The organism is Streptomyces sp. NPDC002958 (genome assembly GCF_055563255.1).
On sequence record NZ_JBVHDS010000033.1, the window covers coordinates 1 to 50,496 of the forward strand.

At 67.4% G+C, this 50,496-nt stretch carries 51 protein-coding genes and 8 pseudogenes; 25 read left to right on the forward strand and 34 right to left on the reverse strand.

Annotated features, from left to right (window positions below):
• Positions 1-432 precede the first annotated feature (432 nt).
• A complete protein-coding gene (locus ACZ3IC_RS31260) occupies positions 433-1,839 on the reverse strand; it encodes a hypothetical protein (RefSeq protein ID WP_467421730.1) in 1,407 nt (468 codons plus the stop codon).
• Positions 1,840-1,977: 138 nt separating this feature from the next.
• On the opposite strand from ACZ3IC_RS31260, the gene ACZ3IC_RS31265 reads away from it, so the two are divergent.
• Both ACZ3IC_RS31265 and ACZ3IC_RS31270 read left to right on the forward strand, forming a co-directional pair.
• A complete protein-coding gene (locus tag ACZ3IC_RS31265) occupies positions 1,978-2,241 on the forward strand; it encodes a hypothetical protein (RefSeq protein WP_467421732.1) in 264 nt (87 codons plus the stop codon).
• Positions 2,238-2,603, forward strand: a complete 366-nt coding sequence (locus ACZ3IC_RS31270; protein WP_319734220.1) for a hypothetical protein — start codon at positions 2,238-2,240, stop codon at positions 2,601-2,603. The genes ACZ3IC_RS31265 and ACZ3IC_RS31270 overlap by 4 nt, the downstream gene beginning before the upstream one ends.
• A 330-nt stretch (positions 2,604-2,933) precedes the next feature.
• Here the strand turns inward: ACZ3IC_RS31270 and ACZ3IC_RS31275 are convergent, their stop codons facing one another.
• The 4 genes from ACZ3IC_RS31275 to ACZ3IC_RS31290 form a co-directional block, all read right to left on the reverse strand.
• Entirely contained in the window at positions 2,934-3,644 is a 711-nt protein-coding gene (locus ACZ3IC_RS31275; RefSeq protein ID WP_467421836.1) for an IS6 family transposase, read from the reverse strand.
• Complete coding sequence (locus ACZ3IC_RS31280; protein WP_467421736.1) at positions 3,602-4,096, reverse strand: hypothetical protein; 495 nt, start codon at positions 4,094-4,096, stop codon at positions 3,602-3,604. The genes ACZ3IC_RS31275 and ACZ3IC_RS31280 overlap by 43 nt, the downstream gene beginning before the upstream one ends.
• Positions 4,045-4,410: a relaxase domain-containing protein gene (locus ACZ3IC_RS31285; RefSeq protein WP_467421738.1), complete on the reverse strand. Its 366-nt coding sequence runs from the start codon at positions 4,408-4,410 to the stop codon at positions 4,045-4,047. Before ACZ3IC_RS31285 ends, ACZ3IC_RS31280 begins: the two co-directional genes overlap by 52 nt.
• 375 nt (positions 4,411-4,785) lie before the next feature.
• Positions 4,786-6,693: an SMI1/KNR4 family protein gene (locus ACZ3IC_RS31290; RefSeq protein WP_467421740.1), complete on the reverse strand. Its 1,908-nt coding sequence runs from the start codon at positions 6,691-6,693 to the stop codon at positions 4,786-4,788.
• Between the two features lie 1,106 nt (positions 6,694-7,799).
• On the opposite strand from ACZ3IC_RS31290, the gene ACZ3IC_RS31295 reads away from it, so the two are divergent.
• From ACZ3IC_RS31295 to ACZ3IC_RS31320, 6 genes and pseudogenes are all read left to right on the forward strand, one after another.
• Positions 7,800-8,177 carry a hypothetical protein gene (locus ACZ3IC_RS31295; RefSeq protein ID WP_467421742.1) on the forward strand — a complete coding sequence of 126 codons (378 nt, stop codon included), beginning with the start codon at positions 7,800-7,802 and terminating at the stop codon, positions 8,175-8,177.
• A complete protein-coding gene (locus ACZ3IC_RS31300; RefSeq protein ID WP_467421745.1) occupies positions 8,174-8,563 on the forward strand; it encodes a hypothetical protein in 390 nt (129 codons plus the stop codon). Before ACZ3IC_RS31295 ends, ACZ3IC_RS31300 begins: the two co-directional genes overlap by 4 nt.
• Before the next feature lie 67 nt (positions 8,564-8,630).
• Positions 8,631-9,014 carry a hypothetical protein gene (locus ACZ3IC_RS31305; protein WP_467421749.1) on the forward strand — a complete coding sequence of 128 codons (384 nt, stop codon included), beginning with the start codon at positions 8,631-8,633 and terminating at the stop codon, positions 9,012-9,014.
• A gap of 88 nt (positions 9,015-9,102) precedes the next feature.
• A pseudogene (locus ACZ3IC_RS31310) lies at positions 9,103-9,228 on the forward strand (helix-turn-helix domain-containing protein); the annotation flags it as partial.
• 230 nt (positions 9,229-9,458) lie between these two features.
• Complete coding sequence (locus ACZ3IC_RS31315; protein ID WP_467421751.1) at positions 9,459-10,034, forward strand: SMI1/KNR4 family protein; 576 nt, start codon at positions 9,459-9,461, stop codon at positions 10,032-10,034.
• A gap of 34 nt (positions 10,035-10,068) precedes the next feature.
• Positions 10,069-10,824, forward strand: coding sequence for a hypothetical protein (locus ACZ3IC_RS31320; protein ID WP_467421752.1), 756 nt, complete (start codon positions 10,069-10,071; stop codon positions 10,822-10,824).
• Between the two features lie 129 nt (positions 10,825-10,953).
• On the opposite strand, the gene ACZ3IC_RS31325 is transcribed toward ACZ3IC_RS31320, so the two are convergent.
• From ACZ3IC_RS31325 to ACZ3IC_RS31335, 3 genes and pseudogenes are all read right to left on the reverse strand, one after another.
• Positions 10,954-11,166 (reverse strand): hypothetical protein, encoded by a 213-nt coding sequence (locus ACZ3IC_RS31325; protein ID WP_467421754.1) that lies wholly within the window; start codon positions 11,164-11,166, stop codon positions 10,954-10,956.
• Between the two features lie 397 nt (positions 11,167-11,563).
• A pseudogene (locus ACZ3IC_RS31330) lies at positions 11,564-12,179 on the reverse strand (response regulator transcription factor).
• The gene (locus tag ACZ3IC_RS31335) at positions 12,167-13,351 is read right to left on the reverse strand and encodes a sensor histidine kinase (protein ID WP_467421839.1); all 1,185 of its coding nucleotides are present in this window, start codon (positions 13,349-13,351) and stop codon (positions 12,167-12,169) included. Before ACZ3IC_RS31335 ends, ACZ3IC_RS31330 begins: the two are co-directional and overlap by 13 nt.
• Positions 13,352-13,716: 365 nt before the next feature.
• Here ACZ3IC_RS31335 and ACZ3IC_RS31340 point away from each other — a divergent pair, with 365 nt between their 5' ends.
• Positions 13,717-13,857, forward strand: a complete 141-nt coding sequence (locus tag ACZ3IC_RS31340; RefSeq protein ID WP_467421757.1) for a hypothetical protein — start codon at positions 13,717-13,719, stop codon at positions 13,855-13,857.
• Between the two features lie 276 nt (positions 13,858-14,133).
• Here ACZ3IC_RS31340 and ACZ3IC_RS31345 read toward each other — a convergent pair whose 3' ends face one another.
• From ACZ3IC_RS31345 to ACZ3IC_RS31355, 3 genes are all read right to left on the reverse strand, one after another.
• Positions 14,134-14,853, reverse strand: a complete 720-nt coding sequence (locus ACZ3IC_RS31345) for an IS6 family transposase (protein WP_467421759.1) — start codon at positions 14,851-14,853, stop codon at positions 14,134-14,136.
• Between the two features lie 33 nt (positions 14,854-14,886).
• A complete protein-coding gene (locus tag ACZ3IC_RS31350; protein WP_467421761.1) occupies positions 14,887-15,075 on the reverse strand; it encodes a hypothetical protein in 189 nt (62 codons plus the stop codon).
• 610 nt (positions 15,076-15,685) lie between these two features.
• A complete protein-coding gene (locus ACZ3IC_RS31355) occupies positions 15,686-16,339 on the reverse strand; it encodes a Dps family protein (RefSeq protein WP_467421763.1) in 654 nt (217 codons plus the stop codon).
• A 391-nt stretch (positions 16,340-16,730) separates the two neighbouring features.
• On the opposite strand from ACZ3IC_RS31355, the gene ACZ3IC_RS31360 reads away from it, so the two are divergent.
• The 4 genes from ACZ3IC_RS31360 to ACZ3IC_RS31375 all read left to right on the forward strand — a co-directional run bounded on the left by ACZ3IC_RS31360 (position 16,731) and on the right by ACZ3IC_RS31375 (position 19,040).
• Positions 16,731-17,930: a hypothetical protein gene (locus ACZ3IC_RS31360; RefSeq protein ID WP_467421766.1), complete on the forward strand. Its 1,200-nt coding sequence runs from the start codon at positions 16,731-16,733 to the stop codon at positions 17,928-17,930.
• A gap of 9 nt (positions 17,931-17,939) precedes the next feature.
• A complete protein-coding gene (locus ACZ3IC_RS31365; RefSeq protein WP_467421768.1) occupies positions 17,940-18,530 on the forward strand; it encodes a hemerythrin domain-containing protein in 591 nt (196 codons plus the stop codon).
• 60 nt (positions 18,531-18,590) lie between these two features.
• Positions 18,591-18,806, forward strand: a complete 216-nt coding sequence (locus ACZ3IC_RS31370) for a hypothetical protein (RefSeq protein WP_467421770.1) — start codon at positions 18,591-18,593, stop codon at positions 18,804-18,806.
• Between the two features lie 84 nt (positions 18,807-18,890).
• On the forward strand, positions 18,891-19,040 hold the full coding sequence (locus ACZ3IC_RS31375) for a hypothetical protein (protein ID WP_467421773.1): 150 nt from the start codon (positions 18,891-18,893) through the stop codon (positions 19,038-19,040).
• A 406-nt stretch (positions 19,041-19,446) separates the two neighbouring features.
• On the opposite strand, the gene ACZ3IC_RS31380 is transcribed toward ACZ3IC_RS31375, so the two are convergent.
• Positions 19,447-19,929 (reverse strand): SPW repeat protein, encoded by a 483-nt coding sequence (locus ACZ3IC_RS31380; RefSeq protein ID WP_467421775.1) that lies wholly within the window; start codon positions 19,927-19,929, stop codon positions 19,447-19,449.
• A gap of 404 nt (positions 19,930-20,333) precedes the next feature.
• Positions 20,334-20,573, reverse strand: coding sequence for a hypothetical protein (locus tag ACZ3IC_RS31385; RefSeq protein ID WP_467421778.1), 240 nt, complete (start codon positions 20,571-20,573; stop codon positions 20,334-20,336).
• A gap of 491 nt (positions 20,574-21,064) precedes the next feature.
• On the opposite strand from ACZ3IC_RS31385, the gene ACZ3IC_RS31390 reads away from it, so the two are divergent.
• A complete protein-coding gene (locus ACZ3IC_RS31390; protein WP_467421780.1) occupies positions 21,065-21,286 on the forward strand; it encodes a hypothetical protein in 222 nt (73 codons plus the stop codon).
• A 363-nt stretch (positions 21,287-21,649) separates the two neighbouring features.
• Positions 21,650-22,333 (forward strand): ATP-dependent DNA ligase, encoded by a 684-nt coding sequence (locus tag ACZ3IC_RS31395; protein WP_467421782.1) that lies wholly within the window; start codon positions 21,650-21,652, stop codon positions 22,331-22,333.
• A 328-nt stretch (positions 22,334-22,661) separates the two neighbouring features.
• Here the strand turns inward: ACZ3IC_RS31395 and ACZ3IC_RS31400 are convergent, their stop codons facing one another.
• The 3 genes from ACZ3IC_RS31400 to ACZ3IC_RS31410 form a co-directional block, all read right to left on the reverse strand.
• The gene (locus tag ACZ3IC_RS31400) at positions 22,662-22,811 is read right to left on the reverse strand and encodes a hydrophobic protein (protein WP_467421784.1); all 150 of its coding nucleotides are present in this window, start codon (positions 22,809-22,811) and stop codon (positions 22,662-22,664) included.
• Between the two features lie 279 nt (positions 22,812-23,090).
• A complete protein-coding gene (locus ACZ3IC_RS31405) occupies positions 23,091-24,104 on the reverse strand; it encodes an SRPBCC family protein (RefSeq protein ID WP_467421786.1) in 1,014 nt (337 codons plus the stop codon).
• Positions 24,105-24,110: 6 nt separating this feature from the next.
• Positions 24,111-24,812 (reverse strand): histone protein, encoded by a 702-nt coding sequence (locus ACZ3IC_RS31410; RefSeq protein ID WP_467421789.1) that lies wholly within the window; start codon positions 24,810-24,812, stop codon positions 24,111-24,113.
• A gap of 386 nt (positions 24,813-25,198) precedes the next feature.
• On the opposite strand from ACZ3IC_RS31410, the gene ACZ3IC_RS31415 reads away from it, so the two are divergent.
• From ACZ3IC_RS31415 to ACZ3IC_RS31425, 3 genes and pseudogenes are all read left to right on the forward strand, one after another.
• Entirely contained in the window at positions 25,199-25,681 is a 483-nt protein-coding gene (locus tag ACZ3IC_RS31415; RefSeq protein ID WP_467421791.1) for a phosphotransferase enzyme family protein, read from the forward strand.
• A 506-nt stretch (positions 25,682-26,187) separates the two neighbouring features.
• A pseudogene (locus ACZ3IC_RS31420) lies at positions 26,188-26,748 on the forward strand (transposase domain-containing protein); the annotation flags it as partial.
• 46 nt (positions 26,749-26,794) lie between these two features.
• Positions 26,795-27,313 carry a transposase gene (locus ACZ3IC_RS31425; RefSeq protein ID WP_467421793.1) on the forward strand — a complete coding sequence of 173 codons (519 nt, stop codon included), beginning with the start codon at positions 26,795-26,797 and terminating at the stop codon, positions 27,311-27,313.
• On the opposite strand, the gene ACZ3IC_RS31430 is transcribed toward ACZ3IC_RS31425, so the two are convergent.
• A complete protein-coding gene (locus ACZ3IC_RS31430) occupies positions 27,231-27,827 on the reverse strand; it encodes a hypothetical protein (RefSeq protein WP_467421795.1) in 597 nt (198 codons plus the stop codon). The two genes, ACZ3IC_RS31425 and ACZ3IC_RS31430, sit on opposite strands and share 83 nt — an antisense overlap.
• A 236-nt stretch (positions 27,828-28,063) precedes the next feature.
• Between ACZ3IC_RS31430 and ACZ3IC_RS31435 the strand changes: the two genes are divergently transcribed.
• Complete coding sequence (locus tag ACZ3IC_RS31435; protein ID WP_467421797.1) at positions 28,064-28,747, forward strand: transposase; 684 nt, start codon at positions 28,064-28,066, stop codon at positions 28,745-28,747.
• A gap of 404 nt (positions 28,748-29,151) precedes the next feature.
• On the opposite strand, the gene ACZ3IC_RS31440 is transcribed toward ACZ3IC_RS31435, so the two are convergent.
• The 6 genes and pseudogenes from ACZ3IC_RS31440 to ACZ3IC_RS31465 all read right to left on the reverse strand — a co-directional run bounded on the left by ACZ3IC_RS31440 (position 29,152) and on the right by ACZ3IC_RS31465 (position 32,622).
• Complete coding sequence (locus ACZ3IC_RS31440) at positions 29,152-29,355, reverse strand: cold-shock protein (RefSeq protein ID WP_019072426.1); 204 nt, start codon at positions 29,353-29,355, stop codon at positions 29,152-29,154.
• A 3-nt stretch (positions 29,356-29,358) separates the two neighbouring features.
• Complete coding sequence (locus ACZ3IC_RS31445; RefSeq protein ID WP_467421800.1) at positions 29,359-29,487, reverse strand: hypothetical protein; 129 nt, start codon at positions 29,485-29,487, stop codon at positions 29,359-29,361.
• A 118-nt stretch (positions 29,488-29,605) separates the two neighbouring features.
• Positions 29,606-29,944 carry a MerR family transcriptional regulator gene (locus tag ACZ3IC_RS31450; protein WP_467421801.1) on the reverse strand — a complete coding sequence of 113 codons (339 nt, stop codon included), beginning with the start codon at positions 29,942-29,944 and terminating at the stop codon, positions 29,606-29,608.
• A gap of 1,034 nt (positions 29,945-30,978) precedes the next feature.
• Positions 30,979-31,191, reverse strand: a pseudogene (locus tag ACZ3IC_RS31455) (IS6 family transposase); the annotation flags it as partial.
• A gap of 76 nt (positions 31,192-31,267) precedes the next feature.
• Positions 31,268-31,828: pseudogene (locus tag ACZ3IC_RS31460) on the reverse strand (IS6 family transposase); the annotation flags it as partial.
• A 74-nt stretch (positions 31,829-31,902) separates the two neighbouring features.
• Positions 31,903-32,622 carry an IS6 family transposase gene (locus tag ACZ3IC_RS31465; RefSeq protein ID WP_467421804.1) on the reverse strand — a complete coding sequence of 240 codons (720 nt, stop codon included), beginning with the start codon at positions 32,620-32,622 and terminating at the stop codon, positions 31,903-31,905.
• Positions 32,623-33,190: 568 nt separating this feature from the next.
• On the opposite strand from ACZ3IC_RS31465, the gene ACZ3IC_RS31470 reads away from it, so the two are divergent.
• Complete coding sequence (locus tag ACZ3IC_RS31470; RefSeq protein ID WP_467421806.1) at positions 33,191-33,610, forward strand: hypothetical protein; 420 nt, start codon at positions 33,191-33,193, stop codon at positions 33,608-33,610.
• 1,916 nt (positions 33,611-35,526) lie between these two features.
• Here ACZ3IC_RS31470 and ACZ3IC_RS31475 read toward each other — a convergent pair.
• Positions 35,527-37,422, reverse strand: a pseudogene (locus ACZ3IC_RS31475) (DNRLRE domain-containing protein); the annotation flags it as partial.
• Between the two features lie 432 nt (positions 37,423-37,854).
• Between ACZ3IC_RS31475 and ACZ3IC_RS31480 the strand changes: the two are divergent.
• Positions 37,855-38,079 (forward strand): hypothetical protein, encoded by a 225-nt coding sequence (locus ACZ3IC_RS31480; RefSeq protein ID WP_467421808.1) that lies wholly within the window; start codon positions 37,855-37,857, stop codon positions 38,077-38,079.
• Here ACZ3IC_RS31480 and ACZ3IC_RS31485 read toward each other — a convergent pair.
• The 6 genes and pseudogenes from ACZ3IC_RS31485 to ACZ3IC_RS31510 form a co-directional block, all read right to left on the reverse strand.
• A complete protein-coding gene (locus ACZ3IC_RS31485) occupies positions 38,076-38,351 on the reverse strand; it encodes a peptide deformylase (protein WP_467421811.1) in 276 nt (91 codons plus the stop codon). The two genes, ACZ3IC_RS31480 and ACZ3IC_RS31485, sit on opposite strands and share 4 nt — an antisense overlap.
• Before the next feature lie 11 nt (positions 38,352-38,362).
• Positions 38,363-38,728, reverse strand: coding sequence for a hypothetical protein (locus tag ACZ3IC_RS31490; protein WP_467421813.1), 366 nt, complete (start codon positions 38,726-38,728; stop codon positions 38,363-38,365).
• Positions 38,729-39,172: 444 nt separating this feature from the next.
• Positions 39,173-39,496 carry a hypothetical protein gene (locus ACZ3IC_RS31495; RefSeq protein WP_467421815.1) on the reverse strand — a complete coding sequence of 108 codons (324 nt, stop codon included), beginning with the start codon at positions 39,494-39,496 and terminating at the stop codon, positions 39,173-39,175.
• Positions 39,497-39,618: 122 nt separating this feature from the next.
• Positions 39,619-40,212: a hypothetical protein gene (locus tag ACZ3IC_RS31500; protein WP_467421818.1), complete on the reverse strand. Its 594-nt coding sequence runs from the start codon at positions 40,210-40,212 to the stop codon at positions 39,619-39,621.
• Positions 40,212-40,988, reverse strand: coding sequence for an AAA family ATPase (locus ACZ3IC_RS31505; protein ID WP_467421820.1), 777 nt, complete (start codon positions 40,986-40,988; stop codon positions 40,212-40,214). The genes ACZ3IC_RS31500 and ACZ3IC_RS31505 overlap by 1 nt, the downstream gene beginning before the upstream one ends.
• Positions 40,988-42,500: pseudogene (locus tag ACZ3IC_RS31510) on the reverse strand (transposase). The gene ACZ3IC_RS31505 and the pseudogene ACZ3IC_RS31510 overlap by 1 nt, the downstream one beginning before the upstream one ends.
• Before the next feature lie 1,146 nt (positions 42,501-43,646).
• Here ACZ3IC_RS31510 and ACZ3IC_RS31515 point away from each other — a divergent pair.
• The gene (locus ACZ3IC_RS31515; protein WP_467421823.1) at positions 43,647-43,946 is read left to right on the forward strand and encodes a hypothetical protein; all 300 of its coding nucleotides are present in this window, start codon (positions 43,647-43,649) and stop codon (positions 43,944-43,946) included.
• 13 nt (positions 43,947-43,959) lie between these two features.
• Positions 43,960-44,679 (forward strand): hypothetical protein, encoded by a 720-nt coding sequence (locus tag ACZ3IC_RS31520; protein ID WP_467421825.1) that lies wholly within the window; start codon positions 43,960-43,962, stop codon positions 44,677-44,679.
• A gap of 169 nt (positions 44,680-44,848) precedes the next feature.
• Here ACZ3IC_RS31520 and ACZ3IC_RS31525 read toward each other — a convergent pair.
• The 4 genes and pseudogenes from ACZ3IC_RS31525 to ACZ3IC_RS31540 form a co-directional block, all read right to left on the reverse strand.
• Positions 44,849-46,031: pseudogene (locus ACZ3IC_RS31525) on the reverse strand (helicase associated domain-containing protein); the annotation flags it as partial.
• 57 nt (positions 46,032-46,088) lie between these two features.
• Complete coding sequence (locus ACZ3IC_RS31530; RefSeq protein WP_467421827.1) at positions 46,089-46,310, reverse strand: hypothetical protein; 222 nt, start codon at positions 46,308-46,310, stop codon at positions 46,089-46,091.
• Positions 46,307-46,576: a YgaP family membrane protein gene (locus ACZ3IC_RS31535; RefSeq protein WP_467421829.1), complete on the reverse strand. Its 270-nt coding sequence runs from the start codon at positions 46,574-46,576 to the stop codon at positions 46,307-46,309. The genes ACZ3IC_RS31530 and ACZ3IC_RS31535 overlap by 4 nt, the downstream gene beginning before the upstream one ends.
• A gap of 71 nt (positions 46,577-46,647) precedes the next feature.
• Positions 46,648-46,917: an SHOCT domain-containing protein gene (locus ACZ3IC_RS31540; protein WP_467421841.1), complete on the reverse strand. Its 270-nt coding sequence runs from the start codon at positions 46,915-46,917 to the stop codon at positions 46,648-46,650.
• 204 nt (positions 46,918-47,121) lie between these two features.
• Between ACZ3IC_RS31540 and ACZ3IC_RS31545 the strand changes: the two genes are divergently transcribed.
• A complete protein-coding gene (locus ACZ3IC_RS31545) occupies positions 47,122-49,926 on the forward strand; it encodes a heavy metal translocating P-type ATPase (RefSeq protein WP_467421832.1) in 2,805 nt (934 codons plus the stop codon).
• On the forward strand, positions 49,923-50,264 hold the full coding sequence (locus ACZ3IC_RS31550; protein WP_467421834.1) for a metal-sensitive transcriptional regulator: 342 nt from the start codon (positions 49,923-49,925) through the stop codon (positions 50,262-50,264). The genes ACZ3IC_RS31545 and ACZ3IC_RS31550 overlap by 4 nt, the downstream gene beginning before the upstream one ends.
• The last annotated feature ends 232 nt before the right edge of the window (positions 50,265-50,496 follow it).

Here is a 50,496-nt window from a genome sequence, read left to right on the forward strand (position 1 = left end):
CTCAGAAGGCCCAGAACTACACCGTCCACACCACCGTCGCATTCTTCACCCACGGCCTCAATAGCCGCCCACGGCGCTAACGCAACGGTGTTGCCACCAACACCAACGAGTGATCAAGGCGGGAGTGTTGACGGTCACGAGGACGCAGAACGCCACCGATCTGCTTCAAGGCATCAACGCCTGGTCAGACGAAGGCATCCGCCCGGCGCCCACGTGACCGCCAACGCTCGGCGGCACTGCGGTGACCAGGATGTGCCGTGAAGCACCGCTCTCACGGAAGGCCTGAAGGACCGTGTTGGGAATAGGTGTCTTCACCCGACGCTGCCCGGCCACCGAGCACCGCTAATACCGGATTAGGTTGGGTACCACGATGACGTGGTCTGTGCCGAAACCGGGCAGTGGGGTCCCGGTTCGGATTACCTCGGCCTGCCGTCAGTCGGTGGAGGGCTCGGTTGAGCCGATGCCGGCGGCGATGAGGTTGAAGAGCCGCTCGTCTCCTCGGACCTCTTCCAGAATGGGCGCCCATAGACTCCTGCGCTCGTCGCCGAGGTGGCCTGTGAGGGTGTAGAGCTCGACGAGGTAGCCCGGCATGGCGCGGCCCCAGCATTGGGGATTTTCGTTCCACTCCGTGAGCACTTGCTCGAGTACCGGCCAGGACAGAAATCCGGCGCAGGGAAGGACGGCCTTCTCAGCGACTTCCTGGCCACTGTCGTAGGAATTCACATCCTTTAGGAGCGCCGAGAGGAAGGACGTGAAGTATGGATCGGGCCGTTGTCCGATGATCTGGGCGCGGGGGATGACCCAGAGCTTGGGAAACGCTTCGATGAGGGCGGGAAGCGTTGTGCGGAGCTCGGGGTGGGCGACCAGGGCCAGGGCCTTGGCCTCCGCGGTCGTGATCCCGTTGAACTGCAGTCGACTTCCGATTCTCTCGATCTTCGCATTCAGGAGGTTGCGTACGGGTGTGGCGAGGGCTGCCCAGAAGGCGGGGAGGTCGCCGAGCCGGCCGAGAGCCTGGAGCTGCACGGCGGGTTCGGCTTTCTCGAGGCGGACCATCTGTTTGGCCACGGCCTTCTTGACGAGGTCGGCGTCGCGTTCGGCAAAGCTGCGCAGACACTTGGCCATGCGGTCGGCGAACTTCTCCGGTTTGATCTTGATCGCGGGGTCTTGGATCGCGAGGACGGCGAACTTGGCGGCAGCCTCGACGACTTTGGACCTGGCGCTGGGGCGGACGCGGTCGAAGAAGGTATGGGTGAGGTATTCGGTGTCGTAGATGAAGCCGGGGTCCACGACGTGCTTGAGGAAGCTGCCTACGATCTTGCGGCCTTGGCTCGGGGGATGGATGAGAACGGCTTCCAGCGCGGCCGTGAGGTGCGCGCGGGCGTACTCCGTCGTCGGCTCGTAGAGCTCGCCGAGCGGCCGGATGGACGGGTGGGCACACAGGTGCCGGTCGTCGCGGATTCTCTCCAGCTGTTTGCGCTGGATAAAGTCGATCAGCTCGAGCTTCTCCGCGGTTTCGAGCAGGGTCCTCTCCAGGGCGAGCATGATCGGAATCGCTTCGGACTCCACGCTGCTTTGGGCTAGCTCCACATTGGCGACCAAGTCTTGGGCGTGGCTCTCGCCCTCTTCGTGGAGGATCTGGGCCTTGGCGATGAGGTCGGCGCAGACGGCCGTCCAGGTCAGGACGATCGCGCCGCGGGCGGATCCGGAGGCGTAGCAGCCGTACGCCTCACGAACCAGGGGACGCAGGTCCGGATTGAACACGCGGTTCACGTGCTCTTCAAGGTCGATCATGTTGCCCTCCCGGCGCGCCCGTCCCCCGATGGCGGGAACCGAAGCCATGATCCCACCTCGTCGGGAGTTCACCGTGATGGGCTGGGGTGCCGTCCCGCCGCAGGGCAGCCGGCGCGGCAGCGCAGCGTGTGGCCCGTCTGTCCGATTGCTAGCAGCCGATACCGATACCTAGCTACGGTGGTGGGTATGGGAAAACAGACGAACATCCGACTGGACGACGCTGTAAAGGCAGCCGCCGAGGACCGGGCCAAGCGCCGCGGCCTGAGCCTTCAGGGGTACGTGGCCGATTTGATCGAGGCCGATGTGAACCAGTCACGCGCCGCCTTCATGGCCGGTGCCGCGGCGTTCCTGGCCGCGTACGCGGACGGGTTCGAGGCGGAGGTCGGTGAGGACCGCTACCCCGGACTCCCGGAGGGACTGGCGGAGACCGCGCCGAGGGACGCCGCGTGAACCTCCGAATCGACCTCGCCTGGATCTTGGCAGTGGCACAGCAGATTCCGGGAGACCCCCAGGTCGTCGACTACGGCGTGCCGGTTGCAGCAGAAGCACGTCATCGGGCGGAGGTCCTCGACCGTGAGGTCTACCCCGAGCCCCATCACAAGGCCGCGGCGCTGCTGTGCGAGCTGGCGCGGAACCCCAGCCTGGAGGTGAGGAACTTGCTGTTCGCGGCCACGGTGACTGCGGCCTACCTGTCTGCGTGCGGCCTCCCGGTGAGCCCCGGTCTGGACACCGTTCTTCCCTTGGCTCGCGCGGCCCGGGACGGGCTCCCCGTGCGGGAGGTCGCCGCTCAGATCAAGACCTGGACGAGCTGATCCACTGGCCGCGGAGACCCGCCAGCCGCGGTGCGGCATAGGCCTGCCAGTCAAGAACGATCATGGGGCTTGCCGCAGAGGGGCGGACGCCGGTGTCCAGGTGCGTCTGTGGGCCTCATCTTCATCGCTCCCTCCTCATGCCGTGGAGGGGAGGATGTGCCTCAACTCGCCCGGCTATCCAGTCCAACATGCCCTTCCCGTGGTGCCGGGTCAGGATTCCGGATCATCGGCGGGCGTCGGCCGGCTCTCCGAAGGGCGTTGTCACGTTGTTGGGTGCGTGGGTGTCTGACGGTGTGTCGGGGCGTGGTGGTGCCGGGTGCCGGCCTGGGTTCAGGCAGCGGTGGGCAGGCCAGTGGCGCCGGTGATCTGATCCCAGATTGCGAAGCGGACGGTCATCTCGAGTCGGTGGTCGGGGGCGGTCATCAGGTGGCGGCGGGGCCGGAAGTGGGGTGATATGCCACTGAACGCGGACAGGAACCGCTGCGCTCCACCGACGGAACGAAAGCCTTTCATCGCCCGTTCGCGTTGCCTGGTGGGCTGGTGGCTGTTCTCGGCCCGGTTGTTCAGGCCCTTGTGCGAACGGTGCTCGACCGACGGCATCGCCTCGCGGTGGGCAGCGCCGTAGGAGCGGAGCTTGTCGGTGACGATCACCCGCGGCACCGCCCGGGTCTTCGTCATCAGACGGCGGAAGAAGCGCCTGGCCGCGGCCTTGTCCCGCCGGCTCTGGACGAGAATGTCCAGGACGTTGCCGTCCTGGTCCACAGCCCGCCACAGGTACTTCAGCTCGCCGTTGATCTTGATGAAGACCTCGTCCAGGTGCCACTTGTCGCCGGGCCGGGGGCGCCTGCGGCGCAGCGCGTTGGCGTAGGCCTGCCCGAACTTCCGGCACCATCGCCGGACGGTCTCGTGGGAGACGATCACGCCGCGCTGGAACATCAGCTCCTCGACCTCACGGAAGCTGAGCGGGAACCGGAAGTACAGCCACACGCAGTACGAGATCACCTCGACCGGGTACCGGTGACCCTTGTACGACGGCGACATGCCCTCCACGGACGATCCCCTCCACCAGCGATCAACCCGAAGATCATCTCACCCTGCCAGCCAACATGACAGCGCCCGGCCAGGTCCTCGATGACAGCCAGCGCGGAGTACTCGGCGGGCAACGCCCCCATCAGGGACGCCGCGTACGCCGCGAACGCACCCGCGACCCGCGGCGGCAGCCCTGCGAGCAGGTCGGCGAGGGGGACATCGGTTCCCTCGGGCGCCGTGAACGGCGGCGCGGCAGCCAGCGCGGCGAGTCCGGTCGTGAATGCGTCGAACGCCTCTCGCTCGGCCCCGTCGAAGGGAATCGTCCCGTGAAGCACGTCGCCCTCGAGCAGCCACAGGTCGCGCTCGGTCCCCTCGGCATCCGCCAGCTCGATGCCGTAGCGCGCGTATTCGTTCAGGATCGCGGTGTGGTGCTCGGGCGCGACCCATTCCGCGCCCAGGTCCACTGTGACGTCGGTTCCCGGGAACGCCCGCGACCAGGTTCGCCCGCCCACCCGGTCCCTGGCGCAACGAGCCGGTCGGCGTCCGGGTGCCGGCCCTCGCCGAACAGGGAGCGCAGCTGCGCCTCGGTCACCTCCTGACCGAGCGCGAGACCAAGGGCGGGAAGGCCCCGCCCCATCCAGCGCCCGGCCGGAACACCGGCGTCCTGCTGCGCCTTCCGAAGTGGCTTGCGGGCCGGTCGGCGGCCGTCGCCGACGAGGACCTGGCGCATGTAGTAGCGGTGCATCTGCCCGGCGGTGATCAGCGCGATATCCATCATGCAGGCCATGCCACACGGCCCTGAACTGCAGTAAAAGGCCGATCAGCCGTACGTCCGGTCAGGCGGGAGCAGCGGCCGAACTTTCTTCCTGAGTGCCCGTCAGGCGGGAAGGGGCACCGCGCCGCGAGCGAGTGTCATCGCTCTCCGGCGGCCCTTCACACCACCCACCACCGCCACCAGACGAACCGAGCTGTCCTGCGACGGTGAACTCTTCGTTCTGCAGCTCTACCTTTCGTCTGAGCTTGCGCAGTGCAGTTCGATCTTTCATCTGGCCTGGTGCCGTTGGGCAGAGAGATGTCAGTGGGGTTGGACATTGGTCACCGGGGATGTCAGTGGGGCAGTGGCGGCGCGGAAGGGGTAAGGGTGCTTTGTCCGTCAGCGTGCGGCATCCCAGTTCATGCTGATCACGGCGTAGGTCTCCCCGTTTCCCGGCGGCCGCATCCATGAGCGGGTGGTGAACGTGTGCAGCCGTCCGTTCGTGATCGCGTGGCGCGGCAGGTGGACACCGAACTCGCCGGTCACGGCCTCCAGCAGCGACCGTTCCGCCTCGGTGTCCTCCTCCCGGGAGCCGAAGAACCGGTCCGGGTCCAGTGCCGGTGGTATCTGTCCGGTTCGGTGTGTCTCTCCGTCCGCGTACGTGAAGGCGTACTGCTCGGTACCGTCCTGCGCTACGGAAAGGTGAAAGAACGGTTCCCCGCGCCGGGTCCTCAGACCGCTCCACACGACCACTGCGCGGGTGCCCGCGCTGGCGGCCGCGGCCGGGGAGACGAACCGCTGCGGGTCGAAATGCGCAGGGTCGCTGTCGAAGGCGAAGCTCCAACGGGTGCCGGCCCGGCCGACCGCCATGAGGGCCTTGTCGTCGTAGGACGAGAACTCCCTCTGTCCGCGGAGCAATCGGTGGCGCGCTTCGTGGGAAGTCATGGGATCGTCCAGCGCTGCTTCGTTCCCGTCCGCGAGGCGTCCGGGCAGGTCCTCCGGCTCTACACCTTCGACCAGGACGAACCGGTAGGACGTGAGGTTGTCGAGGGCGTCCGGGGCCGCGAGCCACGCCAGGTTGTCCGGGTCGAGGCCAGCCGGCTGGCTCGGTGCCTCACCCGCCTGTCCGCCCCTGGGGGTGGACAGCAGCTCGCGGCCCCGTTCCGGGGTCAGCAGGGGGCCGAGCACGGGGTCTGCCACCCACCCCAGCGGCGCCAGGTGGTCGGGGCCCAGCGGCTGCCATACCGGCAGAGCGTCCATCAGCGTCCGCCATGCCCCGTCGGTGTCGCCCCACCGCGCCAGCTCTCGTGCCCGTTCGACCGCTTCCCCGAACGGTCCGGCCGCCGTGTACCGATACGTACCGTTGCGCACCTGCTCCAGCGTCGCGTAGGCCAGCGACACCACGTCGTCACCGGCTCCCCGCAGGTGGAACACCAGCGTGGAGTCGTCCCTGTACGAGTGCGCCGCGTGCCCGGCGACCAGCGCCGGCAGCAGCTCGGGCGCATACCGCGGGTCGGTCACCACGTCCTCGAAGTACACCATGTAGGTCTGTCCGAGCAGACGGCGTATCTGGTCACCCAGCCCGACGACCCGCGGCCTGCCGTACTCCTTCGCCTCGTCCAGCGCGTGCTCGGCCCGTTCCCAGCCGCCGCGCAGCGCCTCCAGTCGGGCCTGCTCCACCAGGGCGTCCAGCTCTCGCGTCGTGTCGTTGGCGAACTCCGACTCCCCGTCGGCCCGGCGTGCCCGCAGGCTGTGGAACTCCCGGAACATGTCCCGCATGAACTCACGAAAGTTTGCGTACCGCGCGGGCGGTGCGGCCCGCCAGCTCGCCCACGTGTAGACGGCCCACTCGCCGTTCTCGTCCACGTCCTCGGGATCCATGAGCACGCGGGTGGCGTCGGACTCCACTTCGAGCTGCAGCCCGCGCCGCCAGATGTCCGCATCCCGCCGCTCGGCGGGTCCGGCGTCCTCGTCCAAGTACTCCTCGAACATGTCCGCGAGCCCCGACTCGTTGTTATGCCAGCGCGCGTCCGTGGCCCCCGCCAACAGCCAGACGAACCCGCCGGCGTGCTGCCACCCGTCGCTGACCTTGAGGAACTCCCGGTACGACGGGGGCATCCGTCGGCCGAGGCGCTCCTCCATGGCTGCGATCCGTTCCTCGGTCGCGGGTGGGAACCCCAACCATCGAACCTGCCGGGCGGCTTCATCCTCCTCACTCCGTGTCTCATCATCGGGTAGGGAATCCGACCACTCCCCGCTCCATCTGAGCAGGAACGGCCGCCAGTGGAACGCTGTCGTATTCGTCATGCGTCCGATGCTGCCATCCGCCGCTGACACTGCCCTGTAATGCCTGTCGGCATGGGGCGGCTACCGACACTCCTCATGGCCAACCCGATGACGTTCTCGCGTCCCACGACACCTGGACGGTCGAGCCGAAGGCCACAAGCAGTGCGGCCCCGGGTGAGGAAAACGAAAGGAAGGTCTGCACAACCTCGCCGTACGGCGTGAAGATTCACAGTTCGTCCCGCTGGTCACCCGCGCCCAGCGGCGCGGCCTTCAACTGCACAGGACACCGGCGACGGCTGGTGGGACTGAGCGCAGCACCCGAGACTCGGAGCGATGATGGCCCCCGCTTCACCGGCGCTGTCGAAACTCGTACTCGTGAACTGTTCGATTCAGGTTGGGCGCCCAGGTGCCTCCCATAGCGCTGCACAACTGCTGTCCGTTCTCGGGTTCTGGCACAACTTCCGTGATGCCAGGCCTTACCCGCCCATCTCCGCGCCGGACCATTTCTCTGACCTGCGGGTTTCCCGACTGCGCCGACCGGACCCACTGACCGCCGGCCCATCACCACAGAAGTTGAGCCAGAACCCGTTCTCGGGAGGCACCCCAATCCACGGATGGGTGATGTCGAGAGTTTGGGACACCGAGGTTCTTGCCAGGGCGGCATCGAGATGGTCTTGGTGAAAGGTGCTGGTCATGCCGCAGATGTCGAAGCTCGAGCTGTACCCTCGGCGTGACCATCGTGGCGGCATGTCGATGCGGGAGCTGGAACGCAAGCACGGCGTGACCTGGCGGACGCCGAGTACTGCGACCGCACCGGAACGCCCTGGCGCTACACGCAGCAGGGGGAACTCGCGTGGACTTCGTACAGTCCGAGCGCCGACGGCGTGGGGAAACCGACGAGGACCCCTTCGAGGCGTACAACCCGTTCGGCCAAGGCCGTCACTGACCAGGGCGCCCGAAGCGTTCAGGAAACTGAACGCCGTAGCGGTGATCCGTGCTCGGATACTCCTCGGACCCCATGCCGTTCAGCCCCGCACGGCCTGTTCCCGCGACACCCGCGCCGGCCACATGTCGAGGGGCACACATACTGGCAGACAGGTCTACACCTGCGGGTAGGGTCCTTCGGCATGAGCACAACACCGCCCGACATGCGCCGGGTCAGCCTCCGCGCCGCCCTCGGAATCGGGGCGGTCTTCACCGCCGCCGCGTTCGGCGCCGGGTTCACCCTCGCCGCCGACCAGAGCGGCAGCGCGGACCCGGACAACATCGTCGTCGAGCACTCGGTCGGCCCCCGCCACGGCACCGGGAACCAGTCCATGACCGGGGACCCGTTGCCCGGCGTGTGCACCGGCTCTTCCGCGACCATGGGGAATGAGGCCGCCATGCGGGAGGAGACACTCTCGACCGCCTGCCGGTTCATCCGTGACAGCCGGGCCAAGGACGCCGAAGCCGCTGTCCAGGCACTACGGGACGCCGCCCGTGTTCTGGAACGGGGCCGCCGGTGAACACCCCCCGCTGGGTCACCCCGCGCCGCCTCGGCGCCGCCGCCGCGATCTACGGCATGTTCGTTGCGGGCTGGTACCTGGGTCAGCCCGTCACCCCCGAATGCCACGTCGACCAGGCCGCCCTCGACCGGATTGCCGAGGAGTACGAAACCGAACCATCCCCCACACCCACTCCGGCGCCGACGGCGTACCCGTCACGGTACGACTCGAAGTCCCCCCTCCCGCTCGACCCGACGCCGGACCCGGCCTACAAAACCCCCTACAACCCGCGTGGGGGCGCCGACGACAGGCTGTCCCAGACGGTCGTCTCCTACGCCGTCGCCTGCACCAACGACACGAGCGAACGCCCTCGCATGCGAGCGTGGTTCGAGGGCCACTGGCGGTAGAGAGGCGGTGTGGCCCGGGGTGGCCGCCGACGCGGGCGTCGGCCTCGTGTCGTGCGACACTCCCCGGATGCCTGCCTGGATAACCCTGCGCCGCCTCGGCGCCGCCACCACTTTGTACGCCGTGTTCCTGGCCGGGTGGTGGCTGGGCCAGCCCGTGCGCTCCGACGGCTGCCTCGAAGACCTGCTCACCGCCGGGGCGGACGGTCGTCCCACACCGGTAGAACCGGCCGACCCCAACCGGTACCTCGAGAACCTCAACCTCGACTTCGGTCTCCTCGACTGGGCCGACGACATGGACGGCTACCGCGACGGCGAATACGGCCCCAGCGACTACGGGCACGACCTGCGGGGCGGGTCCGAAACGTACGCCACGTCCGGCGCTGTCTACGCTCCTTGCTCCTACAAGAAGCGCGCCCGCCTGCTCGCGTGGATCAACGCCGACTGGGGCTGACTACACCTGTGCCTGCCTCACGGGCACGGCCAGACCACGGGGACGGAAATAGGACAGCTTCCCGGAGCGCCGGTTTTAGGAGGTATGGGCCGTTGACCTCTTCGAGGAGGACGGGGAAGTACCGTGCATCGCACGGGAGTTACGGGTGAGTGAGAAGTCGGTCTACGGGTGGCGCCGTAGCTGGAGGACGGGCGGACGCGAGGCGCTGTGCTCCATCGAGCGCGATCAGTAGCCGAAGAAGTGACGCGGCACCTTTCTGACCTGCACGTACTCCAGCCGCCGCCCTTCTGGCCTGCGGGTTAGCGGTCGGCGGGTGTCGTCGCCTGTCATCGTGGAGTCCCCTCGCACGGCCTGGAGACGGCTCCAGTCGGATGTATCGGGGGCACGGCCACAGTCTGGGTGTTCCCCGGAGGTTGTCAGTACCAGGTGGCAGGATGCCGTGCCATGACCGCACCAATCAGTGAGTCGTGGACGCGAATCGAGAACTGGCTGGCCGAGCACGCCCCGGCGACCTATGCCGCCCCGGCGACCTATGCCGCGCTGGCGCCGCCCGCGGATCCGGCGGACATCGCCGCGACCGAACGCGTCATCGGCCGGCCCCTGCTGAAGCCCTTGGTGATGTCGCTGCTGCGGCACGACGGTCTCCTCGATCAGCGGGGCTCGCTGCTGCCAGGGTTCTACAGACCGATGAGTGCACGCGAGATAGCGGCCGCGTGGCAACTTTTCACCGGATTCTACGACAAGCGCACGGCGGATGAGGAAGGCGAGGAGGCGGAGTACGACTTCATGAAGATCGGGGTCAGCAGCCTCCTGTACGGACATCCGCAGTTGATCCCCATCGCGCGGAACGTCGGCGGGGGTTGCCTCGTACTGGACCACCGTCCCGAGATCGACCGGGGGCGCGTCCACGAAGCCGAGGCCGCGGAAGGCATTATGCGCTTATCACACGAGATGTGGACTTCCCTGCCGCTGCTCATGGAGGCGATCGCCACGTCTCTCGAGACCGGGTGCTCCCATTGACGACGACACCGACGCCGGCGCGTCCGGGGACAACGTGTGGGCGTCGAAGGTGCGCTGCGACTTCGCCGCCATCGGCCTGCCGCCCGGCTGTGTGTTCCCCGAATATGTGCCTGGCTATGTGATCAAGGGCAATGAGTTCCCTGCCGCCGCTGCGCACATCTGGTTGATCACCGCGAAGATCGGTCAGCGGACGGGAACGTACCCGGGCATGTGGTCGGACCAGCCGCTGCACTACCTGCCGATGTCGCGAAACGCGAAGTATGCGGACAACCAGCGCAATGCCTCCGACCGGGGAGCCCGCCAGAACCGCGCTGTGATCTGTGACTCCGGGTGGGAGCCGCACGGCAAAACCGTCGAGGCCGCCAAGCAGTACAAGACGGGCGACAAACCCTCGTGCGACGAGTTCTCCTTCAACTCCACGTACGAGTCCGGTGGCATGCCCGCCACCATGATTCCGTCGGGGATCAACTCGTACGCCGTGGGCAAGGGCGACGAGTGCGTCCAGACCTACGAGGGCAAGGGAAGCGACGGCAAGATCCACCTCCGCGACGACGGGCGATACCCCGAGCCGGACTGGGGCAACGTCAAGTGCGGCCGGTCGTCCATGGCGCTGAGCGTCAACTCCGGTTCGATGCGCCCGTTCGGCGCCTTCGCCAAGGCACACCGTCTACTGGACCGCGATGGATACTGGGTGTACACACCCATGGCCGACATCGGCTGCGGTGAAGCCGTCAAGCAGGACATCGTCACCTGCGAGATCACCGACATCGACCCTGACCACATCCCGTAGCAGCAGCACGGGCATCAAGTCGTGACATGGCGCGCTCTTCTCTCGTGGAAGAGCGCGCCATGTTCAGCTCCGGCCCTGTCGACGTTCACGAAATCGCGTGATCGTCGACAGGCCCTGCGGGGGCGAGCGTCACTGGTGCACCGGTGACCAGCCCGGCGCACGTACGTCGCGAGAATCGGCCCACACCAGCCGACCGTCCGAGATCCCCGGAACGGTGCCGTGGCCGGCCGACGGCGTCGCCGGCCCTGTCCCTGCCCCCAGCGCCTCGACGAACCGCCCCAGCCAGGCCGACAAGGTCAGCCCGCCTTCGTCCTCGTAGTGCATGCCGGGGTCCTCATCCATGCACCAGTAGCCGAGCAGGCCGGTATCGCAGTCGATGAAATCGCCCGACCACGGCTAGCAGGCAAGCTCGCCCAACAGCCCGGTCTGCGGGCGCTGGTGGAGGCGAAACCGGCTCTGTACTGGTCGCCGGAGCAGATCGCGGGATGGCCAAGACTCCGGTTCCTCGGCGACGTCTCCGCAAAGTCCATGGCTACCGCACTCCGGCAGAGGTCTACACCGACCTCCTGAACAGTGGTGATGCGCTGCCCGCTTGAGCTCGCCCCTTGCCGGCGCCGGTCCTTGCGCGCCAGGGACGTGAAGCCCTCTGCCACGAAATCACCGAGGTCCTTCTCCACCAAGATCCACGAGTCGCAGCATGCACCGCCACGACCACCAAGAACTGGGCAAGAGGCTGGTGTCAGACCCGGCGGCGAGCGTCCTCCAGGTAGTGCAGCACGGCGGCAACGCGCCGGTCGACCTGCCGGGTGGGCGCAAGGTCGAGCTTGGCGAAGATACTGCGGATGTGTTTGTGGATGGCACCGTCGGTGACGACGAGCCGTTCGGCGATGGCGCTGTTGCCCAACCCCTCAGCCATCAGGGCGAGTACGTCCTCCTCACGTGGGCTGAGGCGTTCCAGCCGGGTGTCCCGGCGTGAGCGTGTGAACAGCTGCGCGACGACTTCGGGGTCGACGGCGGTACCGTCCGACACGTTCCTTGAGAAGGTAGCCGATACCGCTGATGCCGCCGGTGAGCAGTTCGGTGGCAAAAGTCTGCTCGACGTATGCGGAGAGGACGAGGACGGCGAGACCGGGGTGCCGACGCCGGGCCTCGATGGCGGCGCGGATGCCTTCGTCGGTGTGGGTGGGCGGCATTCGTACGTCGAGGATGGCGACATCGGGCCGGTGCGTGTCGATGGCGTCCAGCGCCTCGTCGGCCGTTCCGGCCTTGGCCACCACGTCGAGAGACTCCGCGCGCAGCAAGAGAGCGAGGCCCTCGCACAGCAATGGGTCGTCCTCCGCTATCACGATCCGCATGGAAGATTCACCTCAAGGGTTGTCGGTCCGCCGAGCGGACTGGTCAGGTGAAGAGTCCCGTCATGGGCCGCGACGCGGCGACGGATGCCGGTGAGGCCGGAGCCGCCCTTCTCGTCGGCACCGCCCCGGCCGTCGTCCTCGATGCGTAACAGGAGTCGGCCGCCCCGGCTTCGGACGGTGACGGTGGCCTGGGCGGCGCCGCTGTGCTTGGCGATGTTGGTGAGGGCCTCGGCCGTCACGAAGTAGGCGGTCGCCTCGACGGAGGAGGCGCACCGCTCCGGCAGACGGGCGTCGGTCCGGCAGGGCACCGCGCAGTGTGCGGCCAGCCCGGAGAGCGCGTTGGCCAGGCCGCGGTCGGCGAGCACGGGCGGCAGGATGCCGCGAGCGACGGTCCGTAATTCGGCCAGTGCCTGTTCGGCGGCGGACTGGGCGCGTTCGATGAGTTCATCGGCGCCGGCCGGGTCGCGGGCCACCATACGGCGGGCAGCACCGAGCAGCACGGTGACGGTGACGATGCGGTTCTGGGTGCCGTCGTGGAGGGAACGTTCGATACGGCGCAGTTCGGCGGCGTGGGCGTCCAGCGCAGCGGTCCGGGTCGCAGTCAGCTCAATGATGCGCAGGGAGAGATCGGTGTCCGGCCCGGCCGTCAGGAGGCGCACGCCGGGCCAGGCCTGGAGCCGGGCCAGACTGGGGCCCAGGCCGAGGATGATGGCGATCCAGCCCACGCCGAGCAGGGACACTGCGGCGGCATCCAGCCAGGATTCCGCGGTTCCGAACCCCAGTGCGGTGCTCTTGGCATCCACAGGCGCGAACGGCCACAGCAGTGGGAAGGCGGTGTCGCGGACAGCAGCGATCGGCAGCAGCATGCCGAGCAGGCCGAGGAACAGGCCGAACGTGGCGTGTGTCACCAGCCAGCCGGCCTCGCGGCGGGTGGTGGCATCGACGAGGGCGAGACGCAGCTGGGTGGGCGGTGGGTCCGGGGCGACGACCCCGGCACCGTGGCGGCCGAGCCGGTCGCGCTCCTGGCCGGCCAGCGCGTGCAGGGCGCGCAGCCCGGCCGGCGCGACGAGCAGGCCGATGCCCACCAGGCAGGCCGCGGCCGTCAGGGCGAGCCAGCCGAGGACGGCCAGCGCGAGCAGGGCCGTACCGAAGCCGCTCGCGAGCTGTCCCAGCGCGGCGGAGGCGGCACCGACGACGTCCTTGACGAAGCCCGTCGCACCGGACCCGGCCCGGTCGTCGGCCCTGACGTTCTGCTGGATGGTCACCCCGCTCCTCCTCGCCTCGCCCTCCGGATGTGCCAACCACCCTATGCCCGGGCCGACATGGCCGGTGCCGGTGGTACAGCCTGCTGTACCACCGATTCGGCAGCACGAGGGATGGGCCGGGGAAAGACCGGTCCGTAGCGTCGATGACACCGCAGACCTCTGGAAGGAGCTCCCGTGGCGCACACGGACCCCTACCGCCTCCCCCGGCCGAAAGCCGGGACGGGGCGCAGGCCGACATCAGCCCTGCGGACGTTGTCGGCGTCCTGCTCCGGGTGGCCCTGGTAACCAGCGTGATCGGCAACATGGTGGTTTCGTACGGTGCGGCGGGCAGCTGGGTACACCTGGCCTTCGGCGGGGTCACCGCGGTGTGCGTCACCGCGCTGGTCGTGCGCCGTCTGCGGAGCCGTCGATGAGATCTGCCGCCTTCAGCCGCCGCGAAGTCGTCCGCGCGGCGCCCGACGCGTCGTCAGGCCCGGCGGTTGTGCCGACGCAGGTCAGCAAGGTGTACACGGGAGGGACACGCCCGAGCTGATCAGGAACGCATGCGTGGTGTTGCGGGAGGAAAGCCACGGGAACACCTCCGACCAGGCGACGGAGAAGTAGTTGTTGAGGTGTTGTCACGTTGGTGAGGTGTTGATCGATCGAGGGCGCGTCAGGGCGTGGAGGGGTCGGGGCGCGGGGGGCCTGGGTCACGCCGCAGTGGGCAGGACGGTGACGCCGGTGATCTGGTCCCAGATGGCGAAGCGGACGGTCATCTCGGCTCGGTGGTCGGGGGCTGTCATCAGGTGGCGGTGAGGGCGGAAGTGGGGTGAGATGCCGCTGAACGCGGACAGGAACCGCTGGGCCCCGCCGACGCTGCGGAAGCCTTTCATGGCGCGTTCGCGCTGCCGGGTGGGCTGATGACTGTTCTCCGCCCGGTTGTTCAGGCCCTTGTGCGAGCGGTGTTCCACCGAGGGCATGACTTGGCGATGCGCCGCGCCGTAGGAACGGAGCTTGTCGGTGACGACCACCCTCGGCACCGTACGGGTCTTCTGCATCAGGCGGCGGAAGAAGCGTCTTGCCGCGGCCTTGTCCCGCCGGTTCTGGACGAGGATGTCGAGGACGTTGCCGTCGGCGTCGACGGCCCGCCACAGGTACTTATGCTCGCCGTTGACCTTGATGAAGACCTCGTCCAGGTGCCATTCGTCCCCGGGCCGGGGCCGGCGGCGGCGTAGCCCATTCGCGTAGGCCTGCCCAAACTTGGCGCACCAGCGGCGGACCGTCTCGTAGGAGACGATCACGCCGCGCTGCAGCATCAGCTCCTCCACCTCACGGAACGACAGTGGGAAACGGAAGTACAGCCACACGCAGTGCGCGATGATCTCCACCGGGTACCGGTGCCCCTTGTACGACGACGACGCGGACGACACGAGTGAACCCCTCCCGCACGATCAACCACAAGATCATCCCACCCGGTCAGTCAACGTGACAGTGCCCGGTAGCAGGTTCGCTGCCCAGGCGGCGAGCGTGGGGCGGCGGGCGGCATGGATCAGATGGGCATCCTCCACACGCCCGTCTGCCTTGGCCTCGGCAGCCAGCTCTTCACGGCGGGAGACGAAGTCGGGCGGCGGTGTGGCGTAGAGCTCGTTCACAAGTCCCTCTACGTCGTGCCTTCCGCTTCCCCGCGCGTCCTTACGCTGCATGATTGTCAGATTCCATCGAGCCGGAACCACCGCGCACCTCGGGCTGCACCCCGAGCGCGGCAGGGAGGGGCTGCTCACCTCGTGCTGGAGGTGTCTTGGTCAACGCCGTTGCCGGGGAATTCGGACATGGCTTCGGCCTGCGCCGACGGGGGTTGCCCGCGGTAGGCCCCTTGCAGCCGTACGCACAATCCGTGCCGCTTCACGGCGTTCCTTTTGCCTCGCACCGCCGGTCCGTGTGCTGTTCCGGGTGGCGTGGGGGGCATATGCGTGGCGTGTATGCGGCGGCCCGGTAACCGATGCCGCAGTGCGAGTTTGGTTTCCCGGGCCCTGCGCGCAGGTTCAGATACGGGACATACGACTGCCAGGAGGCTAGGAGTGGCCTCGCGGGGCGTGCTGAAGGGTTTCCTCCAACCTTGCCGAGACGGGTGGTTCCGGGCTCTCAGCGTTTGCGGCGAGCAGCTGTGAAACGCAGTTGCCGCTGACCCGAGGAGACGGTTTCCCCTGAGCGGCCCCGTCTGCTGGCTGACCTACGGGCCCAGACGTCTGCGACTGGCGGAGGTCACCGCGTCCGCTTGGCCGAGGTTGCCTTCTTGGCTGCTCGCTTCGTGCCCGTGGCTTTTGTGCCCGTGGTCTTCTTGCCCGTTGTCTTGCGCACGGGAGCCATCGCTTCGGCGGCCTCTGCCTCGCTGCTCGCACCAGCCTGAATCAGAGTGCCGGAGCCGTTCTCCAGATGTGCGCGGACGAACCACTGGAACTGCTCCAGGGAACGCAGGTGCCCGATGAGCAGATCCTCGGTGACGGGGTCGATGGAGGCGACTTTCGCGGCGGCATTCCGGTGGTCCTTGATGACCCCGGAGTAGACGAGGTCGAGTGCACCAAGGTGGGCCAACGCGTCCGCGCGACCGATGCTGTAGTCGTCCCAGGTACGCTCGGAGACTAGAGCTCCGGGGGTGCCGTGCGGTTCGCCCCCCAGCGCGGAGATGCGTTCGGCGGTGCCATCGGCCATGCTCCGCACCGCAGCGGTCTGCGGGTCGAGCATTTCGTGCACGGCGATGAAGTTGGGCCCGACCACGTTCCAGTGAATGTGCTTGATAGTGAGGGCGAGATCGTTGAGCGCGTGCAGACGCGGCTGCAACAGTTCGATCACCCGCCCGCCCTGTCTTACGCCGAGGCCAGGGACGCTATAGCGGGGGGTGGTGTCGCTGGGGGACATGAGGCTCCTGTGACTGAGTGAAGATCTACCCGCTTTCATCTGCACCACGTGGGGGCCCTCCCACGCCCGACTGCGCGGAACACCACCTGACTGGTCCGTCGCGAGGGCTCGGTCGGCCTATGCGTGCGGCCCTGCGGCCAATGGCGCCGCCAGCGGTCGGGCTCGCCTTGCGGTACCGCTAGTTCGTCCGGCTTGGCGCCGGCAGACCTGTCCAGTTAGAGGGAGGCGCGCTGCGCCATATGAGCGTGGCATACGGCTGACTGGGCGTGGGGCGTGGCGGCCCGAACCGTGGGCGAGAAGCATGAGGAGGCGTGCCCCGCGAAAATTCGGCGGATATGGATCGTCAGCAATGGGGTAGTCCGCCGCTCACCACTCTTGAGGAGAATCGGTCGTGACGTTCAATCCGTTGGAACAGCGTGGTATTCCGCTGGACCGCCAGTTGCGGAACTGGCGGGAGCTGAACGTGACGCCGATCGATCCGGACCACTGCGACCCGTACACGCGCTGCCGGATCATCACGATGAACGGGATCGAGGTCGAGGCGATCCTGTTCAGCCACCAGCTCGCCCGCAACACGGTCGACCCCGAGGTGAAGCGGCAGCTCGCCCGAACCCGTTACATCGAGGCGCAGCAGCAGAAGGTGGTGAACTGGTTGCTGCCTGGGGTGTCGTCGGTGCTGGAGACGACGATCGCGTACGAGCAGGTCGCGGTCGATCTGACGGCGTGGGTGGCGCGGATGGAGCCGGACCCGTATCTGAAGCAGGCGTACCAGTTCGGGGTGCTGGAGGACTTCGACCATCTGTACCGGTACGCGAACCTGTACGAGATGATCGAGCACCGCAAGGCGGAGTCGATCGTCGACGGGCTGACCGAGGTTATGCCCGGCCGCCCCACGAAGTTCCACCACCGCGATCCGGTCGACAACGTGCGCGACCCGTATGCCAAGGACGAGACCAACCCGCTGTCGAAGCTGCACGCGCTGACGGTCATGTCGGCGGAGCAGCAGACGATGAACTTCTACATGAACACCGGCCCCACCTACATGGAGCCGATCGCCCGCCAGCTGTACCAGGAGATCGGGCTGATCGAGGAGGAGCACGTCACCCACTACGAGTCGCTGGTAGATCCGGGGGAGACGTGGTGGGAGCAGTTGGTCAACCACGAGTACAACGAGTGTTACCTGTACTACTCCTTCATGGAGCAGGAGAGCGACCCCAAGGTCAAGGCGATCTGGGAGCTGCACCTGAACATGGAACTCGAGCACCTGCACATCGCCTGCGATCTCATGCGACAGTACGACGGGCGCGAGTCGGAGTCGGTCCTGGCACCGGAGCTGCCCAACGTTCTCACCTTCGAGCCGAACAAGGGCTACCTGCGGGAACTGCTGGACACCCAAATGGACTTGACCACGCTGGGTGCCGGCTATGTGCGGGAGGCGCACGAGCGGTTCGAGCAGATGCAGGAGCAGATCCACGGCGGCGAGGAACCGCCGAGCGAGCGGGTCATGGCCGAGCATGATCAGATGTTCGGCCGCGAGTACCGCGTCCAGTCCGAGGGCGAGCATCCCGACCCCGCCATGCGCGAGAAGTAGGGAGCCGACATGTCCGAGCTCCACACGCCGCAGGCCGGAGACGACCACACCAAGGACATCGATGTGGTGGCGCTGCTGATGCGCCAGCATGGCGATATCCGCAACCTCTTCGATGAGGTCGAGGCCGGGACCGGCGAAGAGCGCCGCGACGCGTTCCGCCGCCTGGTGCGCCTGCTCGCCGTCCACGAGACAGCGGAGGAGGAAGTCGTCCATCCCTTCGCCCGCCACTACCTCCCGGGCGGTAGACAAGTCGTCGAGGACCGCCTTGCCGAGGAGAAGGCTGCCAAGGAAACCTTGGCAACGCTGGACAAACTCGACACCGACGACCCGAAATTCATGCCCCAGCTCTTGAAGCTGCGCACGGACGTCCAGGAGCACGCCCGCGCCGAGGAACGCTACGAGTTCACCCACATCCGCCGCAGTACCGACGTCACCAACCTCGCCGCTATGGCCAAGGCCATCAAGGCCGCCGAGGCCATGGCACCCACCCGCCCGCACCCCGGGGTGGAGTCGGGGGCCGCGAACGTGGTGCTGGGGCCGGTCGCCGCACTGATGGACCGAACGAAGGACGCGGTCCGCAAGGCCATGGGCAAGGGCTAAGCGAACGGCAGCCCGGTCGTCCGGCCGGTCTGCCGTTTCGAGCACATCGAGGCGGAACACATGGTGATCGACGAGGCTCTGGTCTGGGAGCCGCTCGACGTGGCCGAGGACGACGCTGCTCCGATCCGGAAGGGCCAGCGCAGGTGGTCGCCAGGACAGCGAAGGCTTCCGAGGACGGCGGGCTTCCTCTTCGTCTCCGGCTTGCGCACCGTGCGGCGGCAGGAGGCTCAGCCGCATGCGAGCAGCACGGTTGCCACCGCCGCGCCCAGAAGTTGAACAGCCTGACGCCGGTCAACCCGCTCGTGCAGTACGGCGAGTCCTAGTACCACGGGCAGGGCCGGGTACAAGGAGGATCTCCTGGTGCCCGAGGCCGCGGAGATCGAGCAAAGGTTCGCGCACTCTACCACCCGTAACACACTCCGCAATCTGCTCGACGGTGCCCAGGTCTACGTACAAACCACGGACCCGTCCGACTTGGAGTACGACGAACTCGTTTCTCGGACCTCGTGACGCGCCCCTCTCCTCGCCAGCGTTCCAGAACAGCAGCACGGTCACGCCAACCCGCCACATGTGACGACCGACACTGGCAGCACTCCGGGACTGGCCTGCCGCGTCTACTGTGCATCCAGCCAGTGAAGTGACGATGGGCGCGACGATGGGCGCAGGACCGGACGAGCATCACGTTGCCGTCGTGGCGGTCAACCGAAGGCCGTCTGGGCCGGTCATGCGGCTCGCATGACTTCCACCCATCTGGCCGACAGTGGGTTTGGGGCGGAACCGTGCGATCTGGTTAGCTTCCGCTGCACTCCGGTCTACGCTGCCATCCGCCCCCGTGACCGGGCGGCGATTTTCTCCCCCTCCGGGGAGGGGGCGGAAAAGCCAAAGCGGGATTGCGGGGTCCGCGGTAGTGGCGGTGTCAGCGGTCGCCGGGCATGGTGCGGTTCTCTCGTGCGCCGGGGCGGGTGCCGCGATTGTCGGTGCGGTCGCGGGCCGCGGAGGCGGCGGCGAGGGCGAGGAGGGTGGCGATGACGCCGGTGATGAGGTTGCTGGTGATGGAGCGGGTGTGGGCGACGTCGCCTGCGACGACCCAGGGAGCGACGCAGGTCCAGATGCCGATGACGACCGCGGCCCAGGCCATGGAGTGGGTGCGCTCATAGGAGGTGCCCAGGCCACCGAGGAGCAGCATGTAAGCGATGCCGGCGATCAAATTGTTGACGGCCAGGGTAGTGAAGCCGTTGAAGCCGGCTATCCAGGGTGAGGCCGCGAGGTAGAGACCGGTGATGAGGGCCAGGGCCTCAATCATCTGAGCTCGTGGGGTGGCAGCAGCGCGCTCGTGCCGGGCGTGCAGTTCCACCAGGTCGGGGTGCTCCTCGATAGGTGCGTGATGGGTTGACGCCATGATGGCCTCCGAAAGAGAGCTGTTTACCCAAGAACTAGCCTAAAACCGACATAAAAATAGGCAAACTGGGGCAGGCCGGTCCCGGCCGCCGGGGCCCGCCGACGCCAGATGCGGCCGTCGGCGAACCCGCCCCGGGGCCGGGTCAGCTCTTAGCGACGGCCATGCCCAGGAAGATGCCGACGGCCAGGACCTCGGCGCGACGGTCCACCACGGACCAGGTGCCGCTGTGGGCGATGCCCCTGCGTGGCCTGCACACCGGCAAGGTTGGCCCTCCTGGACGGCCAGGGCCGTGCCGTCTCCAGACCGTGAACCTTGCTCTCCAACTCTGCCGTCTTCACGATCACGTTCCTCACGCGCCGCAGCCACGTCCCCGAGCCGGTGCCATCCACCCGTTCGTCGCAGATCTACCAGGCACTCTCTTTCGGGCAGACCTCGGCCAGGAGCTCCAGCAGGTAAGCGGCAACCGGATTGAGTTCGCCGCGCCGCACCCAGGTGTAGACGGCAGCCCGCTTCGGCGCGTCGACGTGCTGCAGGACGTATCCGTCCACCAGGCCGTGACCATCGGGGCACTGCCGGACCAGGATCTGCCGGGGCCTCCCGTCCTGTTCGGCCAGGATCTCGAACCTCCCGCTCCGGGCCGTCACGGAACTGATACACCCAGCTTTTCCGCATACAACCATTCTCTCCACCGCCCCCAGCAATCCGGCGCCGGACACGGCCACAGGCCACTCCTTGGATCACCAACCGTTCAGATGGCGACGCCGATCCGTCGTCCAGAGAGGCGCTCGCTGCGCCGGGCACCCGCAGGGCCGCGGGGGCGCGCAGCCACACCCCTCAGGCCCTGTGCGCCGACCGGGCCGGCGGGTCATCGCCGCGGTCGGCCCCCATGCCCCGCACGCGTTCTCAACGCCACCCAGAGCAGCCTCACAGCTGTTCTGCCGCTGGAGCGACCCGTTCGGCATCAACTCCGGGCCCCTGGCCAACCCACCGCGCGAACGTCGGCCCCCGGCGGGGCGCCCGTCGTCGGCAAACGGGTGCACCGCAGACAGCCAACGCGGCTGTGTCCGCCCAGTGGGGAAGCGATGGACGGTGGATGCCGGAATCAGCCGGCACACCGTGAGAGAGGAACCGCAAGATGGAGCAGTCTGAGCTGGAGAGCAAGGTTCAGCAGCTGGAAACGGGTATGGCCGCCCAGGAGGCGACCATGGCCGGGGCGCAGGCCACGCAAGCGGCGGCGCAGGCAGGGATGACCTCGACGTTCGCCGCGACGCAGACGGGGACGTGGGCGGTGATGGCCACCGGCAGCCTGGCACTGCTGGCCGGAATCTTCCTCGGCATGGCCATCGCCAAGGACTGACAGCCGGCTCCTACCGGGAGCCGCCTTCTGGCTTGCGCCGCCCCTGTCTGACCCTGTGGTCCGGCGGGGGCGGCTCGCTGCGAGGTGGCCGCGGTCCAGCAGGGGATCCCAGCGTTCGCCTCACACGGTGAACGTTCCCCATGGGCGGGCGGGGCATGACCGCGGCGGTCCTGGAATCACTCGTTTGCGGGCCGCTGACCTCCACAGGGATACGGAGTGCACCGAAACCGGTTCATCGCGCTGGCCGAGCCGGACATCGAGGCGTACCAGGTCTGCCATCCGGGGGCAGAACTGATGGGCGCATAAGGCCGTACGGACCGCCCCGCGCGCCGCGGGGTGGCCGAGGCCTGCAGGATCGGCAGTGTGGATTTCCCGATCAAGGTGGCGCTGGCCCGGGCCGTCCCGACGCTGCCCGAGGGGCCGGGGTGGTGGTTCGAGCCGAAGTTCGACGGGCACCGTGTCGTCCTGCGCCGTACCGACGACACGGTGATCCTGTATGCCCGGTCCGGGAGGGTCGTCACGCCGTACTGGATGGACCTGGCCCTGGCCGGCATGGCTCTGCCACCGGGCACCGCGCTGGACGGCGAGGCAGCGATCTGGCGCGAGGAGCGGCTCGATTTCGCAGCCGCTCAGTCGAGGGCCGCGTCGTCTGTGACCCGGGCCCGTGCGCTTGCCGCCCGGCACTCGGCCTCGTACGCCTGCTGGGACCTCGTGCAGCACCCCAACCCGACCATCGGAGACACCCGCACCCTCCCCTACACCAAGCGGCGCGCCCTTCTCCTGGAACTGCTCGCCGATGTCGGACCGCCGCTCCAGCCCGTACCGGCAACCGACGACCGCGATGTGGCAGAACACTGGTACGAGACACTCCAGGAGCAGGGCCTCGTAGGAGTCATGGCCAAGCGCGGCACGGCCGCCTACCCGTCAGGACACCGCGGCTGGGTGAAAGTCCGCCACGCCGACACCGTCGACGCGGCGACGAGGGCCAGGTCAGGCTGTCCGCCCGCCTCGAGCCCGTCCTCTCCACACACATCGGCGCTGCCCTGACCGATGCGGAGGTGATAGGTGAGCGACGGGCGGAAGGCGAGATGTACACCCGGGTCCAGACCGACGTGACGGTGGAAATTCTGGCGGGATCAGGCCGGCACGGAACGCTCACGGTGGTGAGGATGCGGTGACCCCGGCCCTTCAGCCTGCTTCAACCAAGGCCTGTGCGCGCCATGCTGTTCACCGGCGGAGCCAGGTTTCAAGCAGGGCGTGCCGACGCGCTGCGGAGATGCCGGGCCCGGCGTGCTTGGGGCATCGTTCCAGGTGGGTGGGTTCGGGTCGTACCGGTGGTGTCTGTCGCGGGCACGACGCGGGGCCACCACTCGCCTTATCGCAACCGAAGTTCGGAGTGCCGCATGACAAATCCGAGCAGCCAGACAGCCAGCACAACAACGGCGACGATCCACAGGGCCTTCAGCGCGAAGCCGGCACCGAAGAGAAGCAGGGCGAGCAGAAGAACAAGAAACAGGGGAACCATAATTATCAACCTCCAGAACAGCGTGTGCCCTGGTATCAGCGCGCCATGCACCCGAGATTTATGTGTTTCTTATCCCTCAGTGCGGGCATGCAATACCGTCCCTGCGCCTCACCCATCTCGAACAAAGGACAGGCAACAGGCCGCACCTGCCGTTCCGCGCGCGCGGGTCTACGACTGCTCCCTCGCGGAATCGCGGATGCCCCGACCGGTAGAACTCTTCAGATCGAGGATGGGGACGTGGGTGCCCTATGTGAGGAGGTCGATCTTGTTCACCGGCGATCACGACCGCCTTGTGAGTTCGTCACCTTCGTCTTCGCCCTCCTCCTCATCCTCCCAGTCATCGTCCCCCTCCTCGTCCTCCTCCTGGTCCGCGTCTTCGTCTTCGTATTCGTCCTCCTCGTCGTCGCTGGTGCGGTCCGAATCCTCTTCCGGGGTCTCGTTGCCCTCGCCTTCTGAGTCCTCCTGAGCGGCCTCTTCCTCTTCCATGGCCTCTTCGTGGGACACGACGACTTCCCCGTCACGAATTTCACCGCGCCACCCCTCGGGCTCCTTCTCGGTGAGCGTGACGTATCGCTGAAAGTGCTTGAAGTCCAGTCGCATTCGACGCCCTTGGGCTCGCCATAGGTTCCCCGTCTTCTCGAAGAATCCGGACGGGTAGTACTCGACGACCAGAACGATTCGCGTCAGGCTGGGTGCCAGCTCATGGAAGCTGACCACACCACGGGTGCTCCCCTTGGCTCCCTCGGATGTCCAGACGATGCGGTCGTCGGGAATCTGCTCCTGGACGGTCGCCTTGAAGCTACGTGAGGAAGGGCCGACTTTGACCTTCCAGTCGCTGGACATCTCATCGCTCTTCGAGACGTCGCGAACGCCCTTGGCGAAGCTGCTGAATTTGTCGTACTGCGTCCAGTAGTCATAAGCATCGCGCAGGGGTACGCCCACATCGAGAGCCTCGATGATGTTCATGACCTTGGCTCCGCTGGACTTGCGTTTCCCTTTTCCTCCGCCGAAGGTTTCCTTGACCTTCCCTACGACGTTGTCCTTGACGCCCTTGGCTTTCTCCGTGACGAATGCCTTCATCGGGGAGTCGCCCTGGAGAATGCGGGAGCCGATCGCGGGAAGCGATCCGCTCTCGGCCACATCAGTGAGCTGTCCGGCGACGTCGGTCAGCTTGTCGCCCGCCTTCTCAGTCAGCTTCTCCACCTGTGCACTGAGGAAGCTGGACGCCTCCTCGCGAAGCCGGTCCATACCCGACTTTTCTGCCTTGGGCTCTTCTCTTTCTGTCCTGGTCATGACCGGTTACCTCCGACGATCGGCGCGGCTGGATGCTGCTTGCTTCGACGACGTCGGTTTTTTGGCCGCGGACTTCTTGGCAGGAGCTGTCTTCTTCGCCGGAGCCCTCGTCCGGGACGCAGACTTCTTGGCCGTCCGAGGCTTCTCTCCGCGGGCGGGAGCGGCCTTCTTGCGTGCCCCACCCTCGCGGGGCGCCCTTCTGGGCTTAGCTGATTGCCGAGAACCGCCGTGGCGCTTCGGCCGCGCCTCCGGCTCCTCCTCCTCCTCCTCCTCCTCCTCCGCTTCCTCCTCCTCCGCTTCCTCCTCCTCCTCCGCTTCCTCCTCCGGCTCCTCCTCTTCCGCTTCCTCCTCTTCCGCTTCCTCCTCTTCCGGCTCCTCCTCCCCCTCGTCCTGCTTCTCGCCGAGCCGGGCGGTGCGATCGCCGATGACGTCGGCCAGCGAACTCATGCCCCGGTCGGCGACGGCAGTCATTGCCTTGCGGCCCGCGTCGAGAACTTCCCCTTTCAGCTGATCCTGCAGCCCAGCGAACTGGGGCATCTCCCCGAGTCTGCGCACCCCTTCGGCTGCAAGCTGTCGAGGTTCAAGGCCGAATCGTCTGCCTGCCAGATAAGTCGCAATTGCCAGCGCCAGCCGGCCCTTTTTCGTCCGGCCCAGCACATATCCGCCCACTACCGCGGCCGCGAGCGTCACCTTGGCTGTGTTATCCATGAGCGAGTCACCTTCGATCGTTCCGCACGTCCCAACTCGTGCAGCATGCAGCCGACGAGCAGCCGTTCCTCTTCGAACCCCTCGGTCTCCGTCGCAGGCCTGGGTTCAGTACGCCAGCCGGGCACTGAACAGTCCTCGGCCGTGCACTCGCGCCCAGGCACCATTGAGCTTCTCCGCCACCCAGACGACCGGAGCAATAGGCGGGGTGAACAGCAACGTCAGTCCGCCGTCAGACGCTGGCGCCAGCTCCACAAGGCGCTGGTCCGCCGCCTACCGCCGAGGGGATTTCCCAGCGCGCAGCGTTCTCCCGCCATAAATCCAGTCTGATCGCTATCGGGAGCTGTGCATCTTGAAGGGAAACCGCCGCGCTCCCCAAGGTCACCGAGTTGATCACCCCAGCCCTCCAAGAGGGCGGCCAGACCGACTACGGACGTATCCACGGCGACCTGCACCGCGAAAACATGATCGCCATGTCCGACGGCCGCATCGGCATCATCGACTTCGATGACTGCGGCATCGGTGACCGACTCCTCGACATCGCCACCGTCCTCTCGTCCGTCCACCGGATCGCACGGGAACCGGGCTCTTACGAGGAGTTCACCCGCGCGTTCCTGGCCGGCTACGCCCAGGTGCGGTCCCTGCCAATCGACTTTGCCCGGCTCCTGGAGCCCTACCTGCTACTGCGCGACGTTTTCATCCTCAACTTCGTCACCACCTCGGCACCCGTCAACGCCGGTGTCGCCTCATGGGGCCGCGCCGCATCGCCGGCATCCTGGCGAACATGCAGGCGTACGTGGAGGGGTGCCCCTACCCGGGCACCGTCACCTGTGAGCAGTCCTGAGGGTGTTGTCACGTTGGTGAGGTGTTGATCGATCGAGGGCGCGTCACAAGCTGTTGTCTTTCCGATCGTGCGGTCGTTCTTGATCGAACAGGGAGCTGGATCGGGTGAGTTCGCCGCTATGCGCGCATGAAGAAAGGGCCTCCTGGTAGCTCGCGGTTATCGAAGCCAGAGCGACAGGGAGGCCCTTGTTGTTGCAGTCTTGCGTGGTCCCGTTCGTTCAGTCCAGCCCGTCCACCCCAGGGTGTGACTGTCTCGCCCACAGGTTCGGGAACGCGGCCGATCACCCCAGCCGGAAGCCCTGTTACGGCTCGGACATGAGTGATGCGGAGTGGGCGGTGGTCCGGCAGGCTTTTCCGACGCCGGCGTGGATGGAGAGCCGGGGCGGCAGGCCCGAGGGCTACTGCCACCGCCAGATACTCGACCAATGCCACGAAGTTAAGCGCTCGGCGGCGGTGTCAAGGGTGGGCGAGATGTGGGAGGGGCCTCTGCTATCCAGGGGAACGACCAAGATCTTCCTGAGAAAGCAGAGGCACAGTGGTCCAGTCTGTCACGGGCGGAACCGATGACGTGTTCGCGCCTGGCCACATCGGCGAGTTAACGCAGGTCATCCCACCCGAGTTGGTGGATGCGGTATTGGACGAGACCGGGGCACGCGAGCGACGACTGAGAAGCCTCCCCTCTCGCGTCGGCGTGTACTTCGTGCTCGCGCTCGGCCTGTTCGGGCATCTGGGCACCGGACTGGTGTGGGGCAAACTCGCGGCCGGACTGGCCGCCAGAGTGCCGCAGCCGTCGGAGAAGGCACTTCGCGATCTGCGCCGGCGGGTCGGGGTGGCCCCGCTCAAGCGGCTGTTCGACGTGCTGGCCGGCCCGTTGGCCCAGCCGTCCACGCCCGGAGTGCGTTACCGCCGCTGGCGTACGGTCGCCTTCGACGGCTGCGGGAGCCTGTCCGTCCCCGACCACGAGCGCAACCGGTCCTGGCTCGGCCGCACCGAACGCCGCTACGGCCCGACCGGCTACCCCCGGCTGATGCTCATGACCCTGTGCGAAACCGGCACCCGCGGCCTGATCGCAGCGGTCTTCGGCCCCGCCTCGCAAGGGCCGAAACACCGAGCCCAGTGCCGGGATCATCGACAGTCAGTCGGTGGACGCCTCCGAAACCGTCAGCGAGGACAGTCGCGGATACGACGGCGGGAAATCACGTGACGGGCGTAAGCGCCACATCCTGACCGACACCGAGGGCCTGCTCCTCGAGGTGACCGTGACCACGGCCGATCTTCACGACTCAAAGGCCGCCCCCGCGCTGCTGGAGACGTTCATGACCGATCCGGGTCGGCTGCTGAAATTGGTGTGGGTCGACAGCGCCTACCAGGGCCCGGCCCTGGCCAAGGCGTTCGCCCGCCACGGAGTCCGGATCGAGGTCGTGCGCCGATCCGACGGACAACGCGGATTTGTCGTACTGGCCCGCAGGTGGGTGGTGGAAAGAACGCTGAGCTGGCTCTCGCGATCACGCCGTCTCAACCGCGACCACGAACGCCGGGCCGATCACCACACCCAGATGGTGTGGTGGGCTGCCATGATCAGGCTGTCCCGGCGCCTGGCCGGAGACGCCCCGCGCTGGCCGGAGAAGCGTCCCGACCGACTGCCCCGGGCGCGGGCATGAACCGTCCGTTCTTCTCCCGCAGCAGCCAGCCCCGCTTCTCCAGCGCATAGGCACTGTGACGGACCTTCTCCACCTCATTCTTGATCTCCGTCTCCCGGCCCACCGCCCGCGCCAGTTCCACCCCGCTCACCGGCCCCGACGCGGCCGCCACCGCGGCAAACACCTCCCGATACAGGCCACTGAGCACCTCCTCACCCATACCCGACCGCCACACCGGCGGCCGCTCGTCATACCCCGCCCCCGCACCAGAGCCGCTCGACCCCACAGCGGCAGCCACCTCACCACCACACGGCACGGAAGCCGGCGTATTCACCGCGCTCTCCTCGGCCAGCACCGACACGAGCTCCTCCCGCCCCACCCGAGCCCGATCGACACGCTCCCGCGCGGCATTCACCTCCGCCTGAGCCTGCTCCAAGACCTCCGTCCAGGACTCCAGATCCTGCCTCGCCCGCGCCTCACGCCGTTCCATCAACCCCAGCACCGACGGCATCGCATCCTCCTCGATCAACAACAAGCCGTCCGCTGCCTGCCCCTACCCCTCCACGGTCATGCTCCGAGCACGAAGAAGCCCCCGCTCATCGAACAAGGACTCCCTTTGCCACAACGCACTCACTGCCCCACTGGCTCTGCTTCACCCTGTCGAAAACAGAGGGGGAGAAGGCCAGTTCAGTCCTGGGTGTCAACCGATGTGACACCAAACTGAACTCACTGCGCGGTTCCTACTCGACCGCCTTCACCACCGACGCCACCGTGCCCGATGTGAAGGCGACCGGGCCTGTTCAACTGCGCCTGGCCGAGCACGGGGTGAAACCCGGCGAACACTACCTGGACTCCGGCTACCCCTCCGCCGATCTGATCACCACCGCGCTGGAGCGGGGCATCCGTATGGTCACCCCGGTCCTGCTGGACCACTCCGCCCAGGCCAAGGCGCACACCGGCTTCGACAAGAACGCCTTCGCCATCGACTGGAAGGCCCGACAGGTCCGCTGCCCCGCCGGGAAGAGAAGCGCGCACTGGAACCCGGTGAAGCAGCACGGCGCGGACGCGATCGTCATCACCTTCAGCGTTCTCACCTGCCGCCCCTGCCCCTTCCAGAAACAGTGCACCAGCTCCGCGCTGGGCCGGCGCATGCTCACCCTGCGGCCCAGGGAACCGCACGAGGCCCTCGTCCGGGCCCGCGCCGAGCAGAAGACGGAGACCTGGAAGGCCAAGTACGCCCTGCGCGCAGGAGTGGAGGGCACCATCAACCAGGCCCTGGACCTTACCGGCATGCGCCGGGCCCGCTACCGCGGACTGCCGAAAGTCCGTCTCCAGCACGCCTTCTCCGCCACCGCCCTCAACGTGATCCGACTCGACGCCCACTGGACCGGACACAACCAGCACCACACCCGCAGCAGCCGCCTCGAACACCTCGCCTACCGGCTCACGGCCTGACCCCGGAATTGCGCAGCAGAGTCATTAGGGCAACAAAGTCAGTGGCCATGGACGCGCTCTCCTTGCTCAGTGCTGCAGAGCACATAAGCCTAGTTAAACCCTCACCTCGCGGCCATAGATATTGATCCACCCGTAGCGCAGCATTTCGGGAAGAGCGGTCGCTGTTCACGGCTCGAAGGGCACAACTATTCCGGTGGCACCGTCCTGCCCGACGTCGGCCCCATCGGCCCGTACGCCGGTCTCGACACAGATCAGGGCCGCACAGCTGTTGCTGCGCGGCCCTGATCACGTGCGCCCCAGATCCCGCCACGTCGCCTGAAGGCCGGCGCCACTGTTCGGGTGAACCAGTTGGACAGCAGGGCCTGCCCGGGGGCAGCCGTAGGCTCCGAGCGCGGGCGGGAAGGTCAGGCGGGGTTGATGTTCTCGGCCTGGGGGCCCTTCTGGCCCTGGGTGACGTCGAACGTCACGGCCTGGCCTTCCTGGAGCTCACGGAAGCCCGAGGAGTTGATCGCAGAGTAGTGGGCGAACACGTCCGGGCCGCCGCCGTCCTGGGCGATGAAGCCGAAGCCCTTCTCCGCGTTGAACCACTTCACAGTTCCCGTAGCCATGTCTCATGCCTTCCAGCCGATGAACGCCTCCCACAACGCGCGGAAGGCGGAGGTGATCGCCCTGGTTCCTGCGGCACAGCACAGCAGAACGCCCACGCCGAGGACGTGGGCGAAGGGGAACTTCCGAACCATGACAGCTGACGCAGACGCTACACGTCCGCACACCCTGTCACCAGAGGAAATGAGCCATGCTCCACACCCCCGACATGTGCGTGCGGTACCCGCCGGGTACCCGGCGGGCACCACCACCTCAGTCCGCGGTCGTTGGGTTCTCTGATTCGGCGGCGCGGCGGTATTCGGCGTTGATGCGCTGGGCTTCTTCGAGCTGGTCTTCGAGGATGACGATGCGGCAGGCGGCCTCGATGGGGGTGCCCTGGTCGACGAGTTCACGGGCGCGGGCGGCGATGCGCAGCTGGTAGCGGGAGTAGCGGCGGTGGCCGCCCCCGGAGCGGAGCGGGGTGATCAGGCGGGCTTCCCCGATGGCGCGAAGGAAGCCCTGGGTGGTGCCGAGCATCTCGGCGGCCCGGCCCATGGTGTAGGCGGGGTAGTCGTCGTCATCGAGACGGCCGAACGAGTCGTCTGCTGTCACTTGCACCTCTCTATGGAACGCGTGGAGGGGCCCGGGTGCCGTATGGCACCCGGGCCCCGAAGGAACTGCTACACCATCTGCCGGCCCTGATACTGCACCGGCCCTCTGTTTCCGCAGACCCGACCTGAACACTGTCGGGGGCGCGGGGATCGCGGTTGCTTGACCGGAGACCACCTCACTATCGATGTCCTGCGGTACCCGGGCCCAGTGATTCCACCCGGGCGATCCTGATGGCGCTCAACTCCTCCGTTCTTCCCTCTGGATGAACTACTTACCAAACGGGAACTGCGTACTGCTGGTACTGCGAACTGCTGATGGCCTCGAACAGCGCCACTCTTCGGCAGCCAGCCCCGTCGCCCGTCCTGCGTCTGCTCTGGCTTAGAACCCTGCTGTCGAACCTCCCGGTACGCGCGCCCGCAGCCGACGCCTTTACCGAGGAACCACTGACAACCTCACTGCTGGTACTGCGAATTGCACTTACCGAACTTCTACTGCGTGAACTGCGGTACTGCTCACGGCGGCCCCTGATCACTACGGGCCACCCGGTCCGGTCGTCAGTCCCGTCGCCGTCCCGCAACAACCCTGACTTCGGAACTCCACCACCGCACCGTCCTGCGAACTCCTTGTACTACTGCCCGGCAGTTCGTCTCTGCCGGGCCTTGCTGATCTCGGCTACGAGAGAAACCATAACCACACCACCACCCAATGTCTACTCCGGCCACCATAGATTTTTGGTGCGCTAGGCAGAGAGATAGTCGACCTCGACCGCAGAAGGGCACGCGGATGAATACCTTGCCGCCGTCGACGACGACGGTGTCCGGAACGATCACCGGCTTCGCAGCGGACTGCTCCATCCGCGCGTCGATGTCGAGCAGCTGCCGGTGCGGCATCTGGGAGGCCGCCATCCGCAACGACGCCGACCAGCCCGGCAGCCTCCGGCAGCGACTGAAGCAAACCGAACGGCACTGTCACGTTGTTGGGTGGGTGTCTGACGGCGTGACAGGGTGTGGTGCGGTCGGGTTCCGGCTGTGTGCTCAGGGTGTGGTGGGCAGGCCGGTGGCGCCGGTGATCTGCTCCCAGATGGTGAAGCGGACGGTCATTTCGGCGCGGTAGTCGGGTGCGGCCATGAGGTGGCGGCGGGGTCGGAAGTGGGGTGAGATGCCGCTGAACGCGGACAGGAAGCGTTGTGCTCCGCCGGCGGAGCGGAAGCCTTTCATCGCGCGTTCACGCTGTCTGGTGGGCTGGTGGTGCTGTCACGTTGTTGGGTTGCAGGTGCCTGACGGTGCGTCGTGGCCTGGTGGGGCCCGGGGTCCGGGCCTGTGGTCAGGCCGTGGTGGGCCGGCCGGCAGCTTGGGTGATCTGGTCCCAGATCGCGAAGCGGACGGTCATCTCGGCTCGGTGGTCGGGGGCTGTCATCAGGTGGCGGTGAGGGCGGAAGTGGGGTGAGATGCCGCTGAACGCGGACAGGAACCGCTGGGCCCCGCCGACGGAGCGGAATCCCTTCATGGCGCGTTCGCGCTGCCGCGTGGGCTGATGACTGTTCTCCGCCCGGTTGTTCAGGCCCTTGTGGGAACGGTGTTCCACCGAGGGCATGACCTCGCGGTGCGCCGCGCCGTAGGAACGGAGCTTGTCGGTGACGACCACCCTCGGCACCGTACGGGTCTTCTTCATCAGGCGGCGGAAGAAGCGTCCTGCCGCGGCCTTGTCCCGGCGGCTCTGCAGGAGGATGTCGAGCACGTTGCCGTCCTGGTCGACGGCCCGCCACAGGTACTTCTGCTCTCCGTTGATCTTCACGAAGACCTCGTCCAGGTGCCACTTGTCCCCGGGCCGTGGCCGACGGCGGCGCAGTCCGTCCGCGTAGACCTGGCCGAACTTGGCGGACCAGGGCACTGTCACGTTGTTGGGTGGGTGTCTGACGGCGTGACAGGGTGTGGTGCGGTCGGGTTCCGGCTGTGTGCTCAGGGTGTGGTGGGCAGGCCGGTGGCGCCGGTGATCTGCTCCCAGATGGTGAAGCGGACGGTCATTTCGGCGCGGTAGTCGGGTGCGGCCATGAGGTGGCGGCGGGGTCGGAAGTGGGGTGAGATGCCGCTGAACGCGGACAGGAAGCGTTGTGCTCCGCCGGCGGAGCGGAAGCCTTTCATCGCGCGTTCACGCTGTCTGGTGGGCTGGTGACTGTTCTCGGCCCGGTTGTTCAGGCCCTTGTGGGAGCGGTGCTCGACGGAGGGCATGATTTCGCGGTGAGCTGCACCGTAGGAGCGAAGCTTGTCCGTGACGACCACCCGCGGTACCGCACCGGTCTTCTTCATCAGCCTGCGGAAGAAGCGCCTGGCCGCGGCCTTGTCCCGCTTCCCCTGGACGAGGATGTCGAGCACGTTGCCGTCCTGGTCGACGGCCCTCCACAGGTACTTCCGCTCGCCGTTGATCTTGATGAAGACCTCGTCCAGATGCCATTTGTCCCCGGGCCGGGGCCGTCGGCGGCGCAGCCCGTCGGCGTAGGCCTGCCCGAACTTCACACACCACCGGCGGACCGTCTCGTACGAGACGGTGACACCGCGCCGGAGCATCAGCTCCTCCACCTCACGGAAGCTGAGCGGAAAGCGGAAGTACAGCCACACGCAGTGGGAGATGACCTCGACCGGGTACCGGTGCCCCTTATACGACGGCAACGCGCTCACCACGGACGATCCCCCTCCAGCATGATCAACTTCGAGGATCCTCCCACGCCGCCCGCCAACGTGACAGTGCCGCAGCTTGTACTCCGCGGAAAAAGTCCGCCGCTTCGGACGGGGCGCCGGATCCGATCCGGAGCTACGGGGGGTGGTGCTGGCCATGCCGGGGTGTACTCCTGTCTCGCCCTTCCAGCCTAACCCGGCAAAGCGGGCGTCTCAGCCAAGGCTGTCAGAGAGGGCGTTCCGGTTCAGGATCGCCGAACCGGGCTATGAGGACCTCAGCGACTGGTGGAGTGCAACTCCTCTCCCAGAGAGGTCAGTCGGGAGTGCTGAGCCTCAGGGTTTCAGCCGTTGCTACGGTGGGCGAATGCCGATACGAAGACATGAGGACGAAGCCCTTGCTGAGGCATGGGAGGCTCTCACCCAATGGTTGGCGGAACATGCTCCTACGTCATATGCCTCCCTGCTACCGCCGGCGCCGGAGGAGGACATCGCCGCGGCGGATGATCAGCTAAGGCAACGCCTCGGGTACGGGCTGCCTGCCGAGTTGAAGGCGCTGTGGCGGCTTTGCGGTGGGGTGGAGCACCAGGAGATCGAAGGCGACGAGGAGGGGGAGGTCGGCTCGGGGGCCCTCCTGCCCGGCGGAATCATGTTCACTCCGGAGCAGGCCATGTCCGCGGTGCTTCTCGGCGGCAGCAGCGGGTGGGGCGCACCGGTTGTTCCCTGGCTCACACGGGACGAAGCCGGGCCTGAGTCCGGCCACTACGCAGGCCCTGACGGTGTTGGCTCCTGGGAGCTCCCTGAGGGGATCGATGATCCGCGGTATCCGTCGATCGCCGCCTACCTGGAGGCCGTTCACCGCACCCTGACGGCGGGGCCCGCTGATTTGATGGGCTCGTCCGGCGTGCCAGGCATCGTCTATCGCTGCCTGATCTGGGATGACCCGCAGAGCTCGTGGCTGACGGATGCCGCCGAAGACTGGGCGCCGCTTCACTGAATGCAGCTGGTCGGCACCGGGCCAGGGCTCGGTGCCGACCAGCGTAGTGCTTAGGGCTTGGCCATCGTGCAGACGAGGTCAGCCATGGTGGTGTCGCAGCCCTTGAACCAGGCATCGCCCGGGTCGAGGGTGTACCTGTCCTTGTCGATGATCCGGAACTTCTTCAGGAACGCTTCGTAGAAGTTGTCCAGGCTCATCGAACCGGAGTTGACCTTCAGCGACATGGACGACCGGCCGCAGTTCTCGTTGAACGTCGGTGCGTCGTATCGAGTGTCGTCCAGAAGGTGTTCGCTGCCGTCGTCGGTCTTGGCCGCAACGGTCTGGATACACTCGCCGCCGCCGTTTGCACCGGCTGGGTTCTGTCCTTCGTTCGCCGCCGGAACTCCCGGGGACTGGTAGGTGGAGGAGAACGGGAACTCGTCACAGGACACCGACTCGGAGGCCCCTTCGGTGATCTCCGGGTGCAGAGCCGTCCACGGGTGCTTGAGGAACGGCTTGTTCGGGACCCAGCCGTCGGTCCGCTTGGAGCGCGACTTGGGGCACATCACCTTGTCTCGGTTGTCTTTTCGCTCATACAACGACTCGTTGCGCTCCTTCTTCGGAAGGTACTGCAGCGCATCAGAGCGGGTCTTACCGCTCCCCTTGACCTTCGACTTGTTCTGGATCAGCCAGGCATGCGCCGCAGCCGACGGGTACTTGGCGGTGTTGAACTTGTACTCGGGGAAGTACTGCGGCAGTACACAGCCGGCATCCGCACCGTTCGCCGCGACCTTGTCGCACCGCACATCGATGGCGGGGGACCGCCACGGTCCGCTGTCCTGGTCCTTGTCGCCCTTGCCGTCCGGCGGGCCCGACTCGGTGACGAAGTGGCCCACGAACCACACCGGGAGCTTCTTCGATAGATCGATGTCGCGTGCACCCCCGGCGCTATTGACGCTGCCATTCCACTTGTGGTCGGCGGTGCCGGTGGCCATGTGCCCGTCTGTCGGATCGTGCTCACCGCCGCCCTTCCAGCTCAGGTCATTGAAGAAGTCGAAGTTCTTCGCTCCCGATCCGCCTTCACAACCGTCGCTGTAGCACATGGAGTCGATGAAGGCGTCCTCGCCGCCGTCACCGAGCAGCACGGCCCGATCGTCCGGCGGGAAGTCGTTATAGACCGGGTTGATCTCGATCCAGGTTTTGATCTCAGCCGTCTTCGGGTCGGTTTTGACCTGGAAGGCGAACTCGAAGTCAGCGCGGTATGTGGCGACCGGGAGCCCCAGGTAGGTGTACGTCACCTGGTAGCTCATGTCGTAGAACAGGCACGCCTCGTTACGGGTGATCAGCGACTTCTGTGCGTCACCGTACAGCGATGGCTGGCACCATGAGTCCTTGATGATCGGGTCGGGGTAGGACGGCGCCCTGGTGCGCATGGCCTGAGCCGCCTTACGGGTGCCCTCCAGGGACCGTTCCATCTTGGGCGTGACGGTGACCTTCGTGCCGCCCTTGGCGAAGGTGCGGGGCTCCCAGCCCTTCCAGCCGGAAGCATCGGAGCCGGATTTCGGCGGCGCCTGCGGTGTGTCGGTCTGGACCGGCGGTGCGGCGTTCGGATCCAGTTTCGGGATCGCAATGTCGATTTTCTGCTTGCGGTTGTAGTCCCGGGTCCCGGAGGTGAATCCATAGTCCTTGATCGGCCCCACATTGCCTGCCCGGTCGACCGTGCGGGTCTGCACTGCGTGGTTGCCGTCTGCCGCCGGGGTCAAGGTGTACGTGGCATCCCTCGCCGTCCCGGTGGTGGCGGGCACCGATTGCCAGCCGTAGTCGGCCGCGTCGTCCTCGTACGGGTCGAGGCGGTACTGGACCTCATTGGCATCCGAGGCGCCGGTGGTGACGTCGAAGACACCCTCGATGCCAGCGCCGCCGCCACCCCAGTTCTCCGGATACGTCGCTGAGGAGATCGCCTCGGGCTCGCCGGGGGCGGTGGTGTCGACGACGAACTGGGTCCAGGGGGACCAGCTGAGGTTGTAGTGGGTGCCGTCGTAGGCGTTGGTGCGGAACTTGTAGGTCTTGCCGTCCTGGAGCTGGCCTGCCGGAACGATGACGGAGGCGGGCTTCCCGGAGTCGACGAAGTCCGAGACGATCAGGCCCTCGCCGGCCGGTGTGGTGATCGGGGCGTTCGTGGCGGCGTCGTAGACCTGGAAGGTGACGTTGACCTTGTCGCCGTCCGGGTCGGTGACGGTGTCCCGCAGAGTCGGAGTGGTGGTGTTGACCGCCCACACGCCCGCGTACGACTTGAACGGCGTGCCGGCCTGCCGGTTGGTGCCGTCGGAGGGGCGGTAGTTGTAGGTGACGGACAGCTTGGGCTGGTTGGCCGCGTTGTTCGCGGAGTTGACCCGCTTCCACGCCTTGGTGTCGTCGGTGGCGGCGCGCAGACCCATGTGGCCGCTGGTTGCCTTGGCAGACGCCCAGGACTGGACGAGCGTGTCGACGTCGGCGTTGATCCAGCCGTCCGGCTGCGTAGCGGCGCAGTCCGGGTTGCCCTTGGTCTGCGTGGAGGAGTGGTACTCCTGCTTCCAGGTGGGCTGCGACGTCCACCGCGAGGACGTGGACGGGGCGCTGGTGTCCCAGACGGTCCAGGACTGGGCGCTGCAGTCGGTGTTGCCAGAGTGGAAGTTCCACAGCGCCAGGTTGGTGTCGACGATCAGCGCGTCCTGGATCGGCGTGGTGTTCCACGTGATGAAGGAGCGCGCCGTGCGCGGGGTGCCGTCGGCGTTCTTCGTTCCCGGGTTGCCGAGGTCGAGTTCGACATCGGTGGACCAGTCGACGGTCTCGCCCTGCTGCACGTAGGTGTCGAAGGTGTTCGCCAAGGCGGAGGTGGACGGGTCGACGGTGACCGGGAACTTCGTCTGCGGGTCGGCGAGGAACTTCGCCGAGGGGGTGATGACCAGGTCGACCTCCCCTGGGCCCTTGTCGACGACCTTCATGTCGACGCGGGAGCGGTTGGTGTGCTCGCCGGAGCGTTGGTCGACGGCGGAGTCCCACATGACCGGGGCGGGCATGGTGGCGCGCTTGGCACCGGTCTTGGCGTCGGTGAAGGTGAGCGAGCCGTCCTTGTTGGCCTTGGCCTTCAGGCCCTTGGCCTTGACCGGGAGGGTGTAGGAGTAGCCGCCGGCACTCGGCCGCTCCGCGATCTCGACGAACTGCTCGAAGCCGGTGCGGGTCGCCTCCACGATGACGTCCGCACCGGGCACCGCGTTCTTGTAGCGGGCGCGCGTACCCTCCAGCTCGGGCTCCGGAAGACCGCCCTTCCACTGCAGCGTCACGCTTTCATCGCCCTGGCCGAGGGTGACCAGGTCGCGGGGCGCGGCGTCCTTCGCGGCACGCACGGAGGCGGCTTTGGTGCCGCCCTTGCCGGCCAGGCGCAGGCCCTTGGGGTGGTTCTTCGCGCCCACGGAGCCGTCGGCCGCGCGGGCAAAGGTGACGTCGACCTGCTGCCACTTCCCGCCGCGCCAGACGCGTTCGGGACCGGAGGTGAGCTCCGTGGTCAGGGTGCCGTCGGGGTTGGCGACGGTGTACGTCGTCTCGGTCGTCTCGTCGGTGACGACGACCTTCTTACCGGTCTTCTTCGCCTCCAGGATCGCCCACGCCTTGGAGCCATTGGCGTGTGCGGCGGCCCAGGCCATGTCGGAGGCGAGGATCTCGCCCTCGGACGGCTGCTGGGCCTTCGTCGGAGCCGACTTCGGCTCGGGGGTTGCCGCGACGGCCGTACCGCCGGCGACGAGAGCGGCCTCGGCGACCAGCAGCAGCGCTGCTGCCGCCGCCCTACGGGACATCCGTCTGCCCCGTTTTGGCCCGGAGAACTGTGTGTCAGGAGACACGAAGTGATGCCTTCCTCTTGGGAATTCGATCGTCTGTGCGAAGCGCACAGACGAATGACGGTATGCACACCAAGCGGAGGGCAGTAGTCCGGTTTCGGCCGTACGGAGGGCTTCGGATTGTGCAGGCCGTGATGAAGTTGATCTTGCAGGGGTGGGGCGCCTCAAACATCGGATTAGTCACACACTGGCGCAGGAAGAGGGGCGTACGCGGCTACTCGCCAGTCACCGATTCGCGGACATTCCGCGGACGATCCGCAGATATTCCGCGAGCAATCCGTGGATCTCGGACGAACCGACGACAAAGCCTCAGGCGGTTCTCAAGTCGTCGTGCCGAGTGGTGAATTCTGGCTGGAAACAAGCGTCCGGGGCCCTCGACGCCGAGGAGAGATGTGGGCGACCACCCGGTGCAGGCGAAGTCACGCAGCGCTACACGCCACCGACGAGGACCGGCGCGGCCTGACCGCGCTGTTCTGGTCCAACGTCAACCCGTACGGCACCTTCCGCCTCGACATGGACAAGCGCCTCGAGCTCGGGCTGTCCGCCGGCGTGCACCGCACCCGAGCTCCGGCGGGCGCGGGGCTTGAGCAGCAACCGAACCGTCAGTGGCGTTAGCGAGTCGTCGGGGCGCGTGTTATCGCCACTGACGGTTCCGATGCGGAAGGCCGCAGGTTAGGAGGGGTAGGTCCAGGTGGTGCCGGTGCCCTTGTACTTGGTGACGCTGATCGCTGGATGCCCTCGCTCATACGGGCGGTGTAGAGAGCCCCATACAGGTGGTCGACCTCGTGGCAGACCAGGCGGGCCATGGCGTCGGTGAACACGGTGACGGTGCGGACGCCGTCCAAGCCCGTGTGCTCGACCTCCAGCCGGCGCGGGCGGGGCACCACGCCGCGGAAGGCTACGCAGTGGCCGCTCGGGATGATCTCGCCCGGAGCGAGTAGAGGATCGGGAGGTAGGTGTCACCGAACGGGAACCGACAAGTGCCGTCGGGTCCTTGAGGCAGGATGCGACGTCCGGGGAATTCGGCCTCGGTGTGCTCGACGAGCCGGTCGACGATCAATCCCGATCCAGCGGCCGCTGTCACGATCTCGCCCACCGAGTGCGGGTACTGGACCACCTCCTGTGCGGTCATCGGCAGGTCCGGGTCCGCATATGTGTCCGTTACGACCTCACGCTGGGGCTCTCCTCCGCCGTAGGGCCAGTCGGCCACGAGCGGCTCGTAGGTGGCCAGGGTCTGGTAGGCGGGATGCAGGTCGACCAGCACCAGCCTTCCACCCGGCCGCAGTGGCGTCGCCGCGATGAGTCCGGGCGCCCCGGGTGGGAGGCAGCACCTGGAACCAGGAGGTGTCCCTGGTCAACCAGTTCTATGAGTGGGCTCTCCAGAAGCGGCATATCGCAGCTGTCCCGATCCCGCACCGTGCGAGACGGCCGGCACCGATCGGCACGGTGATGATCTGCGATTTTTTGGCGGTGGTGGTTCGGCATGGTGATGTCAGTGCGGTAGCTGCGGTGTCTGTGCTGTTCAGATGGTCGCGGTGAGTGGATTCGGGTGGTGACACGGTTGCCGATTTGGTGCTGACGTTTTTGGTGATGGTGCGGGTCGGTTTGTTGCCGGTCGGTACAGCACGGTGTGTGTTGTTGTTGGTCAGGGCTGTGGTGGCAGGGGGTTGGGTGCTGAGAGTTGAGGCGGGGGCGGCCGTGTCGCTTTCTACGGTGCGGGCTTCAGGTTGGAGCGGATTCCTGTTGCGGTGAGGCGGAGTTGTTCGCCGTCCTGGACTGTGATGAGGGGGAATAGCGGGGTGTCCGGGGCGCGGTCCTTGAGCTGTCCGTGAATGCCGGCGGCGCGTACGAGGCGGCGTGTCCAGGTGGGGAGTGGGTAGAGCCGGCATCGGCGGTGGGCTGTGCTGTCGTGGATTTTGACGGTGGTCGCTGTTTCGTCGATGTCGATACCGCGGATAAGCGCGAGCTGGCTGATGTCTGCCCCGGTGACCGCGTGGATGGTCAGAGCTGTCGCGTGCAGCGGGTGTGCCACCGTGGTCAGCCGTGCGGCGAGAATGTCTGCTGGTGTGTGGTCACGCCCTCGCGCGGACGGTGCGCCGCTCGTTGTGGAGGCGAGCTCGGGTGCGCCTTGGCACCGGGCGCGTGCGGGACGGTCTATGACCATGCCGGCGGGCGGCGTCTGAGGGCTGATCCACTGCCCGTCGTCCTGGGAGGGGTTGGCTCGATGTGCCGCTGCTGTCCGACGTTTCGCGTGCCGGTCCGTGAGGGGTCTGTCCGGTCAAGAGCGATACGGGCCTGGGGGAGGGTCTCGATGATGTGGTGCGGGGTTTCTTCGAGGAGCGTTCGCAAGGCCGGGCCGGCCGGTCGGTGCCAGAGGAGGGTGAGGCGGATACCGCACCGTTCCCGCAGGGCGAGCAGTTGTCTGAATCGGGTGTGGGTGAGGCGGTCGGTGCGGCAGACGATGAGGTGCCCGGTGTGGTGGGTGAGTATCCAGGTGGCGACGGCGTCCCAGGCGGGGCGCTGGGAGTCGGCCCATGTCCCGTACGTTTCTCCGTCTTGGGGGAGTCGTTTGCCCAGGGCATAGAGGAGGCCGTGGGCGAGGGCGGCGGGTGCTCCGTTGGCGGGGCTGGGGTCGACGGTCAGACGACCCAGGGCGGGTTCGTGTGCGGTATGCGCGGCGGCCGTCCATGCGGGGTGGTCGTCCTTGTCGTGGATGACGGTGACCGGTGGTGGGCCGCCGATGGTCACTACATGCCGCCGATTTTGCTGTAGACCCAACGCACGAGGTCTTCGTCGACGTGTCCGAGGTTCAGTTTCTTCATGCCGGAGAGGATGTGGGTGGTGATGTTGGCCCAGTTGCGGAAGCTGCCGTGGGCGGCTTGCTTGTCGATCGCGTCGATCAGCGCGGTGTCCACGTCCGCCCAGACGGGGTGGAAGGCGGGAATCGTCTCCCTCACTTCGTCCTTGGACATCCGGGTGAACTCCTGCCAGATGAAGATCCGGGAAGCCAGCATCGGCTCACGGCGCAGGACCTTGTAGCAGCCGTCACCCCCGGCGAAGATCACAGCGATGTTGGTGCGCTTGTCGTCCCACAGGTGGCGCCAGAACTCGAACCCGGTCTTCTTCATCCACTGCGCCTCGTCACAGACCAGGACCCGGAATGCCTCGGCGAGCGCCTCCTTGAGGAGGGTGTCGAACTCGATCGGGCGGGCCGGCGGCTCACCCGGCAGCCCCAGTGCCTGGAAGAGACCGTGGCGGATGTCCCGGGGAGTCGGTCCGGCCCGCAGCTCCAGACGGTGGGTGATGTCCGGGGCGAGATGCCGCAGTGCTGAATTCACCGACATCGTCTTACCGGATCCGGCCGGCCCGTAGACACACATCATGGCCTTGGCCTCGATGACGGCCTCGATGTTGTCCCGGGTGGTCAGCAGCGTGTCGGTGCCGACCAACTGCGCCTGCTCCAGGCCCAGGAAGTGGTCTTCGCTCTCGTCGGGCAGCAGCCCGTAGTCCAGATCAGCGATCATCAGCCGTGGTCCTCAGGGGTAGTGGTACGTGGTGGCCTGGGGCGGGCCCAGGTATCGGGCGCGGGGCCGTGCGGAACGAGACCGGGGCGGGCCAGGGCGCGGCGGTTCGTCTGAGCCGCCGCGCCCAGTTCCTCTTCGGCCTGCGCGGAGGTCGGGGAGATGAGAGGACGGGGCGGGGTCGCGGTGGTGGAGGCTTCGAAGCGCCGGCGGCGCAGCTTCTCCGCGGCCTTCAGATCAGCCTTGAGCCGACGGGCGGCCGCGGTGCGTGCGGCCTGGACGGAGCGGATCTGCTCCCGGCTCGCCGCGGCGGCCAGGAATGCCGAACCAAGGTGGCGGCCGGTTGTGGCGTCGAAGACTTCGATGGTGTCGTCGTGGTGGGGCAGGTGCCGTACCGAGACTTTGGTGCCGGTCCGGCCGTTCATCCACGGTGCGAGGTAGTCACGCCGTCGCCACCGCACCCCGGACGTACTGATCGTGTACGTACGCCCGTCGTCCTCCAGAGCGAACGTCGCCAGCTGCCCCGCGGACACGTCCGTGAGCGGCGTCGCGTCGGCCAGCCACGCCTGGAGGGGGGTCTTCCCGTTCAACGCGGACGGGCGGTGGCGGGTGTTCCACCAGGGTCACCCAGTCCAGCAGCAGCCCCACGAAAGCCTCATACGTCAGAGGTGGGGCGTCGGGGTCGGCGAGCCGGCCGCCGGTGAGTTTCTGGCGGCCGGTGTAGCGAGGGAGCGAGACGAGGAACATCTCCTCCACCGCGTCGTTCAACGCCTCGATCGTCCCCTTCAGATGCGGGGTGTAGGCAGGCAGATCGGTCACGGGAACGGCGAGCGCACCCATTGCCGCGGCGACCGTCGCGCACAGGAACTCCTTGCCGCGGTCGACCCGGATCTGACCGGGCAGCCCGCCCACCGGACCGAACGGCTCGCTGCGGGTAATCGCGATCCGCAGGGACGCCAGCACCGCGTCCCTGCTCGGAGCGTGCGCGGTGACCGCCACACCGGTGATCGACTTGGTGGCGCAGTCGATGAACCAGGTCACCCACGGAGTGGCCAGCTCACCCTCCACGTCGACCTCGACGGGCACGTGCTTGTGGTCGCCCTCCCACGCCGCGTTGCGGTGCGTGGCCGGGCGCTGCCCGAACACGTCATGCGCGCGCCGCGCCGCTTCCCCGCTCTTGAGCCCTGCCCGCTCCCCGCGGGTCAGGTCCCGGCGGATCGCCCGGTGCAACGTCGACAGCGACGGCACCGCAGGCGCTTCCGGATCCTCGGCCGCCCGCTGCATCAGCTCGGCGTGCACACGAGAGGCGTTACCGCCCCACAGCGCCAGCAGCCGCCGGACTTCCGTCGTGACCGTGAAATGGGACGACTCCACCCGGGCGAGGCGATGATCCTCACGGGCAACGGCCAGCCACCGCCACACCGTCCGCTCCGACTTCCCCAACGCCTGCGCCACCAGACGCACATGCGCCGCCGTTAACTCACCGCGACTGTCGAGGTCCATCAGCCGGGGCATCGCCGCCGCCCGCCCCGACGCCGGCGGGAACACGGCCACCGGACCGTGTAAGGGATCCTCGCCACGTCTTCCGGGCATCGCGGCCCCTTCCCACGAGCATCAGGGCGGCACGAGTTGCCGCCCTGGTCTCAGGTATCCCAGTCCTTCTGCACTCGGCTGACCGGTATCGGCATACGACTGACAGCAGTCGCCACCATCCGATAAAGCCTCCTCCACGCAGGACGCGGTAGACGAGCTGCTCGACCATGCGCTCATCGTGCGAGCGCAGCCACTGGAGCACGGCCACGAGCGGCTTGAAGCTCGCGCTGGCGACCCCATGCCGGTCGGGTCCTCGCCCGGCTTCAGGAAGACCGGCACGATGATCCTGGGAGCCGTCGCGGCTACTGACGCTGTACGGCGGCACGTTAGTGCGAGCGGCCGCGAAGTACGCAATGCAGGTGAAGCCGACGCCTGCCTGGGAAGGCACGCGATCGGCTTCACGTGGGAAGGCGCGCCAACGCCTGCCCATATCCCTGTGCGCACAGGTTGGAGCCCAGTAGCAATCAGGGTTGACCTGACGATCTGTATGAGCAGTCCGTCGGTCTGTGATGAAGAGTCTGGACTGCCGATGGTGATCACGAAGAGTTGAAGCGGCGTGAAATTGAATCAACCCAGGTCAGCGCAGAGGTTCCGATATCGGTGAGTGAGTAGAGAACGGGCCGATTCTTCCTATTTCTTACCGATAGGCCGCCGGGGAACACGTGGTGAGAGCGATTACAGCGCTCTCACCTGCGACGTTAGCCGTCTGTCATCGGGCTAAGTCGACTTTTCCGCCCCGCAACGTTCTACCAGCACATGGTAAGAGCGGGTGCAGCGCTCTGACCTGGGGTGATCGTCGATATCTTCGAGCTGTGTCGTAGTTCGTGTGGGTGTGGATGTGGGGCATGTGCGACTTGAGTTTCGGCGATGCCATGTTGGCGTGTTGGTGAGCCAAGGGTTTGACCGAGTGTCACTTGTGCGTTAGCGGCTGGGAAGCTGGGCCCAGCAGTCCATCCGTGCGTAGGGAGCGCCAACTCCCGCTGATCGCACGGCTGGACCCATCGGTTGGAGCCAAGTAGCACCGTCCGGCGATCTCGCGGTCGCCGGACGGTGGTTAGGGAGATTTCTATGGGCGTCAAGCCCTCCGCCGCGGCAAGCGCCGCAGCCACCGAGTTTGCGTCGTCCGGCAGCGAGACCACCCATCCCACGAACGGCCGCTTCGGCATGCCGCATGCCTTTGTGATCACCATGTGCATTGCCACCGCGGCGGTCCTCACCCAGCGCGGTATGGCTGCCAGCGATGCCCTGTTCCTCCTCGCGGGCGCTTCCAGCAGCGGTGGCGCGGTTGTCCTGCTCGTGGTGACCGGAGGCCGCCGCGCCGGCCGGGTTAACCGCCTCGTGCGGGCCTACTTCACCTCGGGGAACTGAGGTGGCCGCCATCATGGGACGCCGCGAGAACGCCATCGACTGGACCGTCCCGGCACGCGCGGAGCTGGCGAGCTTTTTGCGTGCCCGTAAGAAGGCCGTCAACTTGACCCACGAGCAGATTGCCGACCGCGCGAACGGCACACCGTCGAAGGCGACACTTCGCCGTGCCACCTCAGGCGTCACGGTTCCGCTCTGGGGCACCGTCGCAACTTTCGTCGAGGTGACCACCACCAAGGAGGAAGAGTTCATCGAGAGCGTCAAGGCGCCTTTGGCGCGTGCCCTGGAACTGTGGATCCGCGCGCGTCGAGCCACCCGGGCGCCGTACTACATTCATAAGGCACCCGATCCGACCCTCATCTGGGATGCGGCGGACTTCAGCCGGGCACTGCGCGCCCAGCACGTGTGGGCCGGCTGCCCCACCCCCGGGGAAATGGAGCGGATGGCCGGCCCCGGCGAACTGCCGAGCAGCACCACCCGCCGCATCATCAACGGCAGCACCCTGCCCGTCGACCCCCAGCAGGCCCTCGCCTTCCTGAAAGCCTGCTACGTGACCGCCCCCAGCGACCACGATCTGTGGCTTGCCGCAGCACTACGAGCCTTCCTCAACACCCCCTTGCTCAGCGTGAAAAACTTCAAGACCTGGACCCAGGCCCACGACAAGCTGCTCACCCAGCTCCACGTCATTCACGAAGGCACGTCCCAGTCCCCGTCCCTGCTCCGCATTGCCGCCTGAATCGCCGCCACGGATGTTGCCCGACGCAACATCCAACCTCGGTTGGACCGTGCGCGAGCGGTAGTCTGACGTGGCGACGTGCAAAGCCTCCGAGGCCATCAGACCTCGGAGGCCTCTGCGGTGAAGGCGGGCGGCGCTGCGCTGGTAGCAGAAGTACGATGTGAATTGTCTACGCCGCCCACTCGACTCCGAGTTCGGTGAGGGCGGCGCGCTGCGGGTCGGTGAGCTTGTCCCGTCGCTGCTTCTGGTTGGCGTACCAGACGCCCAGCTTCAGCTCGTGCTCTTGGTCTTCGATGACGATCCGCTCAACGTGAGACCGCGCCACGACGTGAGTTTCCTCCCGTGCGACGTATTGCGCGAGGGCTGTCAGGCCGCGCTGGAACGCCTTGCTCGGCCCATTCGGCGCGCTGGTGGCCGCCGGGGCGGGGGACGGCGCCTGGGTGGGCTGCACGCCCATCGCGGACAGCCGTTCCTGCTGCTCCGTCGACAGCTGCGCCCAGGTGCGCGCCTCCCGCTGCCGCGCGAGCCACTTGCCCAGGTCGTCGCCCTCGAAGACGACGCCCGGCGCGATGTAGGGCAGAACGCCGTCGGCGTCGGCCAGGTCGGCGAGGACGCGGTAATGCCGCTGCCAGTCCAGGGGCCAGGGGCAGTCCCAGTCGGGGTCGATCGCCGCCAGCTGCTTGGCGCGCACGGCGGCCCGCTCCGGGTCCTTCCCGAGGCCGCCCTTGCGGCGGAGGTTGGCCATGTGCTGTCCGATGGGCACCATTGCCTCGCCCTCGCCTCGGGGTGAGGTGTCCGGTGGCCCGCCGGTAGGACCGGAGCGCGGCGAGTTTGTTCTCCCAGGCTTCCTCGCCCGGTTCCCAGACCATCCCGGCCTCCGGGGCGTCCAGCAGGGTCTTGCGGCGCGGCTCGAGTTCCCCGGCCCGTAGGGCTTTGCACTGCTGGTGCACCCACCGCCCGAGGGGGAAGTCCTTCGTGACGCCGACCTCGGTCTCGGTGTCGTACGGCACGGCGTACAGGCCGGTGATCTCGTTCTCCGCCCGCCACCGCAGCAGAGCCTGGTAGCCCTCCAGCCACACCAGCGACTCCGGCCGGTAGACCCGCGTCCGCAGGAACGCCGCGATCGTCGCTGCGTCGCGCGGGCTGGAGAAATGCAGCAGCGCTGCCTCGGCGGCGGCCTGCGTGTCGTCGTCCTCCTGGTCCTCGCCGTCACCCTCGCCGCCGGCCCCGACGATCCGCCCGTCCTCATCGCGTCGGACGTGGACCTTGCGCTGCCCACTGGTGAGCGCGCGGGAGGCGAGCTGCTCGACCAGGCGCTCATCGTGCGAGCGCAGGCCCTGGAGCACCGCTACACCCATCCGACCAGGAGCAGCGCGCCGATCAGCGTGGTCATCGTGGACTCCGGGCCGTCAGTGGTCGCCGCTGCTCATTCCGCGCATCATCACGATGCAGGCGATCGCGACGAAGATGAAGCCGATGCTGACGATTCTGGTGGCGACGAGGACGATGGCGATCATCGGGATGCAGCAGGCGATCATCATCCAGCCGTGGCCACTGTGGTGGCCGCCTTGCTGCGGGTCGGGGGACTGGGACGGGTCCGGGGCGTGGTGATGTGGGTCGTGGGCGCTCATCGCGGGCTCCGTAGGGACTTGGGTACGTGGCCGAGCTTGGCGTACAGCGGGCAGTGGCCGAGCGCGCCGGTGACCAGGAGGTCGAGTCCGGCGACGATGAGCAGCACCTCCAGGACGACGGCGAGGACCGATCCCGCGCTGGCGATCAGGACGAGGCCGACGATGATCCCGGCGAGGCCGACGGCGACACGGCCGACGCGTTCGGCGGGGGTGATGTTGATGCTGCGCCAGCGAGGCGGGTGCACCGCGGTGGGACGGATGGTCATGGCGGATTCCTCCTCGGCGAGAGCGATCACGGCGCCTTGCTGTTGGTCTGGTCACGCGCTGGGCTGGTGCGTCATCCCTGTTTCGTGGAGGGCGGGGAGGCGCGCAGCGCGGTCAGTCGCCGCTGGTATTCGTCCTCGTCGATCTCGCCGCGGGCGAACCGCTCGGCGAGCAGCTGCTCGGGCGAGGGCCTGGCCGGGCTGTGGGTGTGCTCGCTGGTGCGGCCCAGGGCGCGGAAGAGCAGGACGGCGGCGGTGATGATCAGCGCCCAGAAAAGGATCATGCTGGCCGACATCGCGAACCAGCCCCAGCCGCCGACACCGTGGTCGAACCAGAACATCATCACGAATTACGTCTCCAGTCACCCGGACGGCGGGTGCGGGCCGCTGTCCGGCTCGGTTGTTGCGTTACTGCCATGGTCACGCGCTGTCGGTCGCGGGGTGCAGGGTCCACTGGTCCCGGCCGTTGGGCCGCGCAGCCCCTACCTGGTACGGGTAGCCGCGCGCGAGGATGGAGGGGAGCGAACACGCAGGGAGGACGATCTGCCATGGGTGTCGCCGATGTCGTCGTGGTGGTCTTTGCCGCCGTGCTGATGGCCGGGCTGGGCTGGTTCTTCTTCGGTCCGCGCCGGGCCCGCACCGCGCGGTTGGAGGGCGGAGTGCAGCGGGTTGAGGTGACCGTGCGCGGCGGTTACAGCCCTAGCGTCATCCGGGTCCGTCAGGGCGTGCCGGTGGAGGTGGTCTTCGACCGGCAGGAGAGCGGGGAGTGCACCTCCCGGGTCGTCTTCCCCGACCTGCGGGTCAGCGCCGGGCTGCCGGCTTACGCACGCACCACCGTGCGTCTTCGCCCGTCCGACGTGGGTTCCTTCGGCTTCGCCTGCGGGATGAACATGATCCACGGCACGCTGATCGTCGAACCGGCGGACGGCCCCAGTTCCACGGAGGTCACCCCCGACGGTGGCGCTGCCACCGCTGCGGAGCCTGCGAGGGGCGGGGGGACCGGAGCCGAGGCGGAAGCGGCGGAGGCCGCCGAGCGGAGGGCGGAGATCGACGACCTGACCCGCCGGGTCGCCGTCGGCGCGGTGCTCACGCTGCCGGTGCTCTTCGCCGTGATGGCCCGTGAGCTCTTCGGCGCCGACTGGGTCCCCGGCTGGATGCTCAACCACTGGATGCAACTGGCACTGATCACACCGGTCATGTTCTACACCGGCTGGCCGATCCACTCGACCGGCTGGCTGACCCTCAAGCACCGCGGCGCGGACATGAACTCCCTGATCACGCTGGGCACCACGGCCGCCTACGGCTACAGCCTGCTGGTCACCCTCGCCCCAGGCCTGCTCCCGCAGGACGTACGGGAGGTGTATTTCGAGGCGGTCGGGGTGATCCTCACCCTGATCCTGCTCGGCAGGTTGCTGGAGGCCCGCGCCAAGGCCGGCACCGGGGAGGCCATCCGCGCCCTGCTGGGCCTGCAGGCCCGCACCGCCCGCGTCGTGCGCGACGGGGCCGAGACCGAGATCCCGGTGGAGGATGTCACGGTCGGCGACGAGGTGGTGATCCGGCCCGGGGAGAAGGTGCCGGTCGACGCCGTGGTGCTGTCCGGATCCTCGGCACTGGACGAGTCGATGGTCACCGGTGAGCCGATGCCGGCCACCAAGCGGGCCGGGGACACGGTCATCGGCGCCACCGTCAACGGCACCGGGTCGCTCCGGGTCCGGGCGAGCAAGGTCGGGGCCGACACGATGCTCGCGCAGATCATCCGCATGGTTCAGCAGGCCCAGGCGTCCAAGGCCCCCATCCAGCGACTCGCTGACGCGGTCTCCGCCTGCTTCGTGCCCGCCGTCATCACCATCGCCATCGCCACCTTCGCCCTCTGGTACACGATCGGACCCGCACCGGCCCTGACCCTCGCGCTGGTCTCCGCCGTTGCGGTGCTGATCATCGCCTGCCCGTGTGCGCTGGGTCTGGCCACCCCGCTGTCGGTCATGGTCGGCACCGGCAAGGGCGCTCAGGCGGGCATCCTCATCCGCTCCGCCGAGGCGTTGGAGACGGCCCACAAGCTGGACACCATCGTCCTGGACAAGACCGGCACCGTCACTGCAGGCAAGCCCGTCCTCACCGATATACGCGCCGCCGACGGCTTCCAGGAAAGCGAGCTGCTGGCCCTGGTGGCCGCGGCGGAGACCGACAGCGAACACCCGCTCGCGGCGGCCATCGTCACCGGGGCCCGCGACCGCGGCCTGACCTGGCTTGCAGCGAGCGGCTTCGACTCAGTCACCGGCAAGGGCGTACAGGCCACCGTGGACGGCCACATGGTCCTGGTCGGCACCGCCCGCCTGCTCGGCGATGTCGGCATCGACACCGGTGCGCTCAACCCGGTCGCGGACGGCTTCTCGGCCGAGGGCAAGACCCCGGTGCTTGCCGCGGTCGACGGACGGCCCGCCGGTGTGCTCGCTGTTGCCGACACCGTCAAGGACGACTCTGCTCAGGCCATCGCCGCCCTGCACCGGCTCGGCATCGGGACGGTCGTCATCACCGGCGACAACGCCCGCACCGCCGCAGCCATCGCCGCCCGGGTCGGCGTGCGCCGCGTGCTGGCCGAGGTGCTGCCCGAGCACAAGGCCGATGAGATCCGCCGCCTGCAGGGCGAGGGCCGCAAGGTGGGCATGGTCGGAGACGGCATCAACGACGCCCCCGCGCTGGCCGCCGCTGACGTGGGACTGGCCATCGGCACCGGCACCGACGTCGCCATCGAGGCCGCCGACATCACCCTCATCTCCGGCTCCCTGACCGGCGTCGTCACCGCCATCCAGCTCTCCCGCGCCACCATGCGCAACATCCGGCAGAACCTCTTCTTCGCCCTGGTCTACAACGCCATCGGCCTCCCCGTCGCCGCCGGAGCCCTCTACCCGCTGTGGGGCATCCGCCTCAGCCCCATCATCGCCGCCGCCGCGATGGCGCTCAGCTCCCTCTCGGTCGTCACCAACGCGTCCCGCCTGCGCCACTGGCGTACCAGCCCGCTGCCACCCGCCACGACGGAACCCGTCGAACCCGAGGTTCACACCGCTGCCGACCTTGCCCGGACCCACCCCGCGGCAGCAGGTGACGGACAGGAACCGCACCACTCGCCTGCGTCCAGAGCCGGGGAGAAACAACACCCAGGCGCCGAGGCAACGGCGGTGGACCCGGTGTGCGGCATGCACCTTTCCCCAGTCACCGCCGCCGAACGACGCGACACCCGCAGCGGCAGCTACTACTTCTGCTCCACGCAGTGCGCAGCCACCTTCGACGCTGCCCCGGACCACTACCTGGCACCGGCCACAGGCGGGACTCAGGAAGGAGGGGAGAACAGGTGACCACCCTCCCCGACCACACAAACACCCCGGACCCGGCATCGACTTCGAGCACGGCTCCGCCCGGTTACGCCGACCACAAGGGCGACCACCTGGCCCGGCTGCGCAAGGTCGAGGGCCAGGTGCGCGGGGTGACCCGCATGGTCGCCGACGACCGGTACTGCATCGACGTCCTCACCCAGATCAGCGCCGTCACCCACGCCCTGCAGGAAGTCGCGCTCGGCCTGCTCGACGACCACGTGCGGCACTGCGTGACCGATGCCGCACGATCGGAGCCTGCAAAGGGCGAGGCCAAGCTCGACGAACTCGCCCTCGCCCTGCGCCGGGTATTGCGCCTGTGACCGCCCCGCTCTCACGGAACACGAAGCGACATCGGAACCGGCCGCGGGTTCTGCACGGCCGATAAGCACACCGAGCTGGACGTCACATGGTGACCTCACCATCGGTCCCTGGCCACGAACACCCAGGCAATTCAATTACTGATCGTTTCAGAATGAGGTCCGGAGTCGTCTCAAGCAGATGATGCTGCAGGCGAGTTGGAGCAGTCCGAGGTGGAGGTCCGCGCGTATCTCG

Coding starts and splice junctions, on each gene's coding strand:
- ACZ3IC_RS31260 (WP_467421730.1), bottom strand. CDS start 1,839: ATGGCTTCGGTTCCCGCCATCGGGGGACGGGCGCGCCGGGAGGGCAAC.
- ACZ3IC_RS31265 (WP_467421732.1), top strand. CDS start 1,978: ATGGGAAAACAGACGAACATCCGACTGGACGACGCTGTAAAGGCAGCC.
- ACZ3IC_RS31275 (WP_467421836.1), bottom strand. CDS start 3,644: ATGTCGCCGTCGTACAAGGGTCACCGGTACCCGGTCGAGGTGATCTCG.
- ACZ3IC_RS31285 (WP_467421738.1), bottom strand. CDS start 4,410: ATGATGGATATCGCGCTGATCACCGCCGGGCAGATGCACCGCTACTAC.
- ACZ3IC_RS31290 (WP_467421740.1), bottom strand. CDS start 6,693: ATGACGAATACGACAGCGTTCCACTGGCGGCCGTTCCTGCTCAGATGG.
- ACZ3IC_RS31295 (WP_467421742.1), top strand. CDS start 7,800: ATGAGCACAACACCGCCCGACATGCGCCGGGTCAGCCTCCGCGCCGCC.
- ACZ3IC_RS31305 (WP_467421749.1), top strand. CDS start 8,631: ATGCCTGCCTGGATAACCCTGCGCCGCCTCGGCGCCGCCACCACTTTG.
- ACZ3IC_RS31315 (WP_467421751.1), top strand. CDS start 9,459: ATGACCGCACCAATCAGTGAGTCGTGGACGCGAATCGAGAACTGGCTG.
- ACZ3IC_RS31325 (WP_467421754.1), bottom strand. CDS start 11,166: ATGGATGAGGACCCCGGCATGCACTACGAGGACGAAGGCGGGCTGACC.
- ACZ3IC_RS31355 (WP_467421763.1), bottom strand. CDS start 16,339: ATGTCCCCCAGCGACACCACCCCCCGCTATAGCGTCCCTGGCCTCGGC.
- ACZ3IC_RS31365 (WP_467421768.1), top strand. CDS start 17,940: ATGTCCGAGCTCCACACGCCGCAGGCCGGAGACGACCACACCAAGGAC.
- ACZ3IC_RS31370 (WP_467421770.1), top strand. CDS start 18,591: ATGGTGATCGACGAGGCTCTGGTCTGGGAGCCGCTCGACGTGGCCGAG.
- ACZ3IC_RS31380 (WP_467421775.1), bottom strand. CDS start 19,929: ATGGCGTCAACCCATCACGCACCTATCGAGGAGCACCCCGACCTGGTG.
- ACZ3IC_RS31390 (WP_467421780.1), top strand. CDS start 21,065: ATGGAGCAGTCTGAGCTGGAGAGCAAGGTTCAGCAGCTGGAAACGGGT.
- ACZ3IC_RS31400 (WP_467421784.1), bottom strand. CDS start 22,811: ATGGTTCCCCTGTTTCTTGTTCTTCTGCTCGCCCTGCTTCTCTTCGGT.
- ACZ3IC_RS31405 (WP_467421786.1), bottom strand. CDS start 24,104: ATGACCAGGACAGAAAGAGAAGAGCCCAAGGCAGAAAAGTCGGGTATG.
- ACZ3IC_RS31410 (WP_467421789.1), bottom strand. CDS start 24,812: ATGGATAACACAGCCAAGGTGACGCTCGCGGCCGCGGTAGTGGGCGGA.
- ACZ3IC_RS31440 (WP_019072426.1), bottom strand. CDS start 29,355: ATGGCTACGGGAACTGTGAAGTGGTTCAACGCGGAGAAGGGCTTCGGC.
- ACZ3IC_RS31445 (WP_467421800.1), bottom strand. CDS start 29,487: ATGGTTCGGAAGTTCCCCTTCGCCCACGTCCTCGGCGTGGGCGTTCTG.
- ACZ3IC_RS31480 (WP_467421808.1), top strand. CDS start 37,855: ATGTGGGCGACCACCCGGTGCAGGCGAAGTCACGCAGCGCTACACGCC.
- ACZ3IC_RS31505 (WP_467421820.1), bottom strand. CDS start 40,988: ATGATCGCTGATCTGGACTACGGGCTGCTGCCCGACGAGAGCGAAGAC.
- ACZ3IC_RS31515 (WP_467421823.1), top strand. CDS start 43,647: ATGGGCGTCAAGCCCTCCGCCGCGGCAAGCGCCGCAGCCACCGAGTTT.
- ACZ3IC_RS31520 (WP_467421825.1), top strand. CDS start 43,960: ATGGGACGCCGCGAGAACGCCATCGACTGGACCGTCCCGGCACGCGCG.
- ACZ3IC_RS31530 (WP_467421827.1), bottom strand. CDS start 46,310: ATGAGCGCCCACGACCCACATCACCACGCCCCGGACCCGTCCCAGTCC.
- ACZ3IC_RS31535 (WP_467421829.1), bottom strand. CDS start 46,576: ATGACCATCCGTCCCACCGCGGTGCACCCGCCTCGCTGGCGCAGCATC.
- ACZ3IC_RS31540 (WP_467421841.1), bottom strand. CDS start 46,917: ATGATGTTCTGGTTCGACCACGGTGTCGGCGGCTGGGGCTGGTTCGCG.
- ACZ3IC_RS31545 (WP_467421832.1), top strand. CDS start 47,122: ATGGGTGTCGCCGATGTCGTCGTGGTGGTCTTTGCCGCCGTGCTGATG.